Origin of the sequence: Thauera carbonicopians (assembly GCF_025699485.1) — a bacterium.
Taxonomy (GTDB): domain Bacteria; phylum Pseudomonadota; class Gammaproteobacteria; order Burkholderiales; family Rhodocyclaceae; genus Thauera.
The window spans coordinates 1-55,140 of sequence record NZ_JANUXN010000023.1 but is presented as its reverse complement, the minus strand read 5'-3'; the positions used below and the strand labels follow the sequence as shown (position 1 = coordinate 55,140).

Below are 55,140 nucleotides of genomic sequence, written 5' to 3'. Positions count from 1 at the left end.
TAGTGCGTGCCGTAGCGGCTGTGGTGCAGGCGGTTGTCGCGGAACAGCGCGTCGTGCGAGACATCGACGTAGAGCGCATCGCGCACGAAGCTGACGTTGTTGCCGATGATGCGCGCGCGGCGCGTGTTGTAGAGCTGGATGCCGTTGCCACGGCGGGGCGAATCGAAGTCACGCTTGCCGGTGATCAGGTTGTTCTCGATCAGCACGTCGTTGGCCTTCTCGATCCACAGCCCGAACAGCGTGTAGGAGAAATCGCAGTTGCGTACCACCGCCTTGTGCGAGCCGGGGTAGATGTAGACGCCGGCGTGCTGGTACAGGGTGTCGCCGCCGGAATTGGCGATGATCAGGCCTTCGATGGTGACGTCCTCGGCCTTGACGCTGATGGTGTTTTCCTTCAGCTCGCCGTCGATCGTCGGCCGCTCGATGCCGCGCAGGGTCAGCGGTTTGTCGATCAGCAGGTGGCCGAAATAGCGCCCGCGCTCGACTTCGATGGTGTCGCCCGGGGCGGCGCGGTCGATCGCGGCCTGGATGGATTCGCCTGCCTTGACCCGCCACACTTCGGCCGCGGCCGCTGGCGCAGCAAACGTCGCGAACAAGCCGGCAGCGAGCAGCGCCGCCATTGCGATGCTCCGCAGGGCGGTGAGGGGCTTCATGATGCGCTCCATGTCGGGAAATCGGCGGAGAAAAGCAATCGAGGGGCTTGCCGCCCCTCGATTCAGGCCAGGCAGCGCTGACGGCGTGCCCTGCAGGATCACGGACGCACGATCATGCGCGTACGCATCTCCAGGTGCAGGGCGTGGCAGAAGTGCGTGCAGTAGCACCAGAACACGCCCGGCTTGTCGGCGGTGAAGGTGACCGACTTGGTTTCCAGCGGATTGACGGTGAAGTTGATGTCGTATTTCGGCATCGCCCAGCCGTGCGTCAGATCCTCCACCTTGTCGAGGTTGGTCAGGATGATGGTGACTTCATCGCCGACGTTTACTTCGAATTCGCGCAGGGAGTAAGCCGGCGCCATCGAGGCAATCTTGACCGTGACCTTGTTGCCGTCACGGAACACACCGGAATCCTTCGGATCCTTCACCGCGAGCGGATGGGCGTCCAGTACGCCGACCTGGCGGGTATTGATGATGTCGCGCCGGACGATGACGAAATCGTGCGGCTCAGGATGCACCGGGTGGTCGGCCAGCAGCACCATCTTTTCGCCGCGGATGTCGATCAACTGCTCGTTTTCCGGGTGCATCGGGCCGACCGGGAGGAAGCGGTCCTTGGAGAACTTGCAGCCCACCGCGAGGAACTGGCCGTCGGCCTCGCGGGTTTCGCCCATCGAGGAATTGATGTGGCCTGGCTGGTAATGCACGTCGATGCGGTCGACCACGCTCTGCACGGACTTGTCGCCGGCAGAGAACTGGATCGCCTTCTCGATGTTCCACTTGACCACCTGGCTGTCGAGGAACAGCGTGGTGAAGGCGTTGCCGCGGCCGTCGAAGGTGGTGTGCAGGGGGCCGAGACCGACTTCGACTTCGGCGACCACCGCCTTGCGGATGTCGTCGAGCTTGCCGTCGAACCATTCGGCGACCTTGCTCAACTCGATCACGGTGCAGGTGGGCGACAGCTTGCCCGAGCAGATGAAGTACTTGCCGTCCGGGCTGGCATTGACGCCGTGCGGGTTCTTGGGCACCGGGACGTAGCCGGCCAGCGCGGTGGCCGCATCGGTGTTGGCGGCCCTGGTGCCGTCCACCACCGGTACCCTGGAGTCGCCGATGGTGGTGAACTTGCCGTCCTTGATCGCCTGCTCGACGCGGCCCACGTCCAGGAACACGCAGGCGTCCATTTCGGCCGACATCATGTCTTCGTAATGCGCGCCGCCTTCGGTGTTGTACTGGTTCGAGGCAGCGAAGCGGCCGTCGTACGACGTCGCCACGAGGTCCATGTTGCCGTCGACCTTCGCTTGCCAGCGGACCTCCATGGTTTCGGCATCGACGCAGGTGAACAGGCAGAAGTACTTCGTCGGGTCGTCCAGGTCGCGGCCGTCGTTGGGTTGCGGAATGTGGAACTCATTGCCGCAGAACACGCGGGTGGTATGGTTGATCGCAGGATCGACCGGGTCGCGCTTGTCCGGGAAGATGCCGTGGAAGCCCTGGATGTTGGGCAGCTCGGTGATCGCGTCGCACTCGAAGACGTCGCCGCGGATACGGGCCAGGCGGCCGTGGATCTTGTCGTTGACCCAGAAATACTTGCCGTTGAAGGTGCCGTTGGTGTACGAACCGTGGATGTGGTGCGTGTCGCCCGTCATGTACTTCGGGCGCCCGTCGGGGCGGGTGCCGATGACCTTCTTCGACTCGTTGGTGATGCCCCAGCCGCTCATGCAGTCGATGTTGAAGGTCGGGATGCGCTTGATCTCCCGGCCCGAGGGCAGGCCGAGAATGCGGCATTCGCCCGAGTGGCCGCCGGACCAGACGCCGTAGTAGGTATCGAGTTCGCCCGGCTGCATGTGCAGGTGCATGTCGCTTGCGGCGGCTGCCGGCACGCCGGAGGGGGCCGCTGCAGATGGCGCAGCGGGTGCGGGAGCCGTTTCGTTGTTGCAGGCCGACAGGCCGACCGACAGGCCGGCACCGGCCAGGCCGGCGAAGGCAGCGGTGTTCAGGAACTTGCGGCGGCTCGGATCCGGCATCGCATCGGCCGGGTTCATCTTCATCTCTTCGTTCATGATCATCTCGCTCCCTTTCTGGCTTGATCGACGCTCGTCCAGGCATCCGGAACTCATGGGCCTGGCGACTGCCCGCATGAATGCCCATGACAAACGTTTCGTGGCAGTTCCTTGCAGATGCACTTTAGGCCCGCCAGGAAGGGGGAGACTTGATATATGTTAAAAGATGATTATATTGCCATGAACGAATATTCAATCGGTACGGTGGATCGGGGAGGAAGAAATTCCGGTATGCCGGACAGCTTGAACGGCAAGAGTGCGTTTCCTCGGACGACTATCCCGAAATCCACCTGCGCTATGCGTGCATCTTGCGCGAGGGGGCTCGGGCGCTACAATTCCCGTGGCTGCCGGACCCGGCCCTGCGTGTGGGCTGTTGCCGATCGGGCACGACCGGCCTGCTGTTCCTCGGAGCCTCGAAAGTATCCATTCCACCGGGGCTGAATCCTCGTGTGCCCATCCGTTCCGGGCGCCGTACTGAAGGATGGCCATGATCCGGTTCATTGTCCTTGCCTGTCTGTGCTTCGTCGCGGCCTCGGTGCTTGCGACCTGGCTGTACGGCGTCTTCGCAGCCCGCGTCCAGGGAGAGATCTCCCGGGCGCTGCCGGTCGAGGGTGGGCAGACGCTGCTCGACCGGCAGATCGGCGCCGCGACGGATGCGCACCCGGGCGAAAACGGCCTGGTCCTGCTGGCCGAGAACCTCGACGCCTTTGCCGCGCGCGGCCTTTCGGCCCGCAAGGCCGAGCGTTCGCTCGATCTGATGTACTACATCTGGCATGAGGACCTGACCGGCCGGCTTCTCCTTGCCGAGGCGCTTGCCGCGGCCGGGCGCGGCGTGCGGGTGCGGATCCTGATCGACGACATCGGCACCAGCCATACCTGGGACGCGATGATCGCGATGGCGCACCATCCGCAGATCGAGATCCGCATCTTCAACCCGACCCGGGCGCGGGAGGGCAGCCTGCGACGCGGCCTCGAAATGGCGCTGCGGGCATTCAGCGTGACGCGGCGGATGCACAACAAGGCCTGGATCGTCGATGGGCGCATCGCGATCCTGGGCGGGCGCAACATCGGCGACGAGTATTTCGATGCGGCCGAAGAAACCAATTTCCGCGACATGGACGTACTGGTGATGGGGCCTGTCGTCGCTCAGGCGGAAACGATCTTCGACGACTACTGGAACAGCGGCGTGGCGCTGCCGATCGACAGGCTCTCGCCCGTGCAAGACCCCAGTGCCACACTGGAACGTATTGCCCCGGGATTGAGCGGCACCGCCGATGAGGCCGCTGCCCGCCCATACCTGCAGCGCCTCGTCGAACGGCTCTCGCTGCTCGACCCCGAGGCGGAGCAGCCCCATTGGACGGCAAGCGCACGGATCATCGCCGATCCGCCGCAGAAGGCGCTTGGCAGGGATGGCGAGAACTGGCTGATGCACGAGCTGCGGCCGGTATTCGAGGGCGCGCGCGAACGGCTCGAGATCACCTCGCCCTATTTCATTCCCGGAGAGCAGGGTACGGCGATACTCGCCGCCATTGCCGCAAAAGGCGTTTCGGTTTCGGTCCTGACCAATTCCCTGGCCGCGACCGATGTGGCTGCGGTCCATGGCGGCTATGCGCGCTACCGCGTCCCGCTACTCGAGGCGGGCATCAGGCTCTGGGAACTGCGCCCCGAGGATCAGGACAAGGATTTCTCCCTGCGCGGGTCGAGCGGTGCAAGCCTGCATACCAAGGCCTTCAGTGCCGACGGGCGCGTGGGCTTCATCGGTTCGATGAATCTCGATCCGCGCTCGACTTCGCTCAACACCGAGATGGGCGTGCTCTTCGATTCCGAGACGCTGGTGGCGAAGATGGCGGCAGTCTGGCAGCGTGAAACCGCGCCTTCGCGCAGCTACGAGGTCCGTCTGAAGCCGGAAGGCGGGCTGGAATGGAGCGCAGGCCAGAACGGGGAGATCGTCCGCTACGACCGGGAGCCCGAAACTTCGCTGCGGCGGCGGCTTGCCGCGCGAATCATCGGCATGCTGCCGCTGGAGTCGCAGCTTTGAACCGCGGATGACGGCTGCGGCAAGCATTCGCCGGCTGTGCAGGAGGCAGAAAGGGAGTCAGTCCGAATGGGGAAATTGCTGCGTACGCTTGCTCTCGCATCCATGTGCCTGGCCTTCATGCTGCCTCTGGCGGCGAAGGGGCAGGCGGCGCCCTGCAATGCCGGGCAAGCGGTCAGGCTGGCAGACCTGAACTGGGAAAGCGCTTCGTTCACCACGCATGTCGTCCGCCGGATACTCGCCTCGGGCTACGGCTGCGCGACGGAGATCGTGCCCGGTGCGTCGGCTGCCATCGAGTCGGCCCTGGCCCAGGACGATCTGCAGATCATCGCGGAAATATGGTCCGGCAGGTCGTCCATCATCGAAGAAGCGATCCGGCAGGGAAAGATCGAAGTCGTGGGCGATACCCTGGCCGGCGGAGCAGAGCAGGGCTGGTATGTGCCCGATTTTCTGGTTCATGGCGACGCCGAGCGGGGGATCGAGGCGCTGGCGCCCGATCTGCGCAACTGGCGCGATCTGCCGCGATACAAGTCGCTCTTCACCGATCCTGAAGACCCCGGCAAGGGGCGTTTTCTCAACTGCCCGTCGGGCTGGGTCTGCGAAGCGACCAACAGCCGGCTGCTGCGCCTGCATGGCCTGGAAGAGCACTACACCAACTTTCGCGCCGGTACCGGCGCCGCGCTGGATGCGGCCATCAACTCGGCCTACGACAGGGGACGGCCGATCCTGTTCTACTACTGGCAGCCCGCAGGGTTGATGGCCAAGTACAAGTTCCACCGGATAGAGCAGGACCCTTTCGAGCAGAAATGCTGGGACGCCATCGTCAGCGGCGACGGCGATCTCTGCTCCTCCGACTTCCTGCGGGCGCGGCTCTCGGTGGCCGTGTCCGCGCCCTTCGCCGACCGAAACCCGGACCTGGTGGCCTTTTTCGAAAAGCTCCAGTTCGAACCGGCGCTGATGAACCGCATGATTCTGGAAATGACCGAAGCCCGCAGGAGCGGCGAGGCCATGGCCGACCGGTTCCTGCGCGAGCACCCGGATGTATGGCGAGCCTGGCTGCCGCAGGAGGTGGGCGCGCGCGTCGCCGCAGCGCTGGCGCCGGCCGGTATGCCCGAGATTGCCGGAGCGGCGCCGGCCGGCCACGGCATCTTCCCGGACTGGTCCGCTTCCGATCTCGTGAACAGGCAGCTCATGGGCATGGTCAAGGAATACGGCGGTGTGTTCCGCCGGGTCAGCGACTTCATGCTGGCCGGCGTGCTGCTGCCGGTCGAGCGCCTGATGCTGGCGATTCCACCCTGGGGCTTCCTGCTGCTGGTCGCCGCGCTGTCCTGGCATGCCACGCGAAAGCCCGTGGCGGCGGTGCTGTATCCGGCCTGCCTGTACCTGGTCGGCGCCATGGGCCTGTGGGACAAGCTCATGCAGACGTTCGCCCTGGTCCTGGCATCGACGCTGGTGTCCATCGTCATCGGCATACCCTTGGGCATCGTCGCCGCGCGCAGCCGCGTCCTGCGCCGGGTGCTGGCTCCGGTGCTGGACGTCATGCAGACCCTGCCGAGCTTCGTGTATCTGATTCCGGTGCTGATGCTGTTCGGCCTGGGCAAGGTGCCGGCCCTGTTCGCCACCATCATCTATGCGGTGCCGCCGCTCATCCGCCTGACCACGCTCGGCTTGCGCCAGGTCGATCCCGACGTCGTCGAAGCGGCGCAGGCCTTTGGCGTCACGCGCTGGCAGATGCTGACCAAGGTGACGCTCCCGCTGGCCCGGCCGAGCATCATGGCGGGGATCAACCAGACCACCATGATGGCGCTGGCCATGGTGGTGGTGGCGTCGATGATCGGCGCGCGCGGCCTGGGCGAGGACGTACTGGCGGGCATCCAGACGCTGGACGTGGGCCGCGGCCTGCAGGCGGGGGTGGCCATCGTGATCCTGGCCATCGTCATAGACCGGATCACCCAGGCCTACGGACGGCCGCGCCGGCAGCGCGCCGCCACGTCGGAGGAGAAGCCGCGATGAGCGAGGCCAAGATAGAGATACGCGACGTGTACAAGGTTTTCGGCCCGCGCGAAGGCGGGCCGCAGGAGGCCAGGGCGGTCGAGCTCCTGCGCCAGGGCTGCGACAAGGCCAGCGTCCAGGCCGAGACCGGCTGCAACGTGGGCCTGGCCGGGGTCAGTGCCACGCTCGCCGCGGGGCAGATATCCTGCATCATGGGCTTGTCGGGATCGGGCAAGTCCACCCTGGTCCGTCATCTGAATCGGCTGATCGACCCTTCGGCCGGGCAGATCCTGATCGACGGCAGCAACATCCTGGACTTGAGCATGGCCGACCTGCGCGAGCTGCGCCGGCACCGCGTCAGCATGGTGTTTCAGAATTTCGGCCTGCTGCCGCACGTCAACGTCATCGACAACGTGGCCTTCGGCCTCGATGTCCGCGGCGAAAGCCAGGCGCAAGCGCGCAAGAAGGCAGCCGTCTGGCTGGAGCGGGTGGGGCTGCTCGGTTATGAAAACAACTACCCCGACGAGCTGTCGGGAGGCATGCGCCAGCGAGTCGGGCTGGCGCGCGCGCTGGCGATCGACGCCGACGTCCTGCTGATGGACGAAGCTTTTTCGGCGCTGGACCCGCTGATACGCCGGGACATGCAGGACCAGATGCTGGCCCTGCAGCAGCGCCTGCAGAAGACCATCGTCTTCATCACGCACGACATCGACGAAGCCCTGCGCCTGGGCCGATACATCGTCATCCTGCGCGACGGCAAGGTGGAGCAGATGGGCAGCCCGGACGACATCCGCAACCATCCGGCCAATGAGTATGTCGAAAGATTCATGGTGCGGCGCTCGGCAGCCTGAGTGACGACAGCCCGATCACTGTGCCTATGACATCGATAGAAACTATTAAATTTCGTTGTTTGAATAATTTTCATAAAATTCAAACACCCATTCAGACAATGGGGTCTATCGACTAACCAGCAGCAGGAGTTCGCCATGAATGACGATACCAAGAAGTGTCCCGTGACCCAGCTGACGACCGATTTCGGTGCCCCAGTCGTCACCAACCGCGACAGCCTCACTGCCGGTCCGCGCGGTCCCTTGCTGGCGCAGGACGTGTGGCTCAACGAAAAACTCGCCAATTTCGTGCGCGAGATCGTTCCCGAGCGCCGCATGCATGCCAAGGGTTCGGGCGCCTTCGGCACTTTCACGGTGACCAAGGACATCACCTGTTACACCCGGGCCAAGATCTTCAGCGAAGTCGGCAAGAAAACCGAAATGTTCGCCCGCTTCACCACCGTGGCCGGTGAGCGTGGCGCCGCCGACGCCGAGCGCGACATCCGCGGCTTCGCCCTCAAGTTCTATACCGAGGAAGGCAACTGGGACATGGTCGGCAACAACACGCCGGTGTTCTTCGTCCGCGATCCGCGCCAGTTCCCCGATCTGAACAAGGCCGTCAAGCGCGATCCGCGCACCAACATGCGCAGCGCCACCAACAACTGGGACTACTGGACGCTGCTGCCCGAGGCGCTGCACCAGGTCACCGTGGTCATGAGCGACCGCGGCATCCCCGCCAGCTACCGCCACATGCATGGCTTCAGTTCGCACACCTACAGCTTCTGGAACGCGAAAGGCGAGCGCTTCTGGATCAAGATGCACTTCAGGACCCAGCAGGGCATCAAGAACCTGACCGACGCCGAGGCCGAAGCTCTGGTCGGCAAGGACCGCGAAAGCCACCAGCGCGACCTGTACGAGGCCATCGAGCGCGGCGACTTCCCCAAGTGGACGATGTACATCCAGGTCATGCCCGAGGCCGATGCCGAGAAATACCGCCTGCACCCCTTCGACCTGACCAAGGTCTGGTACAAGGGCGACTACCCGCTGATCGAAGTGGGCGAGTTCGAGCTGAACAAGAACCCGGAAAACTTCTTCGCCGACGTCGAGCAGAGCGCCTTCTCGCCGTCCAACCTGGTGCCCGGCATCGGCGCCAGCCCGGACCGCATGCTGCAGGCCCGCCTGTTCAACTACGCGGATGCGCAGCGCTACCGCCTTGGCGTGAATCACCACCAGATCCCAGTCAACCGGGCACGCTGCCCGGTGCATAGCAACCACCGCGACGGCGAAGGCCGGGTGGATGGCAACTACGGCGGCCTGCCGCACTACGAGCCCAACAGCTTCGGCCAGTGGCAGGCGCAGCCGGAGTTCGAGGAGCCGCCGCTGCGCCTGACCGGCGAAGCCAAGTACTGGTCCTACCACCAGGACGACGACAACTACTTCGAGCAGCCGCGCAAGCTGTTCCAACTGATGACGCCGGCGCAGCAGGAAGCCCTGTTCGGCAACACCGGCCGCGCCATGGGCGATGCACCGGAGTTCATCAAGTTCCGCCATATCCGCAACTGCCATGCGGCGGATCCGGCCTACGGCGCCGGCGTGGCCAAGGCGCTCGGCATCGACCTGGAGAAGGCGCTGGCCTCCAAGCAGGACGACCCGATGTACGGCAACCCGCTGGTGCCGCTGCCTGCCTGACGTGAATCGGGCCATGTCCGGCACCGGAAGGTGCCGGGCGGCAGTGGATTTGATGCGATGGGGGGCTTGTGGGCGGCGATTGCTGCCCACAAGCCCCTTAACGTTTGGGTGTCGAAACCAAACCCAGACGCGGCAGCAGCTTTACGTAGAGCAGTTCACTGACGAGTTCCACCAGCGTCTGCGCGACGATCGCCGCCGGTATCAAGGGAAGGGCGCCCGGAATCGCCAGCCCCAGCGGCAGCACGACCAGCGAGTTGCGGGTGGCGCTGCTGAAGGCGACTGCCCGCCCCTGATCCGCCGGCAGCCGCCAGCCGCGCGCCACCGTCCAGCCCAGCAGCGGCGAGACGACGGCAAAGGCGATGTAGACCGGTACGACCGCGCGAACCGCATCCAGCGCCAGGCCGAGCTGGGGCGTCACGGCCGCGACGACGACGAACAGCACCGCCGCGGTGGCGGGCACGGGGAACAGCCCCAGCAGGGACGCCGCTTTCGCGCCCGTTTCGGTGCGGGCGGCCCATGCCTGGCAGGCGGCGGCAAGCGCCAGCGGCACTGCGATCAGCCAGGTGAAGGCATGCAGGAAGGGCTCCCATTGCACGACCCGGGCCGCGCCCTCACCGAGAAACAGCCCCAGGAAAACCGGCAGCAGCAACATCTGCGCGGCCAGCAGCACCGGCGTGGATGCCAGCAGTGCCCGGGCATCGGCACGGCCGAGATGGGCGAAGGTCACCACATAGTCGATGCACGGCGCCAGCAGCACCAGCAAGGCGCCGGTGCGCAGCAGCGGATCGTCCGGCAGCCAGTTCATCAGCACCGCCGCCAGTATCGGCACGACGATGAAGTTCGCCGTCAGCAAGGCGCCGAGGAAGCGCACGTTCGCCAAGGCCTGGCGCAGCTCGATCAAGGGCACCTGCAGGAAGGTGACGAACAGCATGAAGGCGAGCAGGGGATCGATCGCCGGCGCCAGTGCCGCGGTGCCCGGCAGCAGCCACGCCAGCGCGGCGGCGAGCAGCACTGCGAGGAAATAGATGGCAACCTGCCGGGATTCGAGCCGTTCCCGCAGCGCGGCAGCAGACATGTTGATCAATCCTGAAGATCGGCGCCATGGCAGATCCGGCCATGGGGGTTGGCAGCCTTGGGCGGACAGCGGTCGCCGGAGGGGAAGGAGCAACGCCGAAGATGATGAAATCGTCGAGCGATTCTACCCGCGTCTTCTCCACTGGCCGGTGGCCTTCCGGTACCAGCACGGAGGAAACCGAATTTCCAGCGCAGCCCGAGCAGGATCAAGGGTGAGGAGTCCCGTGTGTCGATGCGCACGGCGTGCCGCTCCTGCGACGGCATCTGCTGCAGCTTGACGAAGATGGTGGCGCCTTCCTCGCTGGGTGGCTGATGGCCCGAACCGGGCGGATTACACAGATACCAGCCCGCCGGATAGTGGGCATCGTCTTCGGAGAAGATTCCGGACAGCACGAGAATTTCCTCGCCGCCGGGGTGCGGATGGGGCGGGAATCAGGATCCAGGTGCGTAACGCACGATACTGGTTGCGGGGGCCCGATTCGAACCTACGCAGTCCAGCATCACACGCTCGACGCCGCTCTGAGGCGAGGCCACCCAGTGGTATTGGTTGGCTGCGACGATGGCCGAGCGGGAAAAATCGGCATTAATCAGCATCGAGATGTTTTCGGCAATGGGCGCGCGCGGCAGACAGATAAAACCGGCAACGCACGCCCGATGTGGCTCAGGGCTTGGGCAACTGTGCGTGGGTATCGAGCACGCGCGCGGAATAGACGAGGGCGGCGCCCGCGTTCAGGGCGATCGCCACGCCCAGTGCTTCGGCGATTTCCTCACGGGTCGCGCCGTGTTCGACGGCTTTCTGGGTGTGCACCGAGATGCAGCCGTCGCAGCGCGTGGTCACTGCCACGGCCAGGGCAATCAACTCATGTACTTTGGGGTCCAGATGTCTCCCCTTGGCCGCAGCGCCGTCGAGCGCCGCGAAACCTTTGATCACTTCCGGATTCAGGGAGCCGAAATCGCCGATGCGTTCCATCAGTGCATCGCGATAGGTGTTCCAGTTCTGCATTTCCATCCTTGTCTCCTTCGGGGCAGGCCGGATTCCGGGATGGAGTCCGGCGCCGAAAGTGTATGCGACTGTCCGCGTACGTCGTGGTCAGTTGCGGCCAGCCATGACGCCGCCGTCGACATCCCAGACTGCGCCCGTCACCCAGCCTGCCTTGTCCGAGAGCAGGAAGGCGACGGCCTCGGCGACGTCCTGCGGTGTGCCGACACGGCCGATGGGGTGGAAGCTGTTGAAGCCTTGCAAGGCTTCGTGCACTTCTGCCTTGGGAATGAAGCCTTCGTAGATCGGGGTTTCGACCACGGCCGGTGACACCGCATTGACGCGGATCTGCCTGGGGGCGAGTTCCATCGCCAGATGCTGGGTCAGCGAATGCAGGCCGGCCTTGGCCATCGAATAGGCGGAAGACGGCGTGGCGGCGATGGCTTGTTTGGCCCACATCGAACCGATGTTGACGATCGCACCGGGCTTGCCTTGGGTAACCAGATTGGCGGCGACCTTCTGGGTGATGAAGAAGAAGGCCTTGTTCAGCTTCATATACTGGTCGTAGTCGGCTTCCGAGTGCTCCAGGAAAGGCTTGGGGAAGAACACGCCTGCTGCATTGACCAGCAGGTCGATGTCGGTGTGCTGCTCGTCGATGATGTCGAGCAGTGCGGCGAGGCTTTCGCTGCTGCTGAGGTTTGCGGTCAAGGCCCAGGCTTGGCCCCGTGCAGCCAGCTCCTTGCGTGCTTGCTCGGTTTTCTCCGCATTCCTGCCGACGATCACCGCGCTGCCGCCGCCAGCGATCACCATGCGTGCCGTCTGCAGGCCCATTCCGCTGCTGCCACCGACGACGAGCAGCTTCTTGCCCTTGAATTGATCGTTCATTTGAAGTCTCTCTGTTTACCTGCCGGCTGGCAGTTGGGCGCAGATTCTTCGCCGACTTCCTGCGGGCAGCAAATGAGATAAAGTGTCTGTCATTGAAAGAAAAACTTTCCCGTGATGAAACTGCCCGTTCATCTCAACGCCTTGCGCGCATTCGAAGCCAGCGCCCGGCATCGGAGCTTTTCGGCTGCCGCGCAGGAACTGAACGTCACGCCCGCTGCCGTGGGCCAGCTCGTTCGCGGCCTGGAGGAATGGCTCGGGACGCCCTTGTTCATCCGCAGCAGCAGCGGCCGCGCCAGGCTCGTTGCCACCGATGCGGCTTTACGAGCGCTGCCCGACATCCGGGCCGGCTTCGATCGCCTGGCGATCGGCCTCGAACGGCTGAAAGAAGGCGCCGGCGGCGGAGTGCTGACCGTCACCGTCAGCCCGGCTTTTGCCGCCAAGTGGCTGCTGCCGCGTTTCGAGCGCTTCCAGGCCGCATGCCCGGATACCGACCTGCGCCTGGAAACGAACCTCAAACCGGTCGATTTCGTCGCCCAGCGCGTGGATATCGGCGTGCGCTACGGTGCGGGAAGCTGGCCGGGCCTGGTGGCGGAGAAGCTGATGGACGAGGAGATCTACCCGGTGTGCTCGCCCGAGCTGCTGCGTAGCCAGCTTTTGCACGAGCCGGGCGACCTCGGCCGCGCCACGCTGATCCATGACCTGTCGATGGATGGCCATGCGGGCTTCCCGACCTGGGAAAAGTGGCTGCAGAAGATGGGGGTGGCCGGTGTGGCGGCTTCACGCGGGCTGAGAATCAACAACTCCGCGGCCGTCCTGCAGGCTGCGATCGAGGGCCGGGGCGTGGCGCTCGCCCGCAGCGTGATGGCCCACGACGATCTGGCATCCGGCCGGGTGCTGCGGCTGTTCCCCGGGGTCCGCTTCGCTTCCGAGCTGGGCTACTACGTCGTGTATCGGCCGGAAAGCGCTGGCATGCCGAAGCTGCAGACATTCCGGGACTGGCTGTTGCGGGAGGCGGCTTCGGGCGGGCAGACCCTGCGAGCGCCTGACGAGCGCTTACAGTAGTTATTAGCCTCGCTAATTTATCAAAGCAGAGGTTTTCGGGGAAAATCCTCGGACTCGAACAAGAGCCGCTTCGAAACACAGGCTCGCATAATCTGCGCCCCGTGCGCTTACCCCCAGAGGAGTTCGCCAATGACACATCTCCAAGTCAACGGCCAGACCAGGAAGGTCGACGTGCCGGACGACATGCCCTTGCTGTGGGCCCTGCGCGACGAGCTCGGCATGACCGGCACCAAGTTCGGCTGTGGCATCTCGGTATGCGGTGCCTGTATGGTCCACATCGACGGCCAGCCCGTGCGCGCCTGTGTCACGCCGGTCTCGGCCGCGGCCGGACGCGAGATTTCGACCATCGAAGGCATGGAGGCCGACCGCATCGGCCAGGTGGTGCAGCAGGCCTGGGCGGAGAACAACGTCGCCCAGTGCGGCTACTGCCAGGCCGGCCAGATCATGACCGCGGTGAGTCTGCTGAAGACCACGCCGGCACCCACCGAGCAGCAGATCAACGATGCCATGAGCGGCAACATCTGTCGTTGCGGCACCTACCCGCGCATCCGCGCTGCCATCGAGCAGGCAGCGGGCAGCCTGGTTTCGGGGGGCCGGCAATGACTGCGACCGTGCGACTTTCCCGGCGCGCCTTCCTGCAGGGCAGCCTCGGTGTGCTGACCCTGGCCGTCACCTCCAGCGGGCTGGTCAGTGCGGCCAGGGCGGCCGATGCCGAAGCGCCGAAATATGGCGCCGATTCCATGCCCGGCGGCACGGTGGACGATCCGCTGGTCTTCGTCTCGATCGCCGAAGACGGCACCGTGACCATCGTCGCCCACCGCGCCGAGATGGGCACCGGTGTGCGCACCAGCCTGCCGATGGTGGTGGCCGATGAGATGGAGGCGCTGTGGGAGCGCGTCGAGGTGGTGCAGGCCGAGGCGGACGAGGGGCGCTACGGCAACCAGAACGTCGATGGCTCGCGCAGCGTTCGCCACTTCCTGATGCCGATGCGGCGCGTGGGGGCGGCGGCACGGCAGATGCTCGAAGCGGCTGCGGCGGCGCGCTGGTCGGTGCCGGTGTCCGAAGTCAGGGCGGTGCAGCACGAGGTGCTGCACGAGCCCAGCGGCCGGCGCCTGGGCTTTGGCGAACTGGCGGCCGACGCGGCACGGCAGCCGGTGCCAACGGCCGATGCTCTGAAGCTCAAGGCGCGGGAGGATTTCCGCTACATCGGCAAGGACAAGGTGAGGCTGGTCGACCTGGAAGCGATCGGCAAGGGCGAGGCCGTCTATGGCATGGACATGCGCCTGCCCGGCATGGTCTACGCCGTGGTGGCACGCCCGCCGGTGGTCGGCGGCAAGCTGCGGAAATTCGATGGCAGCAAGGCGCTGACCGTGCCCGGCGTGCTGAAGCTGGTGGAGATTCCCGCTTTCCAGGGCGCGCCGGCCTTCCAGCCGCTGGGCGGCATCGCCGTGGTTGCGCGCAATACCTGGGCCGCCATCCAGGGCCGTGACGCGCTGGAAATCGAATGGGACGACGGCCCCAACGGCAGCTACGACTCCGTCGCCTACCGCCAGGAACTGGAAGCCGCATCGCGTGTGCCCGGCAAGCTGATGCGCGACCAGGGCAATGTCGCGGAGGCATGGGCGAAGGCGCCGGAAGCCGAGCGCCTGGCTGCCGAATACTACATTCCGCATCTGGCCCATGCGTCGATGGAGCCGCCGGTCGCCACCGTGCGGATCGAGGACGGCCGTGCCGAGGTCTGGACTTCGGTGCAGAACCCCGCCGCGGCGCAGGCCGCCGTGGCCCGGCGGCTGAAACTCGAGCCGGGGAAGGTCAAGGTCAAGGTGCTGCTGCTGGGCGGTGGCTTCGGCCGCAAATCCAAGCCGGACTTCGTCGATGAAGCGGCCATCGTCGCCCAGGCCATGCCCGAAGGCACGCCGGTCAAGCTGGTGTGGACGCGCGAGGACGACATCCATCACGACTACCTGCACACCGTCTCGATCGAACGCTTGGAAGCCGTCATCGACGGCAGCGGCCAGGTGCAGTCCTGGCTGCACCGCAGCGCCTCGCCGACGATTGCTTCACTGTTTGTCGAAGGCGCCAAGGGACAGCAGATCACCGAATCGGCGATGTCGGCGATCAACATGCCGTATGTGATCCCGAACGTGCGGGTGGAAACCGCCGAAGTGGCGGCCCATGCGCGCATCGGCTGGTTCCGCTCGGTGGCGAACATCCCGCACGCCTTTGCGGCCCAGTGCTTCATCGCCGAACTGGCGCATCGTGCCGGCAAGGATCACCGCCAGTTCGCGCTCGAGCTGATCGGCCCGGCGCGCAGGATCGACCCCGGCATGATGGCCGATACCTGGAACTACACCGAGTCGCCCGAGCGCTACCCTTACGACACCGGCCGCCTGCGCGGCGTGATCGAGGCCGCATGCGAGGGCGCCGGCTGGGGGCGCGAACTGCCCGAAGGGCACGGCCTGGGCCTGGCGTTCTGCTACAGCTTCATGAGCTACACCGCCACGGTGGTCGAGGTGAAGGTGGATGCCAGCGGCGAAGTGCAGGTGGTGGCGGTGGACATGGCGCTGGACTGCGGCCCGCAGATCAAACCCGAGCGCATCCGCGCGCAGATGGAAGGCGGTGCGATCATGGGCCTGAGCCTGGCGCTTGCCAGCGAGATCAGCTTCGAGAACGGCAGGGTCAGGCAGAGCAACTTCCACGACTACGAAGTGCTGCGCCACCAGGCCTCGCCGCGCGTGATCCGCACCCACCTAGTCAACGACGACCACGAGCTGCCGCCCGGCGGCGTCGGCGAACCACCGGTGCCGCCGGTAGCGCCGGCGCTGTGCAATGCAATCTTCGCCGCCACCGGCAAGCGCGTGCGCAGCCTGCCGGTGCGCACGGTGGCATAGCGCGACGTGCAGCAAGCGCCCACCGTGATCGTGCTGGCCGCCGGGCGGGGCGAGCGCTTCGCCCGCGCCGGCGGCAGCACGCACAAGCTCGATGCGCTGCTGGCCGGCGTGCCGGTGCTCGAGCATGTGCTGCGCCGCGTCGCCGCGTCGGGCCTGGCTTGTCATGTCGTGCGGCCGGCAAACGGCACGGATGGCATGGGCGACTCCATCGCCCGCGGCGTCGCTGCCACGACCGATGCCGCCGGCTGGCTGATCCTGCCGGGCGATCTGCCGCTGGTCGACGCCCGCAGCCTGCTGCGGGTGGCGGAGGGCTTGGCTTCGCATCCGGTGGTCATGCCGTTCTGGAATGCACGGCAAGGCCACCCGGTCGGCTTCGGCCGCGAATGCCGCGCGGCGCTGATGGCACTGGGCGGCGATGCGGGTGCGGCTGCCGTCGTGCGGGCGCAGCGGCAGGCGGGGAGGGTGCTGGACATGGAGCTGGACGATGAGGGCATCGTCCTGGACATCGACACGCTGGACGATCTGGCACGGGCCGAGGCCCTGCTCGAAACCCGGGGAGCAGTCTGATGGAAAGTGTCGACGTGCGCGTGCTGCGCGCGGCGCGGGACTGGCATGCAGCCGGACATCGGCTGATGCTGGCCACGGTGGTCAAGACCTGGGGCTCGTCGCCGCGGCCGCCCGGCTCGATGATGGCGCTGCGCGAGGACGGCCGCTGCATCGGTTCGGTCTCGGGCGGCTGCATCGAGGACGACCTGATCCATGGCTACACCACGGTCTATGGCGGCCCGGGCATGCCGTGCTCGGCGCCCAGGCTGGTGCGCTATGGCGTGACTGCCGACGAAGCGCACCGCTTCGGCCTGCCGTGCGGCGGTACGCTGGAGCTGCTGCTGGAGTTCGAACCGGATCCTGCCGCGCTCGATGAGCTGGTGCGGCGCCTGGAAGCGGGGCAGCTCGTCCGCCGCACGGTGGATTGCCGCTCCGGCGCAGCGAGCCTGAAAGCGGCCAGCGCGCCCGAGCCGCTGCATTTCGACGGCACCATGCTGTCCAGCACCTTCGGGCCGCAGTACCGGATGCTGCTGATCGGCGCCGGCGCATTGGCCGAATACGTGGCGACGATGGCGCTGTTCAACGACTTCGCCGTGACGCTGTGCGATCCGCGTGCCGAACACCGGGATACCTGGGCCGTGGCCGGCGTGCACATCACCACCGAAATGCCCGACGACGCCGTGCGCATTTTTGCCCCCGACGCCCGTAGCTGCATCGTCGCCCTGAGCCACGATCCCAAGCTCGACGACATGGCGCTGCTCGAAGCATTGCACAGCCCGGCGTTCTACGTCGGCGCCATCGGCTCGCGGCGCAACGCGAACAGCCGCACGCAGCGCTTCATCGAACACTTCAACGAGACGGAAGCGTCCGTGCAGCGCCTGCATTCGCCAGTGGGTCTCTACATAGGCAGTAAAACACCTGCGGAGATCGCGGTGAGCGTGATGGCTGAAATTCTGGCGGTCAAGAACGGCGTGGTGCCCACGCGCAGGCTGCGCGCCGAGTTCCAGTCGTCCAGACCTGTGAAGGCGTGAAGCGGGGCGGCCGCAGCGCCGCTTGAACCCCTGCCGAGCGCCGTGGTCCTTCCTCGGCACGCCGGCGTCGGCGGCTCACAGGAAAGAGGTCGTCAGTGCGGTCCATGTTCATTGCCCTGTCCATCCAGATGCTTTCGATGGCTTGCGTGGCTCCGCTTGCATCGGCTCAAACGACTGCCGGTACCGTTCGTGCCCAGGGCGACATGGCCAGCCCTGCTGCAGTGGACGAGGGCAGCCTCGTCGCTGCACTGGACGGGATTCTCGACGACGCCGAATCGCTGACACCGCTGCAGACCGTCGTCGTCGCCCACGAGGGCGAGATCGTGGCCGAGCGCGGCTACCGGGGCCACACCACCACGGCATCGACCAACATCAAGTCGGCCTCCAAGCTGGTGATCTCAGCCCTGGTCGGCATCGCGATCGACAAGGGCGTGCTCGAAGGCACCGACCAGGCCGTGGCGCTCTTGCTCGCACGCGATCTGCCGGCCGACCCCGATCCGCGCATGCAGCGGCTGACGATCGGCCACCTGCTGTCCATGCAGGCAGGGCTGGGATCGACTTCCGGCCCCCGGTACGGCCCCTGGGTGGCGAGCCGCAACTGGGTGCGTGCCGCGCTCGCCCGGCCTTTCGAGGACGAGCCCGGCGGGCGGATGATCTATTCCACCGGCTCCACGCACCTGCTGTCGGCCATCCTGAGCCGGCGGACGGGCCGTTCGATGCTGGAACTGGCGCGCGACTGGCTGGGACCGCTCGAAGAGTTTGCGATCACCGCCTGGACGCGCGATCCGCAAGGCATCCACCTCGGCGGCAACGAGATGGCCATGAGTCCGCGCTCGCTGCTGGCCTTCGGCGAGCTGTATTGCAACGGCGGCGTGACCCGTTCGGGCGAGCGCGTGCTGCCGCGCGAGTGGATCGCCGCTTCGTGGCAGCAGCGCACGCGCTCGCCATGGACGGGCGACGGCCACGGTTATGGCTGGTTCCTGACCGAATTTGCCGGCGAGCAGGTGCGTTATGGCTGGGGCTACGGCGGGCAGATGCTCTATGTCGTGCCGCGGCTGAACCTGACGGTGGTGATGACTTCGGACGACAGTGCCTCGGCCGCGCGCAGCGGCCATCGCAGCGATCTGCACCGGCTCATGGGCAGGATCATTGCCGCCAGCTCCGCCCACGGGCGATAGCCGTCATCCCCGCATGATCGGCAGACCGGCCAGCGCCTCCCTGAGCCGCAGCATGTCCCAGGGCAGGAACTCCGCGGTGCCGAGCCCGACCACGTCACAGGCGCCGCTGACGTCCTGCAGCAGGCGGATGACTTGCCCCAGCCGCATCGTGCCCTGGACGATGCCGTCGAACATGCCTTCCGGCTGCTCGGGCTTGTTGAACAGCAGTGGCGAGAAGTGGGCGGCGTCGAGCACGTCCAGATCGAAATGCACGGCCAGGTGGGTGATGCCTTCGGCCTCGATCCAGTCCAGGATCGGCTGGCTGCTGTCGGCGAGATCGGCAGCGGGAGTATGCCGCACACCCAGCTCCTGGAGAATGCGGCCTTCGGCCTCGGTCCAGGCGCTCATGCCGGCGATCATCACGCGCGCAGGATCCAGCTTGCGCTCGACTTCGGCAGTGAATTCCTCGTCGCCGCGGCCCAGCAGCATGCCCAAGACGTGGGCATGGGCGTGAGAGAACTCGGCGGTGCTCATGACGTCGGGGTGAGCATCGATCCACAGCACGCCCAGCCTGCCGTCGTGAATGCGGTTCAGGTAGGCCATGGGGGCGAGATCGACGAGGCAGTCGCCGCCCAGCACGACGATGCGCTCGGGCTGGTGCCGCTCGATGGCCGCACGTGCGGCGCGGGCCTGCGACAGCAGGGCGCTGCGGGCCTTGATGCCCTGTTCGATCTGAAGCGGCTGCCCGAATGCAACCGGAACCTCCACCGTTTCTTCCGGCCCTTCGTGCGCGGGCGCCAGCCAGCGCAGCAGTTCAGAGCCGAAGCGGTAAGCGGGTTCGGTGCCGCCTTGCCATTGCGGGAAATTGAGTCTGAGTGTTTTGGTGCTCATTCTGGTTTGCCGATGCAAAAAGCCCATGGAAGACGACGATCGGCCGTATTCCATGGGCAGGGGGCATGTTGTCGCCTTAGCGGGAGCAGCAGCTTGTTCATGAGTACCGTCACGCCAGCTTCGTGCCGGTGGCGCGTTCGAGTTCAGCCAGCAGACGATCCTGAAACTGGATGTCCTCGACTGCTGGATGCGGCTCCTCGCGGCGCTGATGGTGCCAGTACCCACCGCTGGTCAGCGCTTCGGGATCGTCGCTGGTGGCGAGCCATTCCTGGGTAAGGTGGCCCAGCCGCAGGTCGTCCGGCGCACTGGGGCCGCCCATCCTGGTCGGCACCCAGCCGGGATTGACCGCGTTGCTGTACACATCGGGCCACAGCCGTGCGACGGCCGCGGTCAGCGTGGTGATGAAGAGCTTGCTGTCCGAATAGCTGCCGGTGGCGGTTTGGCCGGACCAGTCGATACCGTCCAGGTTGGCACGTCCGCTCTTGTGCATCGCGCTGCTGAGGTAGATCAGGCGCTGAGGGCGCTGGATCAGGGCAGTGAGCAGATAGGGGGCGACGACATTGACCACCATCAGATGCGCACCGGAGATGACGCCGGCGTTGTGGATCACGGCATCCATCCGGCCGATGGCATTGACCTGCCCGGCGAGGTCGTGGATCTGCGCGATATCCGACAGATCGCCGATCGTGGCGACAGCACCCTGATCCACGAGCTCCTGCACGGCCGTCAGCCTGGCTCGGGAGCGGACATGCACGACGACGTCGTGGCCTTCGCCGAGCAGCGTCCTGGCTGCGGCATGGCCCAGGCCGTCGGCCGAGCCGGTGATGAAGACGCGGCGCTTGCGGGCCGTGGCACCTGCCGCTGGCATCTGGGCTTGCACAGGCATGGCGGACAGCAGCGATCCGGCAGTCAGTGCCGAACCCAGCCCGGCACCTGCGGCGAGAAACTTTCTTCGATCCATCGACGTATCCTCCGATCATGCTGCCGGGGGGCAACAGCTTGACGGGCCGAAGCAGGAGGCAACCCTCTGCTGGACATCTTGGCGCGGATCACCATTGGGCCCTGGCCACCGTCAACGTCATTGGAGACAGCATGGAGGCCGCTGCGTTCGGGATCGACGGTCTGCCGAGTCAGGCTGCCGCCCTCACCAGGCGTAGGCTTCGGGTGCTTCGCCTCCCGGTCCCGGCCAGATCTCGTCCAGTTTCGCCAGCACCTCGTCGGAAAGTTTCAGCTCCAGCGCCTTGAGGTTCTCGCGCATCTGCTCGACGGTGCGCGGACCGCTGATCGCGGAGGTCACGACCGGGTTGTGGATCACCCAGGCGAGAGCGACGACTGCAGGCGCCTCGCCCAGCTCCTGGCACAGCGCCTCCCAGGCTTCGAGCTGCGGGCGGAAGCGCTCGATCTGCGCCTGCAGACCCGGCGTCGCGCGGCGGCCTTCGGTGATCCTGCCCAGCACGCCGCCCAGCAGGCCCATGCCGATCGGGCTCCAGGGGATCAGGCCGATCCCGAGGTGGCGCAGGGCAGGGATCACTTCCAGTTCGATGGTGCGCTGGGTGAGGTTGTAGAGGCTCTGCTCGGACACCAGGCCGAGCAGATTGCGCGAGGCCGCCGCGCCCTGCGCCATGGCGATGTCCCATGCGGCGAAGTTGCTGCTGCCGACGTAGGTGATCTTGCCTTCGCGGATCAACTGTTCCATCGCCTGCCAGATTTCCTCCCATGGCGTCGCGCGGTCGACGTGGTGCATCTGGTACAGGTCGATGTGATCGGTCTTGAGCCGCTTCAGGCTCGCTTCGCAGGCGCGGCGGATGTGGTAGGCCGACAGGTACTTGTCGTTCGGGCCGGTGCCCATCGGCTGATAGACCTTGGTCGCCAGCACGATCCGGTCACGGCGCGATTTGTCCTTCGCCAGCCAGTTGCCGATGATTTCCTCCGAGGTGCCGTACCCCTTCTCCATGTCGGGCGACTGCGGGCCGCCATAGACGTCGGCGGTGTCGAAGAAGTTGATGCCGGCGCCGAGCGCCTCGTCCATGATCCTGAAGCTGCTCGCCTCGTCGGTCAGTTCGCCGAAGTTCATCGTGCCCAGCGCGATGCGGCTGACCCTGAGGCCGGTGCGGCCCAGGTGCTTGTAGCCATTCGCACCGGTCGCGGCGCGGCCTGTGGTCGCAGCCTGCGCACTGCTTGCCGACAGGGCGCCGAGCAGGGAGGCAGCGGCGATGCCCGCCACGCCTGCGCCGGCCATTTTCAGCACGCGCCGCCTTCCGTGTTCGGTGGCTGCAGGGTTGAAGCGAACGGAATTCATGTCACTGGATTGCTTGAGCATTTTTCATGTCCTCGATCGAGGCCCGCCAGCCGGGGTGATCACTGACCGGCCAGCGGATCAACGTACCGTCAGGCCGCCGTCCACGGTCAGCGCTTCGCCGACCACGTAGCTGGCGCCGGGGCTGCACAGCCACAGCACTGCCGAGGCGATTTCCTCGGGACGGCCGGCGCGGCCGATGGGTGCGCCTTTTTCCAGCTCGGCAAAGGCTTCTTCGCTGCCGCCGACGACGTCGCGGGCGATCTGGGTGTCGATGGTGCCGGGATTGACCGCGTTCACGCGGATGCCCTGCGTGCAGTACTCCAGGCCGGCAGTGCGGGCCAGGCCGACGACGCCGTGCTTGGAGGCAATGTAGGCGCCGATGCCGGGATTGCCGGTCAGCGCGCCGACCGAGGCGTTGTTGACGATCGCACCGCTGCCCTGGCGCTGCATCTGCAGCAGTTCGTACTTCATGCAATTCCATACGCCGCGCAGATTGATGCCGATCACGCGCTCGAATTCCTCGCTGGTGGCATCGGCCGTCGGCGCGATCTGCGCCATGACGCCGGCGTTGTTGAAGGCCATGTCGAGGCGGCCGTACTCCGTGACAGTCTTCTCGACCAGCGCGGCGACCTGCGCCTCGTCGCTGACGTCGCAGGCGATGCCGATGGCGGTACCGCCATCGGCAACGATCTTCGCGGCTTCCTGGGCTACGCGCTCGCCGTCCAGATCGGACAGCACCACCGATGCGCCGCTCTGGGCGAAAGCGCGGGCCGTGGCCAAACCCATTCCCGCGGCTGCGCCGGTCACCAGTGCAACCTGGCCCTTGAAGTCATACGTCGGATTCATGTTTCGGTTCTCCAATGTGCTTGATAAGCTGATGCAGTACTGCTCATTTGGTGCGCGGCTTCCGGCGGCATGCTGTTGTCAAGGCGAATCACTGCGATCGAACCGGCGGCAGCCCCTTGCTGAACACCTTGGCGTGGAACACCGTCGCGCCTTGTCCGCCGTCGCCATCGTTGCTGACGGCGTAGAGGTCGTTGCGTCCGGGGTCGATCGCCAGGCTGGTCGATGCCAGGTTGTGGCCATCATCGCGCCCAGGCAGCAGCACTTGGCCGATCGGAATGCCGTTGCGGTTGAAGGCCAGCACGCGGCCCTGGCCGTAGATCGCCACGTAGACGTTGCCGTCGGCGTCCACCCGCATCGAGTCCGGCGCAGGGCCGACGAAGCGATAGGCGATGGCGGAGCCGATCGGTGCGATGGTGTTTGCATCGGCGAGGTGGATGCGGTGCAGCAGGTTGCGGCCGAACTCCGTTGCCCACAGTGACTTGCCGTCGGGACTGAGCGCGATGCCGTTGGCCATCGCCAGGTTCGGCAGCACCGGCGTGACCGTCGAGAAATCCGGCGAGGTGTAATGGACGCCGCCAGTGGGCTCGGTGGCGGTGCCCTTGAAGTCGGTGAAGTAGAAGCCACCCTCGGCATCGAACACCAGGTCGTTGGGCAGGTAGCCGGCCTCGGGCGGAATGATGGTCTGGAGCTCGGAGCCGTCCTGATTCACGGCTAGGATGGTGGCCATGCGGCGATGAAGGTTCGAGCCACTGTCATGTACTCACCAGGGCTGGTTGGCGGGGCCGACCGTAAACTCGTTGACTGTCGTATCCCCGGGCTGATCGATGGCGAAGGCGACGACCCTGGCGCCCTGGCTGGCAAGCAGCCTGGCAGTGGCTTCGCCGATGCCCGACGATGCGCCGGTGACGATGACGACTTTGTCCTTGATCATGATGTCGCTCCGTGCCGGTCTCACTTCAGGTTTTCGTTGAAGAACCCGGTCATCCGGTCGAAGGGAATCTTGTCCATCCGGTCGTACAGATCCACGTGGACGGCGTCCGGGATGATCACGAGTTCCTTCGGCTCTGCCGCCGCTTCATGGGCGGTTTCGCTGAAGTAGCGCGAGTGGGCCTTCTCGCCGTGGACCAGCAGGATCGGCCGAGGCGAAATCTCCTGGATGTAGCTGAGGATCGGCAGGTTCATGAACGGCAGCGGCGTGGTGATCGTCCAGGCGTTGCCGGAGTTGACCGAGCGCGCGTGGTAGCCGCGCGGCGTCCGGTAATAGTTGGCGTACTCGACCAGGAACTGCGCTTCGCCGCCGTGCAGTTCGTTGTAGGGCGGCTGGTAGGCGGGCGTGCCGGCCTCCGCATCCTTCCAGCGCTGCCGGCTCAGCTGTTCCAGCGTCTGCGTGCGCTGCTCTAGCGTCACGCTGTCGTTGTAGCCCCTGGACATCACGCGCGTCATGTCGTACATGGTGCTGGCGGCCACGGCCTTGATGCGCTTGTCCACCGCAGCGGCGCTCAGCGCCATGCCACCCCAGCCGCAGATGCCGATGATGCCGATCCGCTCACGATCGACATTGGCTTGCAGGCCGAGGAAGTCCACCGCGGCGCTGAAATCCTCGACGCTGATGTCGGGCGAGGCGACGTTGCGCGGCTCGCCGCCGCTTTCGCCGGTATAGGAGGGGTCGAAGGCGAGGGCGATGAATCCACGCTCGGCCATGGTCTGCGCATACAAGCCGGAAGACTGCTCCTTCACCGCGCCGAAGGGGCCGCTGACGGCAAGCGCCGCCAGCTTGCCGGTGGAGTTTTTCGGCTGATAGAGGTCCGCGGCGAGGGTGATGCCGTAGCGGTTCCTGAACGTGATTTTTCGGTGCTCGACCTTGTCGCTCCTGGGGAAAGTCTTGTCCCATTCCTGTGTCAGCTGCATGCTCTTTGCCTCCGTGGTGGTAGCGGTCGCTGCCTGCGCCAGGCCTGCATGCGCGGCAAGCAGCGTGGCCGATCCTGCGAGAGCAGCATTCCTGATGAAGCCCCGGCGGGAGGTTGGCTGCTCGGCGGTCGTGGCGCTGTTGGCGGATTCATTCATGGTGTTCTCCATCTTCGAAGTTGCGGGAATCAGGTCGTATGCGTGCGGTAAATGGCTGGCCCGCGATCATCGGTGCGCGGACCTGCGCGCGGTCGCCACGGTCAGTACGGCGGAAGCCACCAGCAGCGCAGCGCTCACGATGAAAGTGCTCCGATGGCCGCTGTGGTCGAACAGCAGGCCGCCGACCACCGAGCCCAGCGCGATCGACATCTGCACGACCGCCACGAACAGGCCGCCACCCGCTTCCGCATCCTTCGGGAACGCCTTGGCGATCCATGCCCACCAGCCCACCGGCGCGGAAGTGCCGGTCAGCCCCCATATGCCCAGCAGCGCAACGACGGCAGCCGTCCACTCACCGAAAGCGACCAGCGCCACGGCGATCGCCGCCATCAGCAGCGGGATCACGATCAGCGTCCGGTAGAAGCCCCATTGCAGGATGCGTCCGATCAGCAGGGTGCCGATGAAGCCGGCGGCGCCGATCACCAGCAGGACCAGCGAGATCGCCGCGCCGTGCACGTCGGTGACCGTCTCCAGGAAGGGGCGGATATAGGTGAATAGCGAGAACTGGCCCATGAACAACAGGCTGCTGGCCAGCATGCCCACGGCTACGGCAGGGTGCCCGAACAGGGTGAAGACCTTGAAAGCGTTGCCGATGCCGGGCATGCGGGCAGCGGCCTGCATCGATGGCAGCGTCTTCCATTGCCAGGCCAGCGCGATCAGTGCGACGGGCACCAGGCAGAGGAAGGCGCCGCGCCAGCCGATGACGGTGCCGAGCCAGGCGCCCAGCGGCGCGGCCACCACCGTGGCCAGCGCATTGCCGCCATTGATCACCGCCAGCGCGCGCGGCACCTGCTGGATCGGTACCAGTCGCATGGCGGTGGCCGCCGACATCGACCAGAAACCGCCGACGACCACGCCGATCAGCGCGCGGCCCAGCATGTAGGTGAAGTAGTTCGGCGCCAATGCGACGATGGCGCCGGATACGCCCATCGCTGCGGTCAGGCCCAGCAGCAGGGTCTTGCGGTTCAGGCTGCCGGCCAGCGCGGAAATGAACAGACTGGTCAGTACGGCGAAGGCGCCGGAGATGGCGATGCCCTGGCCTGCCATGCCTTCGGTGATGCCGAGATCGCCGGCGATGGGCGTCAGCAGGCTGACGGGCAGGAACTCGGAGGCAATCAGAGCGAAGGCGCAGATCGACAGGGCGAAGACGCCGCCCCAGGAGGAGGGCTGCGTTGACGTTTCGTTGGGGGTTTCGATGTCGCCCGCAGGGGCGTCGATTGCGTTACTGGCGGTACTGGTCATGAGAGGCTGGGGAGGATTGTTGTTCTACGTTTTGAATGGCGATGCCGCGCGGCCCCCTGGGGATGCGCGCGGCGATGGCAACGGATGGCGTCAGGGTTCGGTGCGCTCGATGCGCAGCTGATACGGCCCCGGCTGCGCCAGGATGGACAGGCCTTCATCCACCTTGCCCAGCGGCAGCAGGCTGCGCGACCATGAGCGGCCTTTGACGAAGATCGCCAGGTTGCCCCAGGGGGCGTAGTGGGTCAGTTCGCCGGCTTCGGGCGCCATGCCTTCGGGAGCGCCCTGGGTGGAGAGCTTGCGCGGCAGGTCGGATACGCGCTCGATGGTGGCGTAGTCCGTCATCGTCAAGGACAGCGGCAGCAGGGAGGCGAAATCCCTCGCGGTGGCGTTGTCGTACAGCGTGGCCGTGGCAACCCGCTCGCCGACGATCAGGCGGATTTTCATGGCGAACTCCTTCGAGGGGGCAGGCGTCGCCTCTGCCGGCGTCTGGGCAAGCGAACTGCCCGAGCCGCAAGCAGCCAGGCCGAAGAACGAGCCGAGCAGCAGCGTCAGGCTTGCGCGCCGCGAATGGAGGGCGGGAAACGGGGAAGCCGGGGATGACTTTTTCATGCCCTGTATCTTCCACCTCGATACTTGCTGTGACTAGCTAATGAATTCTTAAAGACCTTATAAGGTTAACTAACCAATAACTCTCGAAATACGTGGGAAACTGCGCCATGGCCAGACGCAACCTCAACGACCTCCTGTACTTCGTCGCCATCGCGCGCGAAGGCAGCTTCACGCGTGCCGCTGCCCATCTGGGCGTGACGCAATCTGCATTGAGCCAGGCGATCAACGGCCTGGAGGCACGCCTCCAGATCCGGCTGCTGACCCGCACCACGCGCAGCGTCTCGCTGACCGCGGCGGGCGAACGGCTGTTGAACGCCATCGGCCACCGTTTCGACGAGATCGAGGCCGAACTGGATGAGCTGACCGAATTGCGCGACAAGCCTGCAGGAACGGTGCGCATCACCTGCGGCGATCACATCCTGCGGACCACGATCTTTCCGAAGCTCATCCCCTTGCTGCGCGAGTACCCGGACATCAGGATCGAGTTCGACGTGAACTACGGTTTCCGGGACATCGTCACGGATCGTTTCGATGCCGGCGTCCGGCTGGGCGACACCATCGACAAGGACATGATCGCGGTGCCCATCGGACCGCCTTTGCGCATGGCGATCGCCGCATCGCCCGAGTACTTCGAATCGCACCCCATTCCAAAGAGCCCTCACGATCTGCTGAATCACAACTGCATCAACATGCGGATGCAGAGCAGTGGCGGGATTTTCGTATGGGATTTCCGGCGGCGCGGAAAACAGCTGAACGTGCGCGTGGATGGGCAGCTCATCTTCAATACTTCACCCAACATCGTGGACGCCGCGCTCGCCGGACTCGGCATCGCGAGTCTGCCCGAGGAGGAGTTTGCGCCGCACCTCGAGGAAGGCCGGCTGATGCGTGTATTGGAAGACTGGTGCGAGCCGTTCTCGGGCTACTTTCTGTACTACCCCAGCCGCCGTCAGCCATCGCCGGCTTTCTCGCTGGTCGTCGATGCGCTGCGCCATAGCGGACCAAAGTCACACCCATGACGAAACACCGGTGGCCCCCTGTCCATCGACGCGCGGCAATGGTGTAATCTTGGCCATCCGGAGCAGGGGTCGGACAAATATGCACCTGAAGTGGCTTCCCATTGCAATCCTTTCGCTGGCCTTGCCGACTGCGGTCCTGGCGGCACCTGCAGGCGCCGAGTCCGCCAGCCAGGCGCTTCAGCAGGTGGATGACGCACAACGCGCGGTGCTGGCAGAGGAGGGGCGCAAGGCTGCATTCTTCTGTGCGAACTGCCATGGCGAGCAAGGCGTCAGCCGCTATGGCGAAGTCCCCAATCTGGCAGGCCAGCATCCTGCCTACATCCTTTCCCAGATCGAAGCCTTCCTCGCCGGCACGCGCAAGGACGACTTCATGCAGGGGCTGATGAAAGTGCTGAGCGAGCGCGACAAGCTTGCCATCGCGCTGTATTACGCCTCATCCCCGCCGCCGCAGATGAAGGCGGATGCCGGCGCCGGTGCCGGGCTCTACGAAAAGCACTGTGCGCTCTGCCACCAGCCCGATGCGGGCGGCGCCGAGACTTTCCCGCGCCTTGCCGGCCAGCAGGCCGAATATCTGCGCATCAGCCTGCGGCGATACCTGACCCGATCCGGCGAGCGCTTTTCCGCGCCGATGACGGCGGCGGTGACACAGCTGGGAGAGAAGAACATCAATGCGGTGGTGAACTACCTGGCCGGTGCGCATGCGGCACCGGGCACCGGCAGTTCGGCCGCGAACGGGCACTGACGACCCGCCGACCGGCATGGAATCGAACCCAACCCCTGCGCCGCGCTGGCCTTGCGGCCATGTCCTGCCCGATTATGAGCAGGGCGGGATCTACGGCCTGGCGCGCGATCTGCGGACCTGGCTGCATGGGCCCCGGGCCGGACTCGAAGCTGCGGAAGTCGAGGCAGGCGAAGCGGCCTGCGTCGTGCTGCTGGTGATCGATGGCCTCGGTGCGAATTTCCTCTCGGATGCCGGTGCAGGCTCGGTGCTCGCCGCCCATTATCGGCGCACGCTGACTTCGGTTTTCCCCAGCACCACAGCCAGTGCCATCACCACGCTGATGACCGGAGCCTCGCCGGCCGAACACGGCCTGAACGGCTGGTTCATTCACGACCCTCGCTTCGGCGGCGTGATCTCGCCTTTGCCGCTCGAGCTGCGCGGCGGCGGCGCACTGGCGCCCGGTATCGCGACCCGCCTGTTCCGGCAGGCCTCGATGTTCCGCGCCGCGCAGCGGCCCACGGTGATGCTTTCGCCCAGCCAGATCGCTTTTTCCCCCTATTCGCAGCACCATGCGCGCGGCGCGCGCGTCCGTCCATACGACGGCCTGGCGATGCTGGAGGAAGTGCTGCTGGAGGCCATCGGTGAACTCGGCCGTGAAGGTGGTTTCATCCATGCCTACTACCCGAGTTTCGATGCGCTGTGCCATGCCTACGGCTGCCGTTCGCCCCAGGCGCTGGGCTGCTTCGGCAAGATCGATGGAATGTTCGCCCGCCTCTGCGAGCGCTTGGCAGGGAGCGGCACGCGCATCCTGGTCACTGCCGACCACGGCTTCATCGACAGCTCGCCGGAGCGCACGCTGAAGCTGGCGCCGGACGGCGAGGCATCCGCGATGCTCGCCGCACCGCTGTTCGGCGAGCGCCGGCTGGCATTCTGCGCGGTCAGGCAGGGAGCCGAACGGGAGTTCGAGCGCTGGGCGGAGGAAACGCTGCGGGGGCGTGCCGTGCCGATGTCCGGCGCCGACTGCATCGCTGCCGGACTGCTCGGCCCCGGGCAGCCTCATCCCCGGCTGGCGGAGCGGGTCGGCAGCCATGTGCTGCTGATGGAGCCTGGCTGGACCATCGTCGATGAGGTCGAGGGTGAAAAGCCCCACGAGCTTATCGGCGTGCACGGCGGCATGACGGCCGATGAAATGCGGGTGCCGCTGATCGTCGCGCGGCCGTGATCGCTATCGTTCGGCTCTAGTGGATTTCGTCCTCGCCGGGCGGCAGGGGCACGACGAGGATGCCTTCATCGATCAGTTCCTCGACATCCTCCGGTGAGGCCTGGCCGCGGATGTTGCGCACCTCGGCTTCGCCGTAATGGATCCGGCGTGCCTCTTCCGGCAGGCGGTCGCCGACGTTCTCGGCGCTGCGGGACATGTGCCGCAGCATCTGCAGCATGTTCTCCGCGACCGCATGCGGCGGCTGATCGGGCTCGGCAGAAACGGGGACTGGCGCTGCCTGCACTTGTTCGACGGCATTGCCGGCAAACGGCGAGTGGCGCGTCTGCACGTACGGCGCGCTCGGCAGGCGACGCACCGCCGTGCTGCCGCACACGGGACAGCTCACGAGTTGGCGGGCACACTGTTCCTCGAAGGCTTCCGCCGAAGCGAACCAGCCTTCGAAGCGATGCTCCTGGCTACAGCAGAGGTCTAGGACGATCACGATAAGTGCATGCGGGTTGGGAGGCGCCCCGATGGCGCCTGCGAACCTTTCAGACCAACTGGATATGGAATGGTGCCCGGGACGGGACTCGAACCCGTAAGGCTTGCGCCGGCGGATTTTAAGTCCGCTATGGTTACCAATTTCATCACCCGGGCAGGGCCACGCCGGCGGGCGTGATCAGCTCAGCGCGGCTGCTCCGGCAGGACGATGTTGACCTCGAGCACGTCCATGTTGTCCTGCTTGTCGAGCTGGACCTTGATGTCGTCGGGGTTCACCGCGACGTATTTCGAGATCACCTCGATCAGTTCGCGCTGCAGCGCAGGCAGGAAGTCGGCGGCGGGGGAGTTGCCTGCACGTTCGTGGGCGATCAGCAGCGACAGGCGGTTCTTGGCGATTTCCGCAGTCTTTTTCTTTTCGCCGAAAAGGCGGGAAAGGAAGGACATGTCACTTGCCTCCGAACAGGCGCTTGATCAGGCCGGGCTTTTCGTAGTTGACGAAGCGCAGCGGACGTTCCTCGCCGAGGAAGCGGGCGACGATGTCGGCGTAGGCTTCAGCCACGTCGGTGCCCTTGAGGTGGATTGCCGGCGTGCCTTGGTTGGAGGCGTGCAGCACCGATTCCGACTCGGGAATGACCCCGATCAGCGGCACGCGCAGCAGTTCCTGCACGTCCTTGTACGACAGCATTTCGCCTTCCTCGACGCGCTTGGGCGAGTAGCGGGTGATGAGCAGGTGCTCCTTGACCGGCTCGCCGCCTTCGCGGGCGCGCTTGGACTTGCTCTGCAGGATGCCGAGGATGCGGTCGGAGTCGCGCACCGAGGAGACTTCGGGGTTGCTCGTGACGATCGCTTCGTCGGCGAAGGTCAGCGCCATCACCGCGCCGCGCTCGATGCCGGCGGGGGAGTCGCAGACGACGTAGTCGAAGCCCATGTGCTGCAGCTCTTCGAGCACCTTCTCGACGCCTTCCTCGGTCAGCGCATCCTTGTCGCGGGTCTGCGAAGCCGGCAGGATGAACAGGTTTTCGCAGTTCTTGTCCTTGATCAGAGCCTGGTTCAGGCGCGCTTCGCCGTTGACGACGTTGACCAGGTCATACACCACGCGGCGTTCGCAGCCCATGATGAGGTCGAGGTTGCGCAGGCCGACGTCGAAGTCGATGACCGCGGTCTTGTAGCCGCGCAGGGCGAGGCCGGAGGCGAATGCCGCACTGGTGGTGGTCTTGCCCACGCCACCCTTGCCCGACGTAATCACGATGACTTTCACGGTTTCCCCTTGTTCTGCTGTATGGCTGCGTTCAGATGGATTGCAGCGCTTCGATGTTGAGAGTGTTCTCGGCGCCGCTCAGGCGCACCTGTGTCGCACGTCCGGCGATGGTCTCGGGAATGCCGCGCTCGAAAGTGCGGAACACGCCGGAGATGGAAACCAGTTCCGGGCCGAAATTGCTGGTGATGATACGGGCTCGATCATCGCCCTGCGCGCCGGCGATGGCGCGCCCGCGCAACGGGCCGTAACAATGGATGCTGCCGTCGGCGATGACTTCGGCGCCGGGGCTGACGCCGCCCACCAGCACCAGGTCGGCGCCGCGCGCATAGACCTGCTGGCCGGAGCGCAGCGGGCGGTCGATGAACATGGTCGGCGCCGCTGCCGGCTGCGGTGCAGCGGCGGGCGCCTGGGGTGCCGCTGCAGGTGGCTCGGGCGCGCGCGCCGGCACAGGCGTTTCGATCGGCCGCGGGGTGCCGGTGACTGCTTCGTCGAGTTGAGCCAGGCCCGCGCGGCGGGCACCTTCCTCATGTCCCGGCGGCAGGTTGAAGACGCCGATCGGCTGCAGGCGATAGCGGCGCATCAGCGAATTCAAACCCGCCCAGTCGATCGACGACGGCACTTCGGCCAGTGCGGCAAAGTCGAGGATCACCGCTTCACCATTGAAGAAATCGGGCATGCCGCCGAACATCTTGTGCAGTGCGTCCGCCAGGGCGGGCGGTTCGGTGGCCTGTAGCACGGCGACGGTCGCGCCGAGCGTGGTGTTGCGGAACTGGACAGGCGCGGAGGCGGACATGGATGGAAGCTTCTTCAAAATCAAGGAAGTGTACTGATCGACGTGCGATCGGGCAAGGCCGGGGCAGGAAGCCGGCAACGAAAGCGCGCATGCGCTCGCGGTCCGCGCCGCGCCTGGATCGGCGCGGGGGATCGCCTCAGTGCAGCGTGCGTGCCTGGAACAAGGCGTCCACCTCGGCTGCGCCGAAGCGGTAGGTGTGGTTCGACAAGTCGTCGTGCACCACGATCTCGCCGTGTTCGGCCAGCAGCTTGCGCGCTTCGTCCTCACCCAGGCCGAGCAGCATCGTGGCGACCTTGTCCGGGTCGGCCGGCCAGTCGTGCGTGACGCTGCGGGCCTCGAACAGGCGCACGTTCTCTTCGGCGAACAGGCGGCGCAGGATTTCGGCGGCATCAAGGCCGAGCAGTTCGTCGTCGCGCACGGTGGCGGCAAGCTGCTGCACCCGCGACCAGCCGTCGAGATCCTTCAGGTCCGCGCCCGGCAGCTTCTGCACGAACAGCGCGGTGGCGGCATCCGCGCCGCAGGCCAGCCACAGCCCCGCGGGCTGCTGCTCGGACTGGGCGAGATAGTGCTCGAAGACCTCGGCGATGCTGTCGCCTTCGAGCGGCACCAGGCTCTGGTAGGGCAGATCCAGGCCGGGGATGTCGAGCGACAACTGCAGACGGCCGTCGCCGACCAGTTCGGTGAGCTTGCCGTCGGCCGGCGCGCCTTCGGATTTGGCGTAGCCGCGCAGGTTCAGCGTCTCGGCGCAGTCGACCACCAGCAGGCTGACCGGGCCGTGGCCGCTGACCTGGAAGGTCAGCCGGCCGGGCTGCTTGAGGTTGCCGGCGATCACCACCGACACCGCGGCCATCTGGCCGAGCAGGCGGGCGACGGCGGCCGGGTAGTCGCGCCCGGCCTGCATCGCCTGCCAGACGTCGCTCAGGTGCACGACGGCGCCGCGGATGTCGAGGTCTTCCAGCAGAAAGCGCTGGACGTAGCTGGAGGGGAGGGATGTGCTCATCGGGCGGCTTCCTTGAGGGCCGAGGCGAAGCGCTCGGGATCGAAACCGACCAGCAGTTCGCCTGCAGCCGTTTCGACCACCGGGCGCCGGATCAGGCTCGTGTTCGCCTGCATTAGTGCGATGGCGTCTTCGGTGGAACTGATGGCCTGCTGTTCCGGAGACAGCTTGCGCCAGGTGGTGCCGCGCTTGTTGACCAGCGCCTCCCAGCCGAGCTTGCCGCACCAGTGTGCCAGCGTGGCGGTATCGATGCCCGACTTCTTGTAGTCGTGGAAGTCGTAGGCGATGCCCGCAGCGTCGAGCCAGGCGAAGGCCTTTTTCATGGTGTCGCAGTTCTTGATGCCGTAAACGCGACAGGCCGGCTTGCCTGCCGCTTGGTGATTCTGTGTCGTCATGTCTTGGATAGTCCAAACTTCATGGGTTGCACCAGGAGGATGTATCTGCTTTTCCGGTCGCGCTGCCTGAATGCCGATCCAGCGGCAGCAGCAAGCCAGAAAGCTGTGCATCCGGTTCGGAGCGTGCAGCGCAGCCCGCAAGGATACAAGCTGGACATCCGCCGGCACAGGCCGGCATGCGCCTGGTGGCGACGGTCAGCTCGTGATATGGCTTTTACTGCTGGCGCCCGGCTGGCATCGAAGGCTATCCTGCTCATCCAGAACATCGCCAGTACCGGCGGCAGTCATCGAGAAAGAAGCACGCCATGGCTACATCATCCAGCCTCACGCTCGCTACCCTGGCGCTGCTGGTCATCGGCCTGGGCGGCTGCACCTTGAAGAGTGACTCGGAATACTCCGCCGACCAGCGCCGCCGCGAACGCGAGCAGGCACTGCAAGGGATGCGATTGTCTACGCAGCAAACGCCGCGTGGTACCGATCTGGTGGGAGATGCCCTGGCTGCTGCACTGGCGGGCAAGACCTTGGTTAACCGTTATCCTCAGGCGCCCGGCAACAAGCACGGTCCCTATGTGGTGCGCCGGTACTTCGCTCCGGATGGCCACTTCGTTTTCAGCGATGAGCCGCAGATCATGCATTGGCCCAGTAGCGACGATGCCAACCATCGCTGGCGCGTCGATGGCGAGCGGCTGTGCATCCAGGGCCCGCCGTCGCCGCGGGAGTGGAAATGCTACCGCATGGCGCGGACCGGCGATGGCGCGTTGCAATGGTTCATCGATGAGCCCGGCGATTCCTTCGACGGGCTCATCACCATCGTCACCCGAGAGATTCTGGACGGCTCACCGGGAAATCCGTCATCTGCCGGTGACCGCCGGAAGGATTGATTTTTACCTGTTGCCACGTGCGCGGGCGAAAGCTTCGGCCAGCGCATTGCCTGCGGCAGGCCTGTCCTGGCCGCGACGCGGCGCCGACGAAGCGCGATCGTGGCCAGTGCCGTGGCGATCACCTCCGCGGCGGTCGCTGCCGCGCATGTCGCCGCGGACCGCGCCGTCGTTGCGCTTCGGCGCGACTTCGTCGCCCAGCCTCATGGTCAGCGCGATGCGGTGGCGCGGGATGTCCACTTCCAGAACCTTGACCTTGACCACCTGGCCGGCCTTGACGACGCTGTGCGGGTCCTTGACGAAGGTGTTGGACAGCGCGGAGATATGCACCAGGCCGTCCTGATGCACGCCGATGTCGACGAAGGCGCCGAAGTTGGTGACGTTGGTGACCACGCCTTCGAGCTGCATGCCGGGCTGCAGGTCCTTCAGGGTCTCGACGCCTTCGCGGAAGCTGGCGGTGCGGAATTCGGGGCGCGGGTCGCGGCCAGGTTTTTCCAGCTCGGCCAGGATGTCCTGCACCGTCGGCAGGCCGAAGCGCTCGTCGGTGAATTCGGTGGGCTTCAGGCTCTTCAGGAAGCCGCCGTTGCCCATCAGCTCGCGCACGCTCTTCTGCACCCTGGCGATGATGCGTTCGACCACCGGATAGGCTTCCGGGTGCACCGACGAGGCATCGAGCGGGTTGTCGCCGCTGGGGATGCGCAGGAAGCCGGCGGCCTGCTCGAAGGTCTTGGGGCCGAGGCGGGGCACGTCCTTCAGCGCGTCGCGGCTGCGGAACGGGCCCCTGGTGTTGCGGTATTCGACGATGTTGCCGGCGAGCGTGGCGTTCAGGCCGGAGATGCGGGCGAGCAGCGGCACCGAGGCGGTGTTCACATCCACGCCGACGGCGTTCACGCAGTCTTCGACCACCGCGTCGAGGCTCTTCGCCAGGCGACCCTGGTTGACGTCGTGCTGGTACTGGCCGACGCCGATCGACTTGGGATCGATCTTGACCAGCTCGGCCAGCGGATCCTGCAGGCGGCGGGCGATGGAGACCGCGCCGCGCAGGCTGACGTCGAGATCGGGGAATTCGCGCGCGGCGAGCTCGGAGGCCGAATACACCGAGGCGCCGGCTTCCGACACCACGATCTTGGTCAGCGGCAGCTCGGCGTGGCGCTTCATCAGTTCGGCGACCAATGCATCGGTTTCACGCGAGGCGGTGCCGTTGCCGATCGCGATCAGCTCGACCGCATGCTTCTTGGCCAGCGCGGCGATCGTGGCGATGGCGGATTCGCGGTCGCGGCGCGGCTCGAAGGGGTAGACCGTCGCGGTATCCACCAGCTTGCCGGTGGCATCGACCACCGCGACCTTGACGCCGGTGCGGATGCCGGGATCGAGGCCGATCGTAGCGCGGGTGCCGGCCGGCGCGGCAAGCAGCAGATCCTTCAGGTTGCGGGCGAAGACGCGGATCGCTTCTTCCTCGGCGCGGTCGCGCAGTTCGCCCATCAGTTCCAGTTCGAGGTGGATCGAGATCTTCACGCTCCAGGCCCAGCGCACGGTGTCGGCCAGCCAGCGGTCGGCCGGGCGGCCCTGGTTGCGGATGCCGAAGCGGGCGGCGATGCGGCCTTCGCAGGGATGGGGCGCATCGGCGTCCGCACGCTCGACGTCCAGCGCCAGCCGCAGCACGCCTTCGTTGCGGCCGCGCAGCAAGGCCAGCGCGCGGTGCGAAGGCATCGTGGCGACGGCTTCCTGGAAGTCGAACCAGTCGCGGAACTTGGCGCCTTCGTTTTCCTTGCCTTCGATCACCGTCGAACGCACCTGGCCGTGTTCGTGCAGGTAGCTGCGCAGTTCGCCGAGCAGTGCGGCGTCTTCGGCGAAGACTTCCATCAGGATCTGGCGCGCGCCGTCGAGCACCGCCTTGGTATCGGCGAAGCCGGCCTCGGCGTTGAGGTACCTGGTCGCTTCGTCCTCTGGCACCAGCGTCGGGTCGGCGAGCAAGGCCTCGGCCAGCGGGCCGATGCCGGCTTCACGGGCGATCTGGGCCTTGGTGCGGCGCTTGGGCTTGTAGGGCAGGTAGAGGTCTTCGAGGCGCTGCTTGCTCTCGGCATGCTCAATCTCGTTGCGCAGCTCGGCCGTCAGCTTGCCCTGTTCCTCGATCGAGGCGAGCACCGTGGTACGGCGGTCTTCGAGCTCGCGCAGGTAGCCCAGGCGCTCTTCCAGCGTGCGCAGCTGGGTGTCGTCCAGGCCGCCGGTGACTTCCTTGCGGTAGCGGGCGATGAAGGGCACGGTGGCGCCGTCGTCCAGCAACTGGACGGCGGACATGACCTGGCGCGGGGAAACGCCGATTTCTTCGGCGATGCGGTGTTCGATCGGAGGGAGCATGTAAAGGAGCAGGTTCGGGTGAAACGGAGGGCGCGATGGTGCAGCAAGCGGCGCGCCCCGACAAGCCTGGGATCGCTCTTCGCCTGGGCCGGGAGCGCGCTCCCGTGCAGTGAAAAACGCCCCGGATGCCCGGCCGGCGGGCCTGCCGGGCATCCGGGGCGGGGAGGGCGAGCGTTGCCTTGGCCGGCGTCCTGTCAGGACACTGCGCCGATGAAATTGGCCAGCTCCGGCGTGCCCGGCTCGGCGAACAGCTGCCTGGGGACGCCGCTCTCGTGGATCAGGCCGTGGTGCATGAAGATCAGCTTGTTGCCGACCTCGCGGGCAAAGCGCATCTCGTGCGTCACCATGATCAGCGTCATGCCTTCCTCGGCGAGCTGCCGCACCACCGCGAGCACTTCGTTGACCAGTTCGGGGTCGAGTGCCGAGGTGATCTCGTCGCACAGCAGCACCCGCGGCCGCATCGCCAGTGCGCGGGCAATCGCCACGCGCTGTTGCTGGCCGCCGGACAGCTGGTCGGGGTAGGCGGAGAACTTCTCCGCCAGGCCGACTTTCAGCAGCATCTCCTTGGCGATGTCGCCGGCCTCGGCATGGGCGGTCTTCTTCACCACCTTCAGCGCCAGCATCACGTTCTCGCCTACCGTCAGATGCGGAAACAGGTTGAACTGCTGGAACACCATGCCGACCTTCTGGCGCAGCGTGCGCAGGTCGCCGAAGCCGTCGTCGAGGGCGACGCCGTCGACCACCAGTTCGCCGCGGTCGATGCTTTCCAGGCCGTTGATGGTGCGTAGCAGGGTGCTCTTGCCCGAGCCGCTGCGGCCGATCAGCGCCACCACATCGCCGGCCTCGACGTCGAGGTCGATGCCCTTGAGCACGTGGTTGCTGCCGAAGGTCTTGTGCACGCCTCTGAGTTTAACGAGCGGCATGGTATTTGGTCTCCAGGTGTCTGGCATACAGCGAAAGCGGATAGCACAGCAGGAAATAGGCGATGGCCACGAGGCCGAAGATCAGGAAGGGCTGGAAGGTGGCGTTGGCCAGCATCGAGCCGGTCTTGGTCAGTTCGGTGAAGCCGATGATCGAGGCCACCGCGGTGCTCTTGACCACCTGCACCAGGAAGCCCACGGTCGGCGCGATGGCGATGCGCAGCGCCTGTGGCAGCACCACGTGGCGCATCTGCTCGCGGTAGTTCAACGCCAGGCTGGCCGACGCTTCCCACTGGCCCTTGGGCACGGCCTCGACGCAGCCGCGCCAGATCTCCGCCAGGTAGGCGCTGGTGAACAGGGTCAGCCCGACTGCTGCCGCCAGCCAGGCCGAGACGTCCACGCCCAGCATCGACAGACCGAAGAAGATGATGAACAGCTGCATCAGCAGCGGCGTACCCTGGAAGACCTCGATGTAGGCCTTGCTCAGTACGGTCAGCGCACGCTTGCCGGATACCCGGGCGAACAGCACGACCAGCCCGGCGATGCCGCCGCAGACGAAGGCGATCAGCGACAGCGCGACCGTCCATTTGGCGCCTTCGGCCAGGCTGTCGAGCAGCGCCCAGATCGAAAATTGCGTCAGCATGGCTCACGCTCCCCTGGTCTGCGGCTTGCGCGCGACGATCACGCGGCGGCCGAACACGTTCAGCGCGTAGCGCACCATCCAGGCCATCGCAAAGTACATCGCCGTCACCACCAGATAGGTCTCGAAAGCGCGGAAGTTGCGCGACTGGATGAAGTTGGCGGCAAAGGTCAGGTCCTCGGCGGCGATCTGCGAGCACACCGCCGAGCCGAGCATGACGATGACGATCTGGCTCGACAGCGCCGGCCACACCTTCTGCAGCGCCGGCCGCAGCACGACGTGGAAGAAGATCTGCAGCCGGCCCATCGCCAGCGACTGCGCCGCCTCGATCTGCCCGCGCGGCGTGGCCTGGATGCCGGCGCGGATGATCTCGGTGGTGTAGGCGCCCAGGTTCACCACCACCGCGAGGAAGCTCGCCTGCCATTCGCTGATCTGCACGCCCAGCGAGGGCAGGCCGAAGAAGATGAACAGCAGCTGCACCAGGAAGGGCGTGTTGCGGATCAGTTCGACGTAGGCGCCGAACAGCCAGTCGAGCGGATGCAGCTTCCAGGCCCGACACATGCCACCGGCGATGCCGATGGCCGTGCCCACCACCGCGCCCACTGCCGTCATTGCCAGCGTGAATGCAGCGCCCTTCAGCAGCATGTCGCCGTAGTCGAACACCGCCAGGAAATCGAACTGATAAGCCATGGGAGGGATTCCGGTACGTGCGCGCCGATCAGATGCTCGCCGGCAGCGGCTCCTTCAGCCAGCGCAGCGAGAATTCGTTCAGGCGGCCGTCGGCCCGGGCCTTGGCGATGATCGCGTTCACCTTGTCCAGCAGCGCCGTTTCGCCCTTGGCGACGCCGATGTAGCAGGGCGTGTCCTCGACGGCGAACTTGGCCGCCATCGGCCGCTGGCCGGTCTTGTCATTGACGGCGTTGGCGACGATGTTGCCGACCGTCACCAGTTCCACCTGGCCGGTCAGGTAGGAGGCGATGGTGGCGTTGTTGTCCTCGTAGCGTTTGATGCTGGTGCCCTTGGGGGCCAGATCGGTCAGCGCCAGATCCTCGGTCGAGCCGCGGGTGACGCCCACGACCTTGCCGGCGAGGTCGGCCGGGCCGGCGATGGCGGCGTCCGGCGGGCCATACACGCTCTTGACGAAAGGCACGTAGGGCGCGGAGAAGTCGATGACCTTGGCGCGCTCGGGATTCTTGCCCAGGCTGGAGATCACCAGGTCGGCTTTGCCGGTGGTCAGGAAGGGGATGCGGTTGGTGCTGGTCACCGGAATCAGCTCGAGCTTGACGTCCATTTCCTCGGCGATCAGGTTCGCCATGTCGATGTCGTAGCCCTGGAGCTTGAGATCGGCGCCGAGCGAGCCGAAGGGCGGAAAGTCCTGCGGAATGGCGATCTTGATGACGCCCGCCTTCTGCACCTTGTCGAGCGCGTCGGCCTGCGCCGCGAACGGCATCGACAGCATCAGCGCGGCAGCGGAGGCGAGACCCAGGTGCTGAAGGAAGGAACGGCGTTGTGTTTTCATGGATGACTCCTGTCGGGGGAAGGGGGACAGGAGCCATCAGCAGGAGTCGTGCCATCCTGCGCTTCGGGCGCAGAAACGCCGTTTGCGGGCAGGAGGCTAGCGTTCGTCGGGTCGCCGATGCACCGAACGGGTGAGCGGCACGCGGCCGTGCCTGCTCATGGTGCGCTGCAGCGCGAAAAGCGTGAGAGTCAGAGTGCGACCAGCGTCTGCCGGCCCCACCAGCTTTCCCCGGGGGCGAGGCGCACCGGCGTGTGCACCGCAGCGGCTTCGACGCAGAGCATGCGGCGGAAGCCGTCGTCGGGCATGTCGGCGATGGCGGCGCAGCGCTCGACCCACGGGTTCCACACCACCACGTCGGTGAAGCCGTCGGCGTTGATGCCCAGGCTGCGATCGTGTTCGCGCAGCAGCAGCGGGCGTTCGACGCGGCGGTAGATGCGGTCGAGCTCGGCTTCGACCAGCAGCGCGTCGCCGCTGTCGCGCTGGACGCGGCCGGCTTCGAGCTGGTCGGTATAGCTGTAGCCGTGCAGGCCTTCGAGACGGGATTCCTCGACTTCGCGCACCGCCAGATAGGTGTGCAGCGCGGCGGTGAAATCGAAGCTTTCGCCGCCGGTGTTGTTCACCTCGAATTCGAGATCGAGCCGGCTGTCCTCGAGCAGGATGCTGAGTTCGGCGGCAAAGGCGTGGGGCCAGCCCGCGTGCTTCGCATCGCCCTCGTTCAAGCCCAACGTGATCAGTGCGTAGTCCTTGCTGCTGCGCTCGGTCAGCACGCTCCACGTCGACGTGCGGGCGAAGCCATGGCGCGTCAGCGGGCCGCGGTCGGAGAACTGCGGGAAGCAGACCGGAATGCCGCCGCGGATCGGCGTGCTGCCGTCGAACACCGCCTGCGGGCTCAGGTAGAGGCGTTCGCCGCCGCCGGGCGGCGTCCATGACAGCACCTGGCCGCCGAACAGGCTCACCACGGCGGCCGCAGCGTTGCCGGTGGCCAGCCGCAGCGCGGGCTGGCCGTGGAAGTCGACGCGTTCGATACCGGCTGCCATCGCCATCAGTCCTGCAGCGCCAGCACGCCGAGCTTGACGGTGTTGTCCTCGGGGTCGTTGCTGAGCACGAAGCCGAGCTTCTGCACGAACTTGAGCATGCGCTCGTTGTTCGACAGGAAGACGCCGTTCATGTAGGCGATGCCGCGGCTGCGGGCGGTTTCGATCAGCACGCCCATCAGCTTGCGCGCCAGGCCGCGGTGCTGCCAGTCGTCGGCCACCACGACGGCGAACTCGCAGGATTCGCCGTCCGGGTTGACCGCGTAGCGGCAGACGCCGATTTCCTTTTCCTGGCCATCGACTTCGAGCGTGGCGACGAAGGCCATTTCGCGGTCGTAGTCGATCTGCGTCAGGCGCGCGACCATCGCCGGCGGCAGTTCGCGCATGGTGTTCATGAAGCGGTAGTACTTGGTCTCGGACGACAGGTTGCGCACGAATTCGACTTCGAGGTCGGCGTCCTCGGGCTTGATCGGCCGGATCGTCACGGTGGTGCCGTCGGGCACGATCCAGGTCTGCGTCAGGTGCGAGGGGTAGGGGTGGATCGCCATGTGGTCGTAGCGGTCCGCCGTCGGCGAGACGTTGTCCACGATGATGCTGGCGTCGACCGCGACCGCGCCGTTCTCGTCGACGATCAGCGGGTTGATCTCCATCTCGGTGATCCACGGCAGTTCGCAGACCATCTCCGACACCCGCAGCAGCACCAGTTCCAGCGCCGTCATGTCGATCGCCGGCAGGTGGCGGAATTCGCCCAGGCGGTGGTAGATCCGCGTCGAGCGGATCATGTCCTTGACCAGGTAGCTGTTCAGCGGCGGCAGGGCGACGGCGACGTCGCGGTTGGCCTCGACCAGGTTGCCGCCTTCGCCGAAGGTGATCACCGGACCGAACACCGGGTCGCGCTTGACGCCGACGACCAGCTCGCGGCCGTTGCGCTTCTGGATCATCGGTTCGATGGCGATGCCGTTGATGACCGCGTCCGGCTGCACGCGCTTCACTTCGTCGAGGATTTCCTGGTAGGTCGAGCGCACCGCCACCAGGCTGCGGATGTTCAGGCGCACGCCGCCGACGTCGGACTTGTGCACGATGCTCGGCGAGTCGATCTTCATCACCACCGGCAGGCCGATCTCGGCGGCGAGCACCATCGCCTCCGCTGCCGAGCGCGCCACCACGGTCTGCGCGATCGGGATGCGGAACGCGGCCAGCAGCGCCTTCGATTCCATCTCGTTGAGCTTCTTGCGGCGCTCGGACAAGGCCATCTCGATCACCAGCCGGGCGCTCTCGATCGACGGCGGGGTCAGGTGCGACAGCGAGGACGGCGTCTGCATCAGCAGCTTCTGGTTGCGGTAGTAGGCCGAGATGTGGCTGAACAGCTCGACCGCCGGTTCCGGCGTGCGGAAATGCGGGATGCCCGCGGCGCTGAATTTCTGGCGCGATTCGGTGACCAGCTCTTCGCCCATCCAGCAGGCGACCACCGGCTTGTCGGCGGTCTTCTCGATCTCGATCAGCGCGTCGGCGACGGCGCTCGGGTTGGTCATGCCCTGCGGCGTCAGCATCACCAGCACGCCATCGACGTTGGGGCCTTCCAGCGTGGCCTTCACCGCCTTGCCGTAGCGTTCGGCATCGGCGTCGCCCAGGATGTCGACCGGGTTGCCGCGCGACCAGTTGGCCGGCAGCACCGCGTTGAGCTTTTCCATCGTGCCTTCGGTGAATTCCGACAGCGGAATGCCGATGTCGGCCGCGCGATCGGCCGCCATGATGCCCGGCCCGCCGCCGTTGGTGATCACCGCCAGGCGGTTGCCGCGCGGGCGGAAGTGCGAGAACAGTGCGTTGGCGGCGGCGAAGAGCTGGCCGAGGTTGTACAGGCGGATCACGCCGGCGCGGCGCAGCGCGGCGTCGAACACCGCGTCGTCGCCGATCGGCGCCGCAGAATGCGACAGGATGGCGCGCGAGGCCTCGGGGTGGCGGCCGGCCTTGATCAGCAGCACCGGCTTGACCCGCGCTGCGCCGCGCAGGGCGCTCATGAAGCGGCGCGCATCGCGGATGCCTTCGACGTACAGGAAGATGCTTTCGGTGCGTGGGTCGGAAATCATGTATTCCAGCACGTCGCCGAAGTCGATGTCGGACGAGGTGCCCAGCGACACGACCGCCGAGAAGCCGACGTTGTTGGGCTTGGCCCAGTCGAGGATCGCGGCACAGAGCGCGCCCGACTGGGAGATCAGGCCGATGCTGCCCTTCTGCGCGCGGGTATGGGCGAAGGTGGCATTGAGGCCGAGCTGCGGGCGCATGATGCCCAGGCAATTGGGGCCGAGCAGGCGGATGCGGTGGCGCTGCGCGGCATCGACGACCTGGCGTTCGAGCAGTGCGCCGCGCGGACCCGCTTCGGAAAAGCCGGAAGACAGCAGGATCGCGGCCTTGACGCCGGCGCGTCCGCAGGCGTCGAGGATGGCCAGCACCTTTTCCGCGCGTACCGCGATCACCACCAGGTCCAGGCGCTGGGGGACGTCCTCCACCGACTTGTAGCAGGCGATGTCGCGCACCGATTCATGCTTGGGATTGATGGCGAACAGCTTGCCCTTGTAGCCCGCGTCGAGCATGTTGCGGACCAGCACATCGCCCAGTGAACCCTCGCGTTCGCTGGCGCCGATGATCCCCACCGAGCGCGGTTCGAGAAGCGGAGTGAGGTAGTGCGTTTCTTTCATGGCTGCAACCTGTCTGGATGAAATGGCTGGCGCAACCGCCTGTCGTTTCGGGCGTTTGCAGAATCGAGTGTATCGACCGCAGAATTATACTGCAGTGCACAAAATCCGTATCGTTGCCGACGATTAAAGCCTAAAACCTCGTCAAAGGCCGGGCACAGCGTCACGCTCGCACCTCATCGTCCGAGCGTGAACAGGAAGCGGCTGCCTTCGCCCGGTGTGGACTCGGCCCGGATCGTGCCGTCATGGCGCTGCACGATGCGCTGCACCGTCGCCAGGCCGATACCCGTACCCGGGAAAGCTTCCGCGCCATGCATGCGGTAGAAGGGCCTGAACAGGTTGCCGGCGTGGCTCATGTCGAAACCGGCGCCGTTGTCGGAGACGCAGAACACGCGGCGGCCATTGATGCGTTCGGCGCTCAGCGCGATCCGGGCCGGTGTGCAGTGCGCGGTGAACTTCCAGGCGTTTCGCAGCAGGTTGTCGAGCAGCGAGAAAGTCAGGGCGCGATCAGCGATGACATCGAGTCCTTCGGTGATCTGGATCGTGACTTCGCGCCCGGGCTCTTCGGCCTGCAATTCCTCGACGATCTGGCGGGCCAGCTCCGACAGGCTGAAGCTTTCCTTCTGCAGCGGCTGCCGCGCCAGCAGGGCGAGATTGATCAGCGCGTCGATCAGGTTCGCCATGCGCTCGGTCGCCTTGCGAGTGCGCGAAAGATGCGCGAAGGTATGCGCTTCGGCCTTGCCGTCGAGCTCGTCTTCGATGATGCGGGCGAAGCCGTCGATGGCGCGCAGCGGTGCCCGCAGATCGTGCGAAACCGAATACGAGAAGGCCTCGAGCTCGCGGTTCGAAGCTTCGAGTTCGGCAGTCCGCAGCCGCACGCGCGCCTCCAGTTCCTGGTTGAGGTTGCGCAGGCTCAGTTCGGCCACCTTGCGTGCGGAGATGTCGTCCACCGTGCCGGTCAGGCCGCCTTCTCCCGGCCTCGTGTCCGGCGCCCGATGCGCGGTGACCTCGATCCAGCGGATTTCTCCGCTGCGGGTCCGAAGCCGGAATTCGCGCTCACAGTCGGCACCTGCGCCGACGATCAGGTCCCGGAACAGCTGCGCCGCCGTCTCGCGGTCGTCCGGGTGAAGGAATTCGTGCAGCGGCTTGCCCAGGCTGGCCTCGACATCGTGGCCGCTCAGTTCGCACCACACCTTGTTCAGGTAGATGAGCCTGGCTTCGGCGTCGGTGCGGAAGATGACCTCGCTGACCGATTCGAGCATGTCGAGGTAGAGGCATTCCTTCGCGGAAGGAGCGGGCATCGCCTGCGCCTGGCCGGAGTCCGCCATTGCCGATGTCGCCGATGCTGCCGTGGCCGATGTAGCGGAATGGTCATTCGCACGCCTGCGACGGCCGAGAAGATATCCCGGCACCAGGCCGGCCAGCAGGCACAGCACCGGCCAGAGCCAGCCCTGCCCATCGGCGGGCCGAAGCAAGCCGTCGGCGGCGAGCGACGGCGGGACGGCAAGCAATGGCGCAAGACCCGTGGCGATACGGGCCGCTGTCCTGATTGGCGCTGAAATCTCCTTGTCCGGAACGCGATCCATTGCCTTGTCGGAAACCACCGATGGGCCAGGCGGGCATGCTGGCGATGGCCTGAATCTATAGCACAGATTCGTTGCGCAATGCGGCGGCATGCCGGCCCGACCCGATGGTCATGACGATCATCGGTGCTGCCGGAAACGACGCCGCTGCATTCGGTGGCAGGCTGGTTAGAATGTCCGCCACACGACCCCGCATGACCAGGGATAACGGAAACAGCCCATGCACGACCTCCTGCACACCGCCGCGAGCACACCTTCCAGCTGGGTGACGCGATTCGCGCCCTTGATCGCCTCGGGCGGCGCAATCCTGGATTACGCCTGCGGCAGCGGCCGCCATGCACGCTGGCTGGCGCAGCGCGGCTTCCGTGTCGAAGCGGTCGACCGCGACGGCATCGCGCTGCAGCTTCTGCAGGGCTTGCCCAAAGTCAGCACCCGCGAGGCCGATCTCGAAGGCGAGGCATGGCCGTATGCCGGACGCCAGTTCGACGCCGTCGTCGTCACCAACTACCTGTACCGCCCGTACTTCGGCCACTTGCTCACCGTGCTGCGGCCGGGCGGGGTGTTGATCTACGAGACCTTCATGCTCGGCAACGAGCGTTTCGGCAAGCCGAGCAATCCCGAATTCCTGCTGCGGCCGAACGAGTTGCTCGAACGGCTGCGGGGCGACTGGACCATCGTCGCCTTCGAGCAGGGCGAAGTGCAGTCGCCGCGCCCCGCCGCGGTGCAGCGGATATGCGCGGTGCGCGGGCACGCGGCGACGCTGGTGCTGCCCTAGATAGGGCGGGCATTTCGCCGTATCGGCGAAGCGCTGGTTCAGCCGCGTGAACTTCCGCCGTTTGCGCTGACTCGCCTCCTGCAGATGCCACCGCCCCGAGCCGGGGGCATGGCTACGTCAGCTTGCGATCAGGAAAGAGTGCAAAACTGAGAGTGATTCTTATTCGTGAATTCATTCCAAGACAAGGGATGGACAACGAATCCTTCTCCATGCACTCATTTCTGGTACCGATAATGTCTCACGTGCAGTCTCCGATTTCCCCCAAATCCCCGTCGGCCCTGGTGCTGGCCATGCTGGCATGCGCCTCTTCGGCTGCGATTGCGCAACAGGCCGGAAGCGAACGCAGGATGGACGAGATCGTTGTCACCGCGTCCGGTTTCGAGCAGGCCATCGCCGAGGCGCCGGCGACGATCAGCGTCATCACCAAGGAAGAGCTCGAAGGCAAGTACTACCGGGACGTGACCGACGCCTTGCAGGATCTTCCCGGCATCAGCATCGAAGGCGGGTCGGGCGGCAAGATCGAGAGCACGTCCATCAACATTCGCGGCATGGGCGAGAGCTACGTGCTGTTCCTCGTCGATGGCAAACCGCTCGGTGCCTCGTCGGAGGCCTACTACAACGGTTTCGGCGGCGGCGCGCAGGTGGGCTGGCTGCCGCCGATGTCCGCGATCGAGCGCATCGAAGTGGTGCGCGGGCCGATGTCCTCGCTGTATGGCTCCAGCGCGCTCGGCGGGGTGATCAACATCATCACCAAGAAGGTGACCGACAGCTGGACGGGCAGCGTCACGCTCGACACCGTGCTGCAGGAGAATGACGATGCCGGCAAGACCTACCAGGGGCGCTTCTACCTGAACGGGCCGCTGGTGAACGACAAGCTGGCGCTGGTTCTGTACGGCTCCAAGTACAAGCGCAGCGAGGACGATTTCATCGGCGGCTACGCGCGAAAGGAGCGTGAGGACATCACCGGCAAGCTGCGCTGGAAGTTCAGCGAGGCGCAAAGCCTCGAATTCGAGACCGGCGTGGCGGAGCACGAGAACGAGCGCACCGCGAAGACCGGCAGCGCCGGCGACATGGCCAACAAGCGCACCCATTTCAGCCTGATGCACGACATCGACTGGAACTCGGCGATCAGCACGAAGAGCTTCATCCTGCAGGAAAAGGTCGATATCGAGAACGGCAGCCTGGAGTCGGCCTACCGGGCGACGACCATCAATTCCAAGACCGTGGCCAGGCTGGAGCGCCAGGTGCTGACGATGGGCCTGGAGCACAAGAAGGAAGAGACGGATCACGACGCCAGCCGCTTCCCCGGCTCCTCGTCGCTGAAGCTGTCGCGCTGGCAGGCGGCGCTGTTCATCGAGGACGAGTATTACCTGACCGACGACTTCGCGCTGACCGGCGGCCTGCGCTACGACCGGAACCAGCACTACGGCAACGAAGTCACCCCGCGCTTGTACGGCGTCTACCATCTGTCTCCGCAACTGGTGGTCAAGGGCGGCGTCAGCGGTGGCTACAAGACCCCGACCCTCAAGCAGGCCGACGACCGCATCGTCGAGAACGCCGCGCGCGGCGCATCGTGGGACAAGGGCAACCCGAACCTGAAGCCCGAGCGCAGCACGAACTACGAGCTCGGCATCAACTGGACGGATCCGCAGTGGTTCAATGCCGGGCTGACGGTCTACCGGACCAATTTCGAAGACAAGATCGGCACCCACACCATTTGCCAGAGCCCGAGCGGGATGGCCAATTGCCAGGGGCCGGACGGTTCGTGGCGCAACCGCATGAGCCAGTACATCAACCTCGATGCCGCGCGGCTCAGCGGTGTGGAGGCGACCTTCAGCATGCCCATCAGCCGGGCTGCCCACTTCAACGCCAACTACACCTGGTCCGACAGCGAGATCACCGGCGGCGCGAGCAAGGGCAGGCCGCTGAACAACACGCCCCGCCACATGGTGAATCTCGGCCTCGACTGGAAGATCGGCGACCATGCGGGCATGTGGGCCAAGGCAAAGTACAAGAGCAAGACGATCGAGGACGGTACCGCCAGCATTCCCGGCTACACCCTGGTCGATATCGGCGGCTTGTACCGGCTGCACAAGCACCTCAACACCTTTGCCGGCATCTACAATCTGTTCGACAAGGAAGTGAACAGCTCGGACTACGGCAAGACCCTCGACGGCCGTCGCCTGTATCTGGGCGTGACTGCGGAGTTTTGATGAGTAGGGCGCGCCCGGCGGAGCAAGATGTGCGATGAAGGTTCTGGTTGTCGAAGATCACTGCGAATTGCGCGAGTTGCTGGTGAATCATCTCGAGTATTCGGGGTTCGCAGTGGACGCGGTGGCGACGGGCGCGCAGGCCCTGACCGCGATTCGGCTGCATCGCTACGACGCGCTCCTGCTGGATCTGGGGCTGCCCGACATGGATGGCATGCAGATCCTGCGCGAGCTGGCCGGCAAGGGTGGAGCAGGGCTGCCGTGCATTGCCCTGACTGCGCGCGACGCGCTGGAGAGCCGCGTCGCCGGCCTCAATGCCGGCGCCGACGACTACGTGCTCAAGCCCTTCGACATGCCTGAACTGGTCGCTCGCCTGCGCGCGCTGCTGCGGCGCGTGGGGAACGACGGAGAGGTCCTGCTGACACTCGGCAACGTCGCCTACGACCCTTCGTCGATGCAGTTGCGGATCGGCGGCCAGTTGCAGGACCTTGCACGCAGGGAGGCGATGCTGTTCGAGGAACTGATCCGGATCGCGCCCCGCATCGCCGTCAAGGACAGGCTCGAACAGTGCATCTATGCCAGCCATGAGCCGGCTTCGCTCAACGCGGTGGAGGCGCTGGTGTCGCGTCTGCGCAAGAAACTCCAGCAACTGGGCGCGGACGTGCGCATCGATACCGTGCGCGGCATCGGCTATCGCCTGGTGGCCGAACAGCGCATGACCGTGCCCGGGTGATGGCGACCAGTCTGCGCTGGCGGGTGCTGTTCTCGATGGCGGTGGTGGTCGCGGTATGCGCCACCTGCATGAGCCTCTACCTGCACGGTACGCGCGACGTGCTGCGGCGCGGTCTGGCGTTTCTGGAAGCACGCGATGCCGTCGCGGCTTTTGTCGAAAGCCGCGATACCGCGCAGCTCCCGGCCGTGCATGCGGGGGGCGACATGTCCTACACCTTGTATTCCGCGGATGGAGAGGTCCTGTGGATGTCCGCCGACCGCAGCCGTGCCCTGCGCCTGCGGCAGGACTCCCTGGAGGATCTCGCCGAGCGTTTCTGGTTCGGCCGTGACATCGGCCGGATCATCAATGTGCCGGTACCGCTGGACGATGACAGGGTGCTGATGGTAGCGCGGCGCGACGTCAACGAGCGCGAAGCCATTCAGACTTTGCTGGATGCACGCCTCAGACACAGTCTGCTGGTGCTGATACCCCTCATGCTGCTGTTCGGCATCCTGCTGTGGGCGCTGATGGCCTGGACCCTGGCGCCCGTGCGCCGCGCAGCACGTCTGGCCGAGGGAATCGGCCCCGATCGAACCGAACGGATACCGGAAGCTTCGCTGCCCGAGGAGATCCGTCCGCTGGGGCGTGCGCTGAATCGCGCAGTCGCCCGCCTGAGCGAAGCCCTGCAGGCCGAACGGCAGATACTCGCCGACGGCGCCCATGAATTGAGGACACCGCTGACGGTGGTGGATCTGCGTCTGCAGAAGTTCGAGCAGGAGGGGCGGGTGGACTGGCGGGTCGTGCGCCAGGATCTCCAGCAATTGAGGCGGGTGACCGAGCAACTGCTGATGCTTGCCCGGCAGGATCACACCCCGGAGGCGAACAAGTCGGACGCTTGCCAGCTCTCGGTCCTGATACGCGAAGTCATCGCCCATCTGTATCCGATGTTCGAATCCCGTGGGCGCGACGTATCGATCGACGAGGAAACGGTGGCGCCACTGGTGCAAGGAACGCCGGGCCTGGTGCGGGAGGTCATCGTCAATGTGCTGGAGAACGCCCTGGTGCACGGTGCGGGAACGGTCAGCGTCCGCATCGGCTGCGATGCGAAGGCGGGGCTGGCCCATGTCGAAGTCGAGGACCAGGGGCAAGGCGTGCCGCTGGCGTGCCAGCACGAGTACTTCAGGCGCTTCCACAAGGGCAGTGCCGAGTCGCCCGGTTCAGGACTGGGCCTGGCCATCGTCGAGCAGATCATGCGCCAGGTGGGCGGCACGGCGAGCTTCGTCTCCAGCTCGCCATGCGTGTTGCGATTGAGTTTTGTACTTTGGCAGCACACATGAGGCTGGTGCTGAATTTTCGTTGATTGATTCAACTTCAATCACTACGATTGAAATCAAATCGGATTGAGAAGAGTCGAACCGGATTCAAGGAGAGCATCATGCCAAAAGCCGAAACCCGTGTTCTGACCGCACACGTACCTGTCTCGCTCGCCGAGAAAGTCGATCAGGTGGCGGAACGTCTCGAACGCTCGCGCGGCTGGGTCGTGAAACAGGCGCTTTCCGCCTGGATCGCTCAGGAAGAAGAGCGCGATGGCCTCACTCGCGAGGCCTTGGCCGATGTGGATGCCGGCCGCGTCATTGATCACCAGGCCGTGCAGGTGTGGGCGGATAGCCTGAGCACGGGCGATCCCTTGCCGGTGCCGCGCTGATGCAAATCAAATGGACCGGCAAGGCATTCTCCGACCTGACGCGGCTGTATGAATTTCTTGCCCCGGTCGACAAGCTTGCGGCAGCGCGGACCGTGCAGGCGCTGACCAAGGCGCCGTCCACGTTGCTGACCAATCCTCGCATCGGCGAGCAGCTATTCCAGTTCGATCCGCATGAAGTGCGGCGGATACTCGTCGGGCGGTACGAGATGCGCTACGAAATTCAAGGCGGGACGATCTACATTCTGCGAATCTGGCATACGCGCGAGGATCGGTAACGAGGGGCAGGACTGTCGCGGCGATCTGTTATCGCATGGATGACGTTGGGACTTTGCCTGGAGGAGTCCATGAGTCGGATGCCGCTGAGCAGCACGGTTCAGAAGCTGTAGCGCAGGTTCAAATAGGCGCTGCGGGGTTCGCCGTACCAGCCGCCACTGTTGATGTTGGTGTAGTAGCGTTTGTCGAACACGTTGTTGAAGTTCAAGGTGGCGCTGAGTTGGCGGCTGATGACGTAATGCGCCATCAGATCCAGCGTTGCGACGCTGCTCTGCGAGTAGGGGCGCGGGCTGCTGCTCGAAATGGCATTTTGCCAGCGCAGATTGGCGCCTAGCGTCAGGTCTTCCAGCACTTGATAGCTGGTAAACAGCTTCAGCGTCTTGCGCGGGATGTAGGTCAGGCGCGGCTTGCCGTTGGCATCGACGGGCTTGGCATGGCTGAAGCCGCTGGCAATCTGCCATTCGGGTGTCAGCTCTCCGGCGATTTCAAGTTCGAAACCGGTTGTCTTGGTGCCGTCGATGCCTTCGTACACGTATTCTCCGGTGGGGCCCCTGTTGACCGAGCCGCCGGGGCCGGGCACGTATTCGGGCACGTTGTCCTTCTTGGTGCGATACATGGCGGCGGAAAGGTTCAGCCTGTCTTCGAAGAAGGCGAGTTTGAAGCCGGCTTCCAGATTGGAACCTTCGGCGGGGTCGAGCAGATTGCCGTTGGCGTCGGAACGGGTGGAAGGCTGGAAGATGTCCGTGTAACTGGCATAGACGGAGAGATGGTCGCCAAGGTCGACGACGATGCCGGCATAGGGGGTGACGACGGAGGATTCCTTGCTGGTTTCGCCGCGTGTCGTGATGCCCGCTGCGGTGAATCGATCCGTGCGCGTTTTCCAGTTGCTCAGGCGGCTGCCGATGATGAGCGATACGTCGTCCGTGACGCTGAGCCGGGTGGCGGCATACAGGCCGCTTTGCCAGTCGCGCAGGGTACTGCCGGCGCCGGTCGGACTCATGTCACCTCGGGGGTAGTGGCCGGTGCCGATCAGCCGAAACAGTTCGGCGTAGTCTGGAATCAGCGTATCCATCCGGTGGTGGTTCTTGCCGTCTTCCTTCATTTCGTAATAACTGCCGCCCATCACCAGTTCATGGGTGCGCCCGAACAGGCGATATGGACCGGTGGCGTGTAGCGTGGCCGAGTTCTGCGTAGGTTCGCCGTAATACTTGAATCCCCGGAACGAACCCACATTGCCGGCGCTTGCGTAATTCAGGCTGACGTCGCCGATCGTGATGTCGTATTTTCTGCGTGAGTGTTCGAGATCCAGCCGGATTTTCCAGTCGTTGTCGAAGTAGTGCTCCAGCCCGGCAAAGAGCGTCAGGTTGTCCCGCTGGGTGGATGACCAGTCTGCTGCGATGTTGGTCGAAGGGCCAAAGCCGGTTCTGGAGCCATCCAGGAAGAAGATGGGGGCGCCCGAGAACAGGCTGCCGGCACCCGAGGTTTCGTGCTGCTGGTATTCGACACCTGCCGACAGAATGGTGGCCGGCGTCAGGTCGACTTCGACGATGCCGTAGAAGATCTGTTTCTCCATCTCGACCCGGTCGACGAACATGCCGTTGTCTTGATGAACTGCAACCATGCGGCCCCGGACATTGCCTGTTTCCGTCAGGGGGCCGCCGAGGTCGGCCTCTACGCGGTAGAAATCCCAGGAACCGTACTTGGCGGCGACGTGAGCCTGGAATTCCGCCGTAGGCAGTTTGCGTACCAGGTTCACTGCGCCAGACGGCTCCCCGACACCATTCAGCAGGCCGCTGGCGCCGCGTACGACTTCGACACGGTCGAATATTGCCGTGTCGGCGATGTCGTTCTTGAAACCAAAGCGGTGTGAACGTGGCACGCCGTCTACCTGGTAGTTCTGCAGTTCGAAACCACGGGAGTAGATAGCGTTGCTGTCGCCTCCGACCACATTGGTGTTGTTGAAATACAGGCCTGTGGTCTGATCCAGCACCTTGCTGATTTCGTCCAACCCCTGGTCTTCCATGCGTTTGCGGGTCATCACCGTGATCGACTGCGGCGTCTCGCGCAGCGACAGATCCAGCTTGGTGGCGGTGTTGCTCAGATTGGTGGTGTAGGAGCCCGTGCCTTCGGTGATACCGATCACTCTGACTGCGGACAAGACTGCAGTGTCTGCCGGGGCATCCGGCAGTCTGTGCAGCATGTAGCTACCATCGTCACGTCGTGTCACCCCCAGGCCGCTGCCGCTAAGAAGGCGATGCAGCCCTTCCTCGATGCTGAAGCTGCCGTTCAGGCCGGGGCTGCGCCGATTGGCCACCAGCATGGGATCGAAGCTGAGCAGCACGCCGGAAATGGCGCCGGCCTGGTTGAGTGCGGCAGCGAGCGGCCCTGCAGGAATGTCGAAGCGATGGGTGGGCGCGACCTGGGCCATGGCGGTGGCGGGCAGCAGTGTGCCGGTCAGGCCGATGCTGCCCAAAAGCAGGCTCAAAGCGAGGGCAATGGGGCGGCGAAGCGGCCGGGGCGGGCAGCGCTGGGGATCGTGCATCGAAGATTCCTCGGTTTGCGATGAAAGGGGGCTTTCCTTCCATGCCAATCGAGCGCACAAAAAGTACAGCGCCAGAGCGAGTTTTTTATCGACGGCGCACGATGATCTGGCCGCGGCCGGGGTCGCCGTCGTGCAGAGGGAGGATGCGAACCGGCAGAATGTCGGCCAGCACGGACAGGGCCCGGTCGGTATCGGCCAGGGGATAGGTACCGGAGATGCGTAGATCGCGGGTGCTCGGGTCGACGATCAGCGGTGCCTGGCGGTAGCGCGCCAGTTCGGCGATCAGTTCGGCGAGCGGCAGGTCGTCCGCGATCAACATGCCTTGGGTCCAGGCGTTTTCATGGGGGTGGGCGGCGCGTTGTTCGCTCAGTCCGAATCTGTCGAAACGGGCGCTTTCGCCGGCGGACAGGACAGGGGCTGGGTCCGCAGCGGATTTCAGGTGAATGGCGACGCGGGCTTCCTGCACGGCGACCCTGGTGCTGCCTTCGCTCTGCTGGACGGTGAAGCGGGTGCCCAGCGCCTCGATTCGGCCTTCCGCGGTCTGCACCATCAGTGGCGGCCGTGGAGACGGGTTTGCCGGAGCGGTCGTCAGCGACAGCCGGCCGCGCCGCAGGTGGATGAGGCGAAGCTGGCTGGAAAAGGCAAGGTCGATGGCCGAATCGGTGTCCAGCAGCAGCACGCTGCCATCGGCCAGATGCAGACTGCGCTGTTCGCCGATGGCCGTGTAATGGTCTGCCGACCAGTCGCTGCGTCGCCAGCCCTGCCAGCCGATCAGGCTGCTCGCGAGCAGCCCTGCAATACTGCCCAGCACGCGGCGGCGCTTGCGTGAGCGCAGGGCCGGGCGGCGTTCCAGGGCTTCGATCGAAGCGTGGGCCTGTTCGCGCGGAATATCGGCAAACAGGGCCATGGCGGTTTCGGCGCGCTGCCAGCCGGCCTCGTGTCGCGGATCGGCTGCAAGCCAGGACCGCCAGCCTTCCCGCTCGGCCTCTGTCGCCTCGCCGGATGCCAGCAGCACGAACCAGCGTGCAGCCTCGGTCAGCATCTCGGCAGTGGGTTCCTGCGTGGAGAGGGTCACGGCAGTTCGATCTGCATGCATTGAGTGACGGCTTGCAGCATGTATTTTTTGACCATGCTCACCGAGACCCCCTGACGTTCGGCGATTTCTGCATAAGTCAGGCCTTCGAGCTGTGAAAGCAGGAAGGCGGAACGAACCCTGGGCGGCAGACCGTCGAGTAGCGTATCGATCCGCAGCAGCGCCTCGACGATCAGCGCCCGCTCTTCCGGGCTGGGACTCAGTGGTATCGGCTGGTTGGACAGGGCATCGAGCCAGGCGCGCTCGATTTTCTGACGGCGGAAGTGGTTGGCAATCAGCCCTTTGGCGATGGTGGTCAGAAAGGCGCGCGGTTCGCGCAGCTCGACCGGTTCATCGCGGTCGATCAGGCGCAGAAAGGTATCGTGGGCGAGGTCGGCCGCATGCTCCGAGCAGCCCAGCTTCTTGCGCAGCCACACATGCAGCCAGTGATGGTGGTC

General features: G+C 65.6%; 51 protein-coding genes, 1 tRNA gene and 1 pseudogene. 20 read left to right on the top strand and 33 right to left on the bottom strand.

What is annotated here, in order from left to right; all coding sequences use genetic code 11:
• The coding region (locus tag NX068_RS19290; protein WP_263462838.1) for a right-handed parallel beta-helix repeat-containing protein at window positions 1–653 on the bottom strand (653 nt) is incomplete at its 3' end.
• Window positions 654–751: 98 nt separating this feature from the next.
• Window positions 752–2,707 carry a TAT-dependent nitrous-oxide reductase gene (gene nosZ / locus NX068_RS19285; protein WP_263462837.1) on the bottom strand — a complete coding sequence of 652 codons (1,956 nt, stop codon included), beginning with the start codon at window positions 2,705–2,707 and terminating at the stop codon, window positions 752–754.
• A gap of 487 nt (window positions 2,708–3,194) precedes the next feature.
• On the opposite strand from nosZ, the gene NX068_RS19280 reads away from it, so the two are divergent.
• From NX068_RS19280 to NX068_RS19265, 4 genes are all read left to right on the top strand, one after another.
• A complete protein-coding gene (locus NX068_RS19280) occupies window positions 3,195–4,745 on the top strand; it encodes a phospholipase D family protein (RefSeq protein WP_263462836.1) in 1,551 nt (516 codons plus the stop codon).
• Window positions 4,746–4,811: 66 nt separating this feature from the next.
• The gene (locus tag NX068_RS19275; RefSeq protein ID WP_263462835.1) at window positions 4,812–6,755 is read left to right on the top strand and encodes a glycine betaine ABC transporter substrate-binding protein; all 1,944 of its coding nucleotides are present in this window, start codon (window positions 4,812–4,814) and stop codon (window positions 6,753–6,755) included.
• Complete coding sequence (locus tag NX068_RS19270; protein ID WP_263462834.1) at window positions 6,752–7,585, top strand: quaternary amine ABC transporter ATP-binding protein; 834 nt, start codon at window positions 6,752–6,754, stop codon at window positions 7,583–7,585. Before NX068_RS19275 ends, NX068_RS19270 begins: the two co-directional genes overlap by 4 nt.
• Window positions 7,586–7,720: 135 nt before the next feature.
• A complete protein-coding gene (locus tag NX068_RS19265) occupies window positions 7,721–9,250 on the top strand; it encodes a catalase (protein ID WP_263462833.1) in 1,530 nt (509 codons plus the stop codon).
• Between the two features lie 97 nt (window positions 9,251–9,347).
• On the opposite strand, the gene NX068_RS19260 is transcribed toward NX068_RS19265, so the two are convergent.
• The 4 genes and pseudogenes from NX068_RS19260 to NX068_RS19245 form a co-directional block, all read right to left on the bottom strand.
• Entirely contained in the window at window positions 9,348–10,325 is a 978-nt protein-coding gene (locus tag NX068_RS19260; protein WP_263462832.1) for an arsenic resistance protein, read from the bottom strand.
• Between the two features lie 5 nt (window positions 10,326–10,330).
• A pseudogene (locus NX068_RS19255) lies at window positions 10,331–10,744 on the bottom strand (cupin domain-containing protein); the annotation flags it as partial.
• A 241-nt stretch (window positions 10,745–10,985) separates the two neighbouring features.
• Window positions 10,986–11,333 carry a carboxymuconolactone decarboxylase family protein gene (locus NX068_RS19250; RefSeq protein WP_263462831.1) on the bottom strand — a complete coding sequence of 116 codons (348 nt, stop codon included), beginning with the start codon at window positions 11,331–11,333 and terminating at the stop codon, window positions 10,986–10,988.
• Between the two features lie 81 nt (window positions 11,334–11,414).
• Entirely contained in the window at window positions 11,415–12,188 is a 774-nt protein-coding gene (locus NX068_RS19245) for an SDR family NAD(P)-dependent oxidoreductase (protein ID WP_263462830.1), read from the bottom strand.
• Between the two features lie 114 nt (window positions 12,189–12,302).
• Here NX068_RS19245 and gcvA point away from each other — a divergent pair, with 114 nt between their 5' ends.
• From gcvA to NX068_RS19215, 6 genes are all read left to right on the top strand, one after another.
• Window positions 12,303–13,250: a transcriptional regulator GcvA gene (gcvA, locus tag NX068_RS19240; RefSeq protein WP_263462829.1), complete on the top strand. Its 948-nt coding sequence runs from the start codon at window positions 12,303–12,305 to the stop codon at window positions 13,248–13,250.
• A 129-nt stretch (window positions 13,251–13,379) separates the two neighbouring features.
• Window positions 13,380–13,853 carry a (2Fe-2S)-binding protein gene (locus tag NX068_RS19235; protein WP_263462828.1) on the top strand — a complete coding sequence of 158 codons (474 nt, stop codon included), beginning with the start codon at window positions 13,380–13,382 and terminating at the stop codon, window positions 13,851–13,853.
• Window positions 13,850–16,141, top strand: a complete 2,292-nt coding sequence (locus NX068_RS19230; RefSeq protein ID WP_263462827.1) for a xanthine dehydrogenase family protein molybdopterin-binding subunit — start codon at window positions 13,850–13,852, stop codon at window positions 16,139–16,141. The genes NX068_RS19235 and NX068_RS19230 overlap by 4 nt, the downstream gene beginning before the upstream one ends.
• A gap of 6 nt (window positions 16,142–16,147) precedes the next feature.
• The gene (locus NX068_RS19225; protein ID WP_263462826.1) at window positions 16,148–16,708 is read left to right on the top strand and encodes a nucleotidyltransferase family protein; all 561 of its coding nucleotides are present in this window, start codon (window positions 16,148–16,150) and stop codon (window positions 16,706–16,708) included.
• A complete protein-coding gene (locus tag NX068_RS19220; RefSeq protein WP_263462825.1) occupies window positions 16,708–17,718 on the top strand; it encodes an XdhC family protein in 1,011 nt (336 codons plus the stop codon). The genes NX068_RS19225 and NX068_RS19220 overlap by 1 nt, the downstream gene beginning before the upstream one ends.
• A gap of 203 nt (window positions 17,719–17,921) precedes the next feature.
• Window positions 17,922–18,896, top strand: coding sequence for a serine hydrolase domain-containing protein (locus NX068_RS19215; RefSeq protein WP_263462824.1), 975 nt, complete (start codon window positions 17,922–17,924; stop codon window positions 18,894–18,896).
• 3 nt (window positions 18,897–18,899) lie between these two features.
• Here the strand turns inward: NX068_RS19215 and NX068_RS19210 are convergent, their stop codons facing one another.
• From NX068_RS19210 to NX068_RS19170, 9 genes are all read right to left on the bottom strand, one after another.
• Window positions 18,900–19,766 (bottom strand): arginase family protein, encoded by an 867-nt coding sequence (locus NX068_RS19210; RefSeq protein ID WP_263462823.1) that lies wholly within the window; start codon window positions 19,764–19,766, stop codon window positions 18,900–18,902.
• A gap of 109 nt (window positions 19,767–19,875) precedes the next feature.
• Window positions 19,876–20,727, bottom strand: a complete 852-nt coding sequence (locus NX068_RS19205; RefSeq protein WP_263462822.1) for an SDR family NAD(P)-dependent oxidoreductase — start codon at window positions 20,725–20,727, stop codon at window positions 19,876–19,878.
• A 183-nt stretch (window positions 20,728–20,910) separates the two neighbouring features.
• Window positions 20,911–22,065: an aldo/keto reductase gene (locus NX068_RS19200; RefSeq protein WP_263462821.1), complete on the bottom strand. Its 1,155-nt coding sequence runs from the start codon at window positions 22,063–22,065 to the stop codon at window positions 20,911–20,913.
• Between the two features lie 78 nt (window positions 22,066–22,143).
• Window positions 22,144–22,911 carry a glucose 1-dehydrogenase gene (locus NX068_RS19195; RefSeq protein WP_263462820.1) on the bottom strand — a complete coding sequence of 256 codons (768 nt, stop codon included), beginning with the start codon at window positions 22,909–22,911 and terminating at the stop codon, window positions 22,144–22,146.
• A gap of 88 nt (window positions 22,912–22,999) precedes the next feature.
• Window positions 23,000–23,638 (bottom strand): SMP-30/gluconolactonase/LRE family protein, encoded by a 639-nt coding sequence (locus NX068_RS19190; RefSeq protein ID WP_263462819.1) that lies wholly within the window; start codon window positions 23,636–23,638, stop codon window positions 23,000–23,002.
• Window positions 23,639–23,671: 33 nt separating this feature from the next.
• Window positions 23,672–23,842 (bottom strand): SDR family NAD(P)-dependent oxidoreductase, encoded by a 171-nt coding sequence (locus NX068_RS19185; protein WP_268740380.1) that lies wholly within the window; start codon window positions 23,840–23,842, stop codon window positions 23,672–23,674.
• Between the two features lie 20 nt (window positions 23,843–23,862).
• Entirely contained in the window at window positions 23,863–24,975 is a 1,113-nt protein-coding gene (locus NX068_RS19180) for an alpha/beta hydrolase (protein WP_263462818.1), read from the bottom strand.
• Window positions 24,976–25,041: 66 nt separating this feature from the next.
• On the bottom strand, window positions 25,042–26,277 hold the full coding sequence (locus NX068_RS19175; protein ID WP_263462817.1) for an MFS transporter: 1,236 nt from the start codon (window positions 26,275–26,277) through the stop codon (window positions 25,042–25,044).
• 90 nt (window positions 26,278–26,367) lie between these two features.
• Entirely contained in the window at window positions 26,368–26,886 is a 519-nt protein-coding gene (locus NX068_RS19170; RefSeq protein WP_263462816.1) for a cyclophilin-like fold protein, read from the bottom strand.
• Window positions 26,887–26,993: 107 nt separating this feature from the next.
• On the opposite strand from NX068_RS19170, the gene NX068_RS19165 reads away from it, so the two are divergent.
• The 3 genes from NX068_RS19165 (at window position 26,994) to NX068_RS19155 (ending at window position 29,845) form a co-directional block, all read left to right on the top strand.
• On the top strand, window positions 26,994–27,902 hold the full coding sequence (locus NX068_RS19165) for a LysR family transcriptional regulator (protein ID WP_263462815.1): 909 nt from the start codon (window positions 26,994–26,996) through the stop codon (window positions 27,900–27,902).
• 184 nt (window positions 27,903–28,086) lie between these two features.
• Complete coding sequence (locus tag NX068_RS19160) at window positions 28,087–28,644, top strand: c-type cytochrome (RefSeq protein WP_263462814.1); 558 nt, start codon at window positions 28,087–28,089, stop codon at window positions 28,642–28,644.
• Between the two features lie 16 nt (window positions 28,645–28,660).
• Window positions 28,661–29,845 carry an alkaline phosphatase family protein gene (locus tag NX068_RS19155; RefSeq protein ID WP_263462813.1) on the top strand — a complete coding sequence of 395 codons (1,185 nt, stop codon included), beginning with the start codon at window positions 28,661–28,663 and terminating at the stop codon, window positions 29,843–29,845.
• Between the two features lie 16 nt (window positions 29,846–29,861).
• Here the strand turns inward: NX068_RS19155 and NX068_RS19150 are convergent, their stop codons facing one another.
• The 7 genes from NX068_RS19150 to NX068_RS19120 form a co-directional block, all read right to left on the bottom strand.
• Complete coding sequence (locus NX068_RS19150) at window positions 29,862–30,326, bottom strand: DUF1178 family protein (protein ID WP_263462812.1); 465 nt, start codon at window positions 30,324–30,326, stop codon at window positions 29,862–29,864.
• A 70-nt stretch (window positions 30,327–30,396) separates the two neighbouring features.
• Window positions 30,397–30,481 (bottom strand) — tRNA-Leu (locus NX068_RS19145).
• A gap of 27 nt (window positions 30,482–30,508) precedes the next feature.
• Window positions 30,509–30,769 carry a cell division topological specificity factor MinE gene (gene minE / locus NX068_RS19140; RefSeq protein ID WP_068639159.1) on the bottom strand — a complete coding sequence of 87 codons (261 nt, stop codon included), beginning with the start codon at window positions 30,767–30,769 and terminating at the stop codon, window positions 30,509–30,511.
• A 1-nt stretch (window position 30,770) separates the two neighbouring features.
• Window positions 30,771–31,583, bottom strand: coding sequence for a septum site-determining protein MinD (minD, locus tag NX068_RS19135; RefSeq protein ID WP_263462811.1), 813 nt, complete (start codon window positions 31,581–31,583; stop codon window positions 30,771–30,773).
• A gap of 31 nt (window positions 31,584–31,614) precedes the next feature.
• Window positions 31,615–32,376 (bottom strand): septum site-determining protein MinC, encoded by a 762-nt coding sequence (gene minC, locus NX068_RS19130; RefSeq protein ID WP_263462810.1) that lies wholly within the window; start codon window positions 32,374–32,376, stop codon window positions 31,615–31,617.
• A gap of 136 nt (window positions 32,377–32,512) precedes the next feature.
• Window positions 32,513–33,376, bottom strand: coding sequence for an Hsp33 family molecular chaperone HslO (gene hslO / locus NX068_RS19125; protein ID WP_263462809.1), 864 nt, complete (start codon window positions 33,374–33,376; stop codon window positions 32,513–32,515).
• Complete coding sequence (locus NX068_RS19120; RefSeq protein WP_263462808.1) at window positions 33,373–33,768, bottom strand: ArsC family reductase; 396 nt, start codon at window positions 33,766–33,768, stop codon at window positions 33,373–33,375. Before NX068_RS19120 ends, hslO begins: the two co-directional genes overlap by 4 nt.
• A 305-nt stretch (window positions 33,769–34,073) precedes the next feature.
• Here NX068_RS19120 and NX068_RS19115 point away from each other — a divergent pair, with 305 nt between their 5' ends.
• Window positions 34,074–34,649: a hypothetical protein gene (locus NX068_RS19115; RefSeq protein ID WP_263462807.1), complete on the top strand. Its 576-nt coding sequence runs from the start codon at window positions 34,074–34,076 to the stop codon at window positions 34,647–34,649.
• Window positions 34,650–34,652: 3 nt separating this feature from the next.
• Here NX068_RS19115 and NX068_RS19110 read toward each other — a convergent pair whose 3' ends face one another.
• The 8 genes from NX068_RS19110 to NX068_RS19075 all read right to left on the bottom strand — a co-directional run bounded on the left by NX068_RS19110 (window position 34,653) and on the right by NX068_RS19075 (window position 45,111).
• Window positions 34,653–37,004, bottom strand: coding sequence for a Tex family protein (locus NX068_RS19110; protein WP_263462806.1), 2,352 nt, complete (start codon window positions 37,002–37,004; stop codon window positions 34,653–34,655).
• Between the two features lie 194 nt (window positions 37,005–37,198).
• On the bottom strand, window positions 37,199–37,927 hold the full coding sequence (locus NX068_RS19105) for an amino acid ABC transporter ATP-binding protein (RefSeq protein WP_263462805.1): 729 nt from the start codon (window positions 37,925–37,927) through the stop codon (window positions 37,199–37,201).
• Window positions 37,914–38,567 carry an amino acid ABC transporter permease gene (locus tag NX068_RS19100; RefSeq protein ID WP_263462804.1) on the bottom strand — a complete coding sequence of 218 codons (654 nt, stop codon included), beginning with the start codon at window positions 38,565–38,567 and terminating at the stop codon, window positions 37,914–37,916. The genes NX068_RS19105 and NX068_RS19100 overlap by 14 nt, the downstream gene beginning before the upstream one ends.
• Window positions 38,568–38,570: 3 nt before the next feature.
• Complete coding sequence (locus tag NX068_RS19095; protein ID WP_263462803.1) at window positions 38,571–39,254, bottom strand: amino acid ABC transporter permease; 684 nt, start codon at window positions 39,252–39,254, stop codon at window positions 38,571–38,573.
• A gap of 28 nt (window positions 39,255–39,282) precedes the next feature.
• A complete protein-coding gene (locus tag NX068_RS19090) occupies window positions 39,283–40,083 on the bottom strand; it encodes a transporter substrate-binding domain-containing protein (RefSeq protein WP_263462802.1) in 801 nt (266 codons plus the stop codon).
• Between the two features lie 188 nt (window positions 40,084–40,271).
• Window positions 40,272–41,120 carry a D-hexose-6-phosphate mutarotase gene (locus tag NX068_RS19085; RefSeq protein WP_263462801.1) on the bottom strand — a complete coding sequence of 283 codons (849 nt, stop codon included), beginning with the start codon at window positions 41,118–41,120 and terminating at the stop codon, window positions 40,272–40,274.
• A 5-nt stretch (window positions 41,121–41,125) separates the two neighbouring features.
• Window positions 41,126–43,813 (bottom strand): bifunctional acetate--CoA ligase family protein/GNAT family N-acetyltransferase, encoded by a 2,688-nt coding sequence (locus NX068_RS19080; protein WP_263462800.1) that lies wholly within the window; start codon window positions 43,811–43,813, stop codon window positions 41,126–41,128.
• Window positions 43,814–43,986: 173 nt separating this feature from the next.
• Window positions 43,987–45,111, bottom strand: a complete 1,125-nt coding sequence (locus NX068_RS19075; RefSeq protein ID WP_263462799.1) for a sensor histidine kinase — start codon at window positions 45,109–45,111, stop codon at window positions 43,987–43,989.
• A gap of 502 nt (window positions 45,112–45,613) precedes the next feature.
• Here NX068_RS19075 and NX068_RS19070 point away from each other — a divergent pair.
• The 6 genes from NX068_RS19070 to NX068_RS19045 all read left to right on the top strand — a co-directional run bounded on the left by NX068_RS19070 (window position 45,614) and on the right by NX068_RS19045 (window position 51,070).
• The gene (locus NX068_RS19070) at window positions 45,614–46,168 is read left to right on the top strand and encodes a class I SAM-dependent methyltransferase (protein WP_263462798.1); all 555 of its coding nucleotides are present in this window, start codon (window positions 45,614–45,616) and stop codon (window positions 46,166–46,168) included.
• A 347-nt stretch (window positions 46,169–46,515) separates the two neighbouring features.
• The gene (locus tag NX068_RS19065) at window positions 46,516–48,381 is read left to right on the top strand and encodes a TonB-dependent receptor domain-containing protein (protein WP_263462797.1); all 1,866 of its coding nucleotides are present in this window, start codon (window positions 46,516–46,518) and stop codon (window positions 48,379–48,381) included.
• Window positions 48,382–48,415: 34 nt separating this feature from the next.
• Entirely contained in the window at window positions 48,416–49,111 is a 696-nt protein-coding gene (locus tag NX068_RS19060; RefSeq protein WP_263462796.1) for a response regulator transcription factor, read from the top strand.
• A complete protein-coding gene (locus NX068_RS19055; protein ID WP_263462795.1) occupies window positions 49,111–50,427 on the top strand; it encodes a sensor histidine kinase in 1,317 nt (438 codons plus the stop codon). Before NX068_RS19060 ends, NX068_RS19055 begins: the two co-directional genes overlap by 1 nt.
• A 98-nt stretch (window positions 50,428–50,525) precedes the next feature.
• Complete coding sequence (locus NX068_RS19050) at window positions 50,526–50,795, top strand: CopG family ribbon-helix-helix protein (protein ID WP_263462794.1); 270 nt, start codon at window positions 50,526–50,528, stop codon at window positions 50,793–50,795.
• The gene (locus tag NX068_RS19045) at window positions 50,795–51,070 is read left to right on the top strand and encodes a type II toxin-antitoxin system RelE/ParE family toxin (RefSeq protein ID WP_263462793.1); all 276 of its coding nucleotides are present in this window, start codon (window positions 50,795–50,797) and stop codon (window positions 51,068–51,070) included. The genes NX068_RS19050 and NX068_RS19045 overlap by 1 nt, the downstream gene beginning before the upstream one ends.
• A 98-nt stretch (window positions 51,071–51,168) precedes the next feature.
• Here the strand turns inward: NX068_RS19045 and NX068_RS19040 are convergent, their stop codons facing one another.
• From NX068_RS19040 to NX068_RS19030, 3 genes are all read right to left on the bottom strand, one after another.
• Window positions 51,169–53,658, bottom strand: coding sequence for a TonB-dependent siderophore receptor (locus tag NX068_RS19040; protein WP_263462792.1), 2,490 nt, complete (start codon window positions 53,656–53,658; stop codon window positions 51,169–51,171).
• A 37-nt stretch (window positions 53,659–53,695) separates the two neighbouring features.
• Window positions 53,696–54,685, bottom strand: a complete 990-nt coding sequence (locus NX068_RS19035; RefSeq protein WP_263462791.1) for a FecR domain-containing protein — start codon at window positions 54,683–54,685, stop codon at window positions 53,696–53,698.
• Window positions 54,682–55,140: sigma-70 family RNA polymerase sigma factor (locus NX068_RS19030; RefSeq protein WP_263462790.1), on the bottom strand; the 459-nt coding region annotated here is incomplete at its 5' end. The genes NX068_RS19035 and NX068_RS19030, both read right to left, overlap by 4 nt.

What these genes read in the sequence shown, in the direction of transcription:
- nosZ (WP_263462837.1), bottom strand. Translation starts at nt 2,707, where the DNA reads ATGAACGAAGAGATGAAGATGAACCCGGCCGATGCGATGCCGGATCCG.
- NX068_RS19280 (WP_263462836.1), top strand. Translation starts at nt 3,195, where the DNA reads ATGATCCGGTTCATTGTCCTTGCCTGTCTGTGCTTCGTCGCGGCCTCG.
- NX068_RS19275 (WP_263462835.1), top strand. Translation starts at nt 4,812, where the DNA reads ATGGGGAAATTGCTGCGTACGCTTGCTCTCGCATCCATGTGCCTGGCC.
- NX068_RS19270 (WP_263462834.1), top strand. Translation starts at nt 6,752, where the DNA reads ATGAGCGAGGCCAAGATAGAGATACGCGACGTGTACAAGGTTTTCGGC.
- NX068_RS19265 (WP_263462833.1), top strand. Translation starts at nt 7,721, where the DNA reads ATGAATGACGATACCAAGAAGTGTCCCGTGACCCAGCTGACGACCGAT.
- NX068_RS19260 (WP_263462832.1), bottom strand. Translation starts at nt 10,325, where the DNA reads ATGTCTGCTGCCGCGCTGCGGGAACGGCTCGAATCCCGGCAGGTTGCC.
- NX068_RS19250 (WP_263462831.1), bottom strand. Translation starts at nt 11,333, where the DNA reads ATGGAAATGCAGAACTGGAACACCTATCGCGATGCACTGATGGAACGC.
- NX068_RS19245 (WP_263462830.1), bottom strand. Translation starts at nt 12,188, where the DNA reads ATGAACGATCAATTCAAGGGCAAGAAGCTGCTCGTCGTCGGTGGCAGC.
- gcvA (WP_263462829.1), top strand. Translation starts at nt 12,303, where the DNA reads ATGAAACTGCCCGTTCATCTCAACGCCTTGCGCGCATTCGAAGCCAGC.
- NX068_RS19235 (WP_263462828.1), top strand. Translation starts at nt 13,380, where the DNA reads ATGACACATCTCCAAGTCAACGGCCAGACCAGGAAGGTCGACGTGCCG.
- NX068_RS19230 (WP_263462827.1), top strand. Translation starts at nt 13,850, where the DNA reads ATGACTGCGACCGTGCGACTTTCCCGGCGCGCCTTCCTGCAGGGCAGC.
- NX068_RS19220 (WP_263462825.1), top strand. Translation starts at nt 16,708, where the DNA reads ATGGAAAGTGTCGACGTGCGCGTGCTGCGCGCGGCGCGGGACTGGCAT.
- NX068_RS19215 (WP_263462824.1), top strand. Translation starts at nt 17,922, where the DNA reads ATGGCCAGCCCTGCTGCAGTGGACGAGGGCAGCCTCGTCGCTGCACTG.
- NX068_RS19210 (WP_263462823.1), bottom strand. Translation starts at nt 19,766, where the DNA reads ATGAGCACCAAAACACTCAGACTCAATTTCCCGCAATGGCAAGGCGGC.
- NX068_RS19205 (WP_263462822.1), bottom strand. Translation starts at nt 20,727, where the DNA reads ATGGATCGAAGAAAGTTTCTCGCCGCAGGTGCCGGGCTGGGTTCGGCA.
- NX068_RS19200 (WP_263462821.1), bottom strand. Translation starts at nt 22,065, where the DNA reads ATGAATTCCGTTCGCTTCAACCCTGCAGCCACCGAACACGGAAGGCGG.
- NX068_RS19195 (WP_263462820.1), bottom strand. Translation starts at nt 22,911, where the DNA reads ATGAATCCGACGTATGACTTCAAGGGCCAGGTTGCACTGGTGACCGGC.
- NX068_RS19190 (WP_263462819.1), bottom strand. Translation starts at nt 23,638, where the DNA reads ATGGCCACCATCCTAGCCGTGAATCAGGACGGCTCCGAGCTCCAGACC.
- NX068_RS19185 (WP_268740380.1), bottom strand. Translation starts at nt 23,842, where the DNA reads ATGATCAAGGACAAAGTCGTCATCGTCACCGGCGCATCGTCGGGCATC.
- NX068_RS19180 (WP_263462818.1), bottom strand. Translation starts at nt 24,975, where the DNA reads ATGAATGAATCCGCCAACAGCGCCACGACCGCCGAGCAGCCAACCTCC.
- NX068_RS19175 (WP_263462817.1), bottom strand. Translation starts at nt 26,277, where the DNA reads ATGACCAGTACCGCCAGTAACGCAATCGACGCCCCTGCGGGCGACATC.
- NX068_RS19170 (WP_263462816.1), bottom strand. Translation starts at nt 26,886, where the DNA reads ATGAAAAAGTCATCCCCGGCTTCCCCGTTTCCCGCCCTCCATTCGCGG.
- NX068_RS19165 (WP_263462815.1), top strand. Translation starts at nt 26,994, where the DNA reads ATGGCCAGACGCAACCTCAACGACCTCCTGTACTTCGTCGCCATCGCG.
- NX068_RS19155 (WP_263462813.1), top strand. Translation starts at nt 28,661, where the DNA reads ATGGAATCGAACCCAACCCCTGCGCCGCGCTGGCCTTGCGGCCATGTC.
- minE (WP_068639159.1), bottom strand. Translation starts at nt 30,769, where the DNA reads ATGTCCTTCCTTTCCCGCCTTTTCGGCGAAAAGAAAAAGACTGCGGAA.
- minC (WP_263462810.1), bottom strand. Translation starts at nt 32,376, where the DNA reads ATGTCCGCCTCCGCGCCTGTCCAGTTCCGCAACACCACGCTCGGCGCG.
- hslO (WP_263462809.1), bottom strand. Translation starts at nt 33,376, where the DNA reads ATGAGCACATCCCTCCCCTCCAGCTACGTCCAGCGCTTTCTGCTGGAA.
- NX068_RS19120 (WP_263462808.1), bottom strand. Translation starts at nt 33,768, where the DNA reads ATGACGACACAGAATCACCAAGCGGCAGGCAAGCCGGCCTGTCGCGTT.
- NX068_RS19115 (WP_263462807.1), top strand. Translation starts at nt 34,074, where the DNA reads ATGGCTACATCATCCAGCCTCACGCTCGCTACCCTGGCGCTGCTGGTC.
- NX068_RS19110 (WP_263462806.1), bottom strand. Translation starts at nt 37,004, where the DNA reads ATGCTCCCTCCGATCGAACACCGCATCGCCGAAGAAATCGGCGTTTCC.
- NX068_RS19105 (WP_263462805.1), bottom strand. Translation starts at nt 37,927, where the DNA reads ATGCCGCTCGTTAAACTCAGAGGCGTGCACAAGACCTTCGGCAGCAAC.
- NX068_RS19100 (WP_263462804.1), bottom strand. Translation starts at nt 38,567, where the DNA reads ATGCTGACGCAATTTTCGATCTGGGCGCTGCTCGACAGCCTGGCCGAA.
- NX068_RS19095 (WP_263462803.1), bottom strand. Translation starts at nt 39,254, where the DNA reads ATGGCTTATCAGTTCGATTTCCTGGCGGTGTTCGACTACGGCGACATG.
- NX068_RS19090 (WP_263462802.1), bottom strand. Translation starts at nt 40,083, where the DNA reads ATGAAAACACAACGCCGTTCCTTCCTTCAGCACCTGGGTCTCGCCTCC.
- NX068_RS19085 (WP_263462801.1), bottom strand. Translation starts at nt 41,120, where the DNA reads ATGGCAGCCGGTATCGAACGCGTCGACTTCCACGGCCAGCCCGCGCTG.
- NX068_RS19080 (WP_263462800.1), bottom strand. Translation starts at nt 43,813, where the DNA reads ATGAAAGAAACGCACTACCTCACTCCGCTTCTCGAACCGCGCTCGGTG.
- NX068_RS19075 (WP_263462799.1), bottom strand. Translation starts at nt 45,111, where the DNA reads ATGCCCGCTCCTTCCGCGAAGGAATGCCTCTACCTCGACATGCTCGAA.
- NX068_RS19070 (WP_263462798.1), top strand. Translation starts at nt 45,614, where the DNA reads ATGCACGACCTCCTGCACACCGCCGCGAGCACACCTTCCAGCTGGGTG.
- NX068_RS19065 (WP_263462797.1), top strand. Translation starts at nt 46,516, where the DNA reads ATGGACGAGATCGTTGTCACCGCGTCCGGTTTCGAGCAGGCCATCGCC.
- NX068_RS19060 (WP_263462796.1), top strand. Translation starts at nt 48,416, where the DNA reads ATGAAGGTTCTGGTTGTCGAAGATCACTGCGAATTGCGCGAGTTGCTG.
- NX068_RS19055 (WP_263462795.1), top strand. Translation starts at nt 49,111, where the DNA reads ATGGCGACCAGTCTGCGCTGGCGGGTGCTGTTCTCGATGGCGGTGGTG.
- NX068_RS19050 (WP_263462794.1), top strand. Translation starts at nt 50,526, where the DNA reads ATGCCAAAAGCCGAAACCCGTGTTCTGACCGCACACGTACCTGTCTCG.
- NX068_RS19045 (WP_263462793.1), top strand. Translation starts at nt 50,795, where the DNA reads ATGCAAATCAAATGGACCGGCAAGGCATTCTCCGACCTGACGCGGCTG.